44 protein-coding genes and 2 pseudogenes (2 of these 46 cut by a window edge) are annotated in these 57,671 nt (G+C 72.1%); 26 read left to right on the plus strand and 20 right to left on the minus strand.

What is annotated here, in order from left to right:
* The 5 genes and pseudogenes from ACWCWD_RS13275 to ACWCWD_RS13295 all read left to right on the plus strand — a co-directional run.
* Positions 1-168 carry the 3' portion of an MFS transporter gene (locus tag ACWCWD_RS13275; protein WP_450772567.1) on the plus strand. It extends 1,095 nt beyond the left edge of the window, so 168 of the gene's 1,263 nt are visible here — the last part of the coding sequence; its start codon lies beyond the left edge, outside the window; its stop codon occupies positions 166-168.
* 101 nt (positions 169-269) lie between these two features.
* Positions 270-704: pseudogene (locus tag ACWCWD_RS13280) on the plus strand (transposase family protein); the annotation flags it as partial.
* 390 nt (positions 705-1,094) lie between these two features.
* Complete coding sequence (locus ACWCWD_RS13285) at positions 1,095-3,674, plus strand: GmrSD restriction endonuclease domain-containing protein (protein WP_450772569.1); 2,580 nt, start codon at positions 1,095-1,097, stop codon at positions 3,672-3,674.
* 245 nt (positions 3,675-3,919) lie between these two features.
* Positions 3,920-5,248 (plus strand): TRAFAC clade GTPase domain-containing protein, encoded by a 1,329-nt coding sequence (locus tag ACWCWD_RS13290; protein WP_450772571.1) that lies wholly within the window; start codon positions 3,920-3,922, stop codon positions 5,246-5,248.
* The gene (locus tag ACWCWD_RS13295) at positions 5,245-5,595 is read left to right on the plus strand and encodes a hypothetical protein (RefSeq protein ID WP_450772573.1); all 351 of its coding nucleotides are present in this window, start codon (positions 5,245-5,247) and stop codon (positions 5,593-5,595) included. The genes ACWCWD_RS13290 and ACWCWD_RS13295 overlap by 4 nt, the downstream gene beginning before the upstream one ends.
* 226 nt (positions 5,596-5,821) lie before the next feature.
* Here the strand turns inward: ACWCWD_RS13295 and ACWCWD_RS13300 are convergent, their stop codons facing one another.
* A complete protein-coding gene (locus tag ACWCWD_RS13300) occupies positions 5,822-6,682 on the minus strand; it encodes a 3-hydroxybutyryl-CoA dehydrogenase (RefSeq protein WP_450772575.1) in 861 nt (286 codons plus the stop codon).
* A gap of 197 nt (positions 6,683-6,879) precedes the next feature.
* On the opposite strand from ACWCWD_RS13300, the gene ACWCWD_RS13305 reads away from it, so the two are divergent.
* The gene (locus ACWCWD_RS13305) at positions 6,880-8,112 is read left to right on the plus strand and encodes a glycoside hydrolase family 10 protein (RefSeq protein WP_450772576.1); all 1,233 of its coding nucleotides are present in this window, start codon (positions 6,880-6,882) and stop codon (positions 8,110-8,112) included.
* Positions 8,113-8,158: 46 nt separating this feature from the next.
* Here ACWCWD_RS13305 and ACWCWD_RS13310 read toward each other — a convergent pair whose 3' ends face one another.
* The gene (locus ACWCWD_RS13310) at positions 8,159-8,650 is read right to left on the minus strand and encodes an NUDIX domain-containing protein (RefSeq protein WP_450772578.1); all 492 of its coding nucleotides are present in this window, start codon (positions 8,648-8,650) and stop codon (positions 8,159-8,161) included.
* 495 nt (positions 8,651-9,145) lie between these two features.
* A complete protein-coding gene (locus ACWCWD_RS13315; protein WP_450772580.1) occupies positions 9,146-9,556 on the minus strand; it encodes a hypothetical protein in 411 nt (136 codons plus the stop codon).
* Between the two features lie 113 nt (positions 9,557-9,669).
* Here ACWCWD_RS13315 and ACWCWD_RS13320 point away from each other — a divergent pair, with 113 nt between their 5' ends.
* Positions 9,670-11,004: a tetratricopeptide repeat protein gene (locus ACWCWD_RS13320; RefSeq protein WP_450772582.1), complete on the plus strand. Its 1,335-nt coding sequence runs from the start codon at positions 9,670-9,672 to the stop codon at positions 11,002-11,004.
* A 144-nt stretch (positions 11,005-11,148) separates the two neighbouring features.
* Here the strand turns inward: ACWCWD_RS13320 and ACWCWD_RS13325 are convergent, their stop codons facing one another.
* Both ACWCWD_RS13325 and ACWCWD_RS13330 read right to left on the minus strand, forming a co-directional pair.
* Positions 11,149-11,373 (minus strand): DUF1918 domain-containing protein, encoded by a 225-nt coding sequence (locus ACWCWD_RS13325; RefSeq protein ID WP_450772584.1) that lies wholly within the window; start codon positions 11,371-11,373, stop codon positions 11,149-11,151.
* A 44-nt stretch (positions 11,374-11,417) separates the two neighbouring features.
* A pseudogene (locus ACWCWD_RS13330) lies at positions 11,418-12,450 on the minus strand (DMT family transporter).
* On the opposite strand from ACWCWD_RS13330, the gene ACWCWD_RS13335 reads away from it, so the two are divergent.
* The 5 genes from ACWCWD_RS13335 to ACWCWD_RS13355 all read left to right on the plus strand — a co-directional run bounded on the left by ACWCWD_RS13335 (position 12,449) and on the right by ACWCWD_RS13355 (position 17,126).
* Positions 12,449-13,891 (plus strand): aminotransferase-like domain-containing protein, encoded by a 1,443-nt coding sequence (locus ACWCWD_RS13335; RefSeq protein ID WP_450772585.1) that lies wholly within the window; start codon positions 12,449-12,451, stop codon positions 13,889-13,891. The pseudogene ACWCWD_RS13330 and the gene ACWCWD_RS13335 overlap by 2 nt on opposite strands.
* An 88-nt stretch (positions 13,892-13,979) precedes the next feature.
* Positions 13,980-14,411 carry a GNAT family N-acetyltransferase gene (locus ACWCWD_RS13340; RefSeq protein ID WP_450772587.1) on the plus strand — a complete coding sequence of 144 codons (432 nt, stop codon included), beginning with the start codon at positions 13,980-13,982 and terminating at the stop codon, positions 14,409-14,411.
* Positions 14,412-14,476: 65 nt separating this feature from the next.
* Entirely contained in the window at positions 14,477-15,052 is a 576-nt protein-coding gene (locus ACWCWD_RS13345; RefSeq protein ID WP_450772589.1) for a histidine phosphatase family protein, read from the plus strand.
* 154 nt (positions 15,053-15,206) lie between these two features.
* Positions 15,207-15,752 (plus strand): DinB family protein, encoded by a 546-nt coding sequence (locus ACWCWD_RS13350; RefSeq protein ID WP_450772591.1) that lies wholly within the window; start codon positions 15,207-15,209, stop codon positions 15,750-15,752.
* A gap of 189 nt (positions 15,753-15,941) precedes the next feature.
* Positions 15,942-17,126, plus strand: a complete 1,185-nt coding sequence (locus ACWCWD_RS13355) for a serine hydrolase domain-containing protein (protein WP_450772593.1) — start codon at positions 15,942-15,944, stop codon at positions 17,124-17,126.
* A 145-nt stretch (positions 17,127-17,271) separates the two neighbouring features.
* Here the strand turns inward: ACWCWD_RS13355 and ACWCWD_RS13360 are convergent, their stop codons facing one another.
* The 3 genes from ACWCWD_RS13360 to ACWCWD_RS13370 all read right to left on the minus strand — a co-directional run bounded on the left by ACWCWD_RS13360 (position 17,272) and on the right by ACWCWD_RS13370 (position 19,190).
* Entirely contained in the window at positions 17,272-17,769 is a 498-nt protein-coding gene (locus ACWCWD_RS13360; protein ID WP_450772595.1) for a peptidylprolyl isomerase, read from the minus strand.
* A 90-nt stretch (positions 17,770-17,859) separates the two neighbouring features.
* The gene (locus ACWCWD_RS13365; RefSeq protein WP_450772597.1) at positions 17,860-18,225 is read right to left on the minus strand and encodes a hypothetical protein; all 366 of its coding nucleotides are present in this window, start codon (positions 18,223-18,225) and stop codon (positions 17,860-17,862) included.
* A gap of 167 nt (positions 18,226-18,392) precedes the next feature.
* Positions 18,393-19,190: a LysR family substrate-binding domain-containing protein gene (locus ACWCWD_RS13370; protein WP_450772598.1), complete on the minus strand. Its 798-nt coding sequence runs from the start codon at positions 19,188-19,190 to the stop codon at positions 18,393-18,395.
* Positions 19,191-19,312: 122 nt separating this feature from the next.
* Between ACWCWD_RS13370 and ACWCWD_RS13375 the strand changes: the two genes are divergently transcribed.
* The 3 genes from ACWCWD_RS13375 (at position 19,313) to ACWCWD_RS13385 (ending at position 22,603) form a co-directional block, all read left to right on the plus strand.
* On the plus strand, positions 19,313-19,714 hold the full coding sequence (locus ACWCWD_RS13375; protein WP_450772600.1) for a DUF5997 family protein: 402 nt from the start codon (positions 19,313-19,315) through the stop codon (positions 19,712-19,714).
* 236 nt (positions 19,715-19,950) lie between these two features.
* Entirely contained in the window at positions 19,951-21,624 is a 1,674-nt protein-coding gene (locus ACWCWD_RS13380; protein WP_450772602.1) for a hypothetical protein, read from the plus strand.
* A gap of 88 nt (positions 21,625-21,712) precedes the next feature.
* Positions 21,713-22,603, plus strand: a complete 891-nt coding sequence (locus tag ACWCWD_RS13385) for an NAD(P)-dependent oxidoreductase (protein ID WP_450772603.1) — start codon at positions 21,713-21,715, stop codon at positions 22,601-22,603.
* Between the two features lie 60 nt (positions 22,604-22,663).
* On the opposite strand, the gene ACWCWD_RS13390 is transcribed toward ACWCWD_RS13385, so the two are convergent.
* Positions 22,664-23,416: a hypothetical protein gene (locus ACWCWD_RS13390; protein ID WP_450772605.1), complete on the minus strand. Its 753-nt coding sequence runs from the start codon at positions 23,414-23,416 to the stop codon at positions 22,664-22,666.
* Positions 23,417-23,777: 361 nt separating this feature from the next.
* On the opposite strand from ACWCWD_RS13390, the gene ACWCWD_RS13395 reads away from it, so the two are divergent.
* On the plus strand, positions 23,778-24,809 hold the full coding sequence (locus tag ACWCWD_RS13395) for an aldo/keto reductase (RefSeq protein ID WP_450772607.1): 1,032 nt from the start codon (positions 23,778-23,780) through the stop codon (positions 24,807-24,809).
* A 128-nt stretch (positions 24,810-24,937) separates the two neighbouring features.
* Here the strand turns inward: ACWCWD_RS13395 and ACWCWD_RS13400 are convergent, their stop codons facing one another.
* From ACWCWD_RS13400 to ACWCWD_RS13410, 3 genes are all read right to left on the minus strand, one after another.
* Complete coding sequence (locus tag ACWCWD_RS13400) at positions 24,938-26,452, minus strand: hypothetical protein (RefSeq protein ID WP_450772609.1); 1,515 nt, start codon at positions 26,450-26,452, stop codon at positions 24,938-24,940.
* 131 nt (positions 26,453-26,583) lie between these two features.
* Complete coding sequence (locus tag ACWCWD_RS13405) at positions 26,584-28,113, minus strand: multicopper oxidase family protein (protein WP_450772610.1); 1,530 nt, start codon at positions 28,111-28,113, stop codon at positions 26,584-26,586.
* A gap of 277 nt (positions 28,114-28,390) precedes the next feature.
* Positions 28,391-29,044 carry a sensor domain-containing protein gene (locus tag ACWCWD_RS13410; RefSeq protein WP_450772612.1) on the minus strand — a complete coding sequence of 218 codons (654 nt, stop codon included), beginning with the start codon at positions 29,042-29,044 and terminating at the stop codon, positions 28,391-28,393.
* 414 nt (positions 29,045-29,458) lie between these two features.
* On the opposite strand from ACWCWD_RS13410, the gene ACWCWD_RS13415 reads away from it, so the two are divergent.
* The 6 genes from ACWCWD_RS13415 (at position 29,459) to ACWCWD_RS13440 (ending at position 36,398) form a co-directional block, all read left to right on the plus strand.
* Complete coding sequence (locus tag ACWCWD_RS13415; protein ID WP_450772614.1) at positions 29,459-31,255, plus strand: acyl-CoA dehydrogenase; 1,797 nt, start codon at positions 29,459-29,461, stop codon at positions 31,253-31,255.
* 139 nt (positions 31,256-31,394) lie between these two features.
* Positions 31,395-32,423, plus strand: a complete 1,029-nt coding sequence (gene argC / locus ACWCWD_RS13420) for an N-acetyl-gamma-glutamyl-phosphate reductase (protein WP_450772615.1) — start codon at positions 31,395-31,397, stop codon at positions 32,421-32,423.
* Between the two features lie 121 nt (positions 32,424-32,544).
* On the plus strand, positions 32,545-33,699 hold the full coding sequence (gene argJ / locus ACWCWD_RS13425; RefSeq protein WP_450772617.1) for a bifunctional glutamate N-acetyltransferase/amino-acid acetyltransferase ArgJ: 1,155 nt from the start codon (positions 32,545-32,547) through the stop codon (positions 33,697-33,699).
* On the plus strand, positions 33,696-34,634 hold the full coding sequence (gene argB / locus ACWCWD_RS13430) for an acetylglutamate kinase (RefSeq protein ID WP_450772618.1): 939 nt from the start codon (positions 33,696-33,698) through the stop codon (positions 34,632-34,634). The genes argJ and argB overlap by 4 nt, the downstream gene beginning before the upstream one ends.
* Entirely contained in the window at positions 34,631-35,836 is a 1,206-nt protein-coding gene (locus ACWCWD_RS13435; protein WP_450772620.1) for an acetylornithine transaminase, read from the plus strand. Before argB ends, ACWCWD_RS13435 begins: the two co-directional genes overlap by 4 nt.
* Positions 35,837-35,861: 25 nt before the next feature.
* Positions 35,862-36,398: an arginine repressor gene (locus tag ACWCWD_RS13440; protein WP_327174768.1), complete on the plus strand. Its 537-nt coding sequence runs from the start codon at positions 35,862-35,864 to the stop codon at positions 36,396-36,398.
* Between the two features lie 135 nt (positions 36,399-36,533).
* On the opposite strand, the gene ACWCWD_RS13445 is transcribed toward ACWCWD_RS13440, so the two are convergent.
* From ACWCWD_RS13445 to ACWCWD_RS13465, 5 genes are all read right to left on the minus strand, one after another.
* Positions 36,534-37,241 carry a L,D-transpeptidase family protein gene (locus ACWCWD_RS13445; RefSeq protein WP_450772621.1) on the minus strand — a complete coding sequence of 236 codons (708 nt, stop codon included), beginning with the start codon at positions 37,239-37,241 and terminating at the stop codon, positions 36,534-36,536.
* 129 nt (positions 37,242-37,370) lie between these two features.
* Positions 37,371-37,970 carry a pyridoxamine 5'-phosphate oxidase family protein gene (locus ACWCWD_RS13450; protein ID WP_450772622.1) on the minus strand — a complete coding sequence of 200 codons (600 nt, stop codon included), beginning with the start codon at positions 37,968-37,970 and terminating at the stop codon, positions 37,371-37,373.
* A 74-nt stretch (positions 37,971-38,044) separates the two neighbouring features.
* A complete protein-coding gene (locus ACWCWD_RS13455) occupies positions 38,045-39,466 on the minus strand; it encodes a hypothetical protein (protein WP_450772624.1) in 1,422 nt (473 codons plus the stop codon).
* A gap of 545 nt (positions 39,467-40,011) precedes the next feature.
* On the minus strand, positions 40,012-41,517 hold the full coding sequence (locus tag ACWCWD_RS13460) for a phosphatase PAP2 family protein (RefSeq protein WP_450772625.1): 1,506 nt from the start codon (positions 41,515-41,517) through the stop codon (positions 40,012-40,014).
* A 172-nt stretch (positions 41,518-41,689) separates the two neighbouring features.
* A complete protein-coding gene (locus ACWCWD_RS13465) occupies positions 41,690-42,139 on the minus strand; it encodes a hypothetical protein (protein WP_450772627.1) in 450 nt (149 codons plus the stop codon).
* A gap of 329 nt (positions 42,140-42,468) precedes the next feature.
* Here ACWCWD_RS13465 and ACWCWD_RS13470 point away from each other — a divergent pair, with 329 nt between their 5' ends.
* Together ACWCWD_RS13470 and ACWCWD_RS13475 are read left to right on the plus strand one after the other, a co-directional pair.
* Positions 42,469-51,525 carry a polymorphic toxin-type HINT domain-containing protein gene (locus ACWCWD_RS13470; RefSeq protein ID WP_450772628.1) on the plus strand — a complete coding sequence of 3,019 codons (9,057 nt, stop codon included), beginning with the start codon at positions 42,469-42,471 and terminating at the stop codon, positions 51,523-51,525.
* 3 nt (positions 51,526-51,528) lie between these two features.
* Positions 51,529-51,843, plus strand: a complete 315-nt coding sequence (locus ACWCWD_RS13475) for a hypothetical protein (protein ID WP_450772630.1) — start codon at positions 51,529-51,531, stop codon at positions 51,841-51,843.
* 178 nt (positions 51,844-52,021) lie between these two features.
* Here the strand turns inward: ACWCWD_RS13475 and ACWCWD_RS13480 are convergent, their stop codons facing one another.
* A complete protein-coding gene (locus ACWCWD_RS13480; protein WP_450772632.1) occupies positions 52,022-53,143 on the minus strand; it encodes an ALF repeat-containing protein in 1,122 nt (373 codons plus the stop codon).
* 225 nt (positions 53,144-53,368) lie between these two features.
* Here ACWCWD_RS13480 and ACWCWD_RS13485 point away from each other — a divergent pair, with 225 nt between their 5' ends.
* Both ACWCWD_RS13485 and ACWCWD_RS13490 read left to right on the plus strand, forming a co-directional pair.
* Positions 53,369-54,712: an aminotransferase class I/II-fold pyridoxal phosphate-dependent enzyme gene (locus tag ACWCWD_RS13485; protein ID WP_450772633.1), complete on the plus strand. Its 1,344-nt coding sequence runs from the start codon at positions 53,369-53,371 to the stop codon at positions 54,710-54,712.
* Between the two features lie 13 nt (positions 54,713-54,725).
* The gene (locus tag ACWCWD_RS13490) at positions 54,726-55,781 is read left to right on the plus strand and encodes an MBL fold metallo-hydrolase (protein WP_450772634.1); all 1,056 of its coding nucleotides are present in this window, start codon (positions 54,726-54,728) and stop codon (positions 55,779-55,781) included.
* Between the two features lie 50 nt (positions 55,782-55,831).
* On the opposite strand, the gene ACWCWD_RS13495 is transcribed toward ACWCWD_RS13490, so the two are convergent.
* Entirely contained in the window at positions 55,832-56,914 is a 1,083-nt protein-coding gene (locus tag ACWCWD_RS13495) for a dipeptidase (RefSeq protein WP_450772636.1), read from the minus strand.
* Positions 56,911-57,671: the 3' portion of an amidohydrolase family protein gene (locus ACWCWD_RS13500; protein ID WP_450772638.1), read on the minus strand. 589 nt of this gene lie beyond the right edge of the window; only the last 761 of its 1,350 coding nucleotides appear in the window; its start codon lies beyond the right edge, outside the window; its stop codon occupies positions 56,911-56,913. The genes ACWCWD_RS13495 and ACWCWD_RS13500 overlap by 4 nt, the downstream gene beginning before the upstream one ends.

Below are 57,671 nucleotides of genomic sequence, written 5' to 3' on the forward strand. Positions count from 1 at the left end.
ACGGCCCTCGCCCCGCTGCTCGTGGCCACCCTGCTGGCCAGCTTCCCGCTGACGCTGTGGTGGGTCCTGGCGGCCGGCAGCGTGATGGCGGCACTCCTGGCCATGACGGTCCTGCACACGCACGAGCGGGCGGCAGCCCGTTCCCTGGAAGCCGAGGCCGAAGCCTGACCCAGCCGCGAGCGCGTCACCGCCGGGACCCGTCCCGGGCGAACCGCAGCTTGTCTACCCAGCGGAGATCGATCTGTCCAGCGATCACCTGCGCAACCTCGCTCAACCCGATTGCCGCCGGCACCCCGTACTACTCCGGCAAACATAAACGCCACGGCATGAACGTCCAGGTCCTGACCGACCCGTTCGGACGGCTGGTGTGGGCCTCGCCTGCGCTTCCAGGTTCCACGCACGACCTGACCGCAGCCCGTACTCACGGCATCGTCGAGGCACTCACCGATGCGCAGCTCAAGTGCTGGGCGGACAAGGCGTACCAAGGAGCTGGCGGGGACCCGTCCGAGTGCCGTTCTGGGGCCGCTGCCTGAAGAGATGGAAGCGCCGTCAACACAGCAGCCACGCCAAGATCCGCTGCCTCGTCGTGCAGGCCATGGCGACTCTCAAGGGCCGGCGCCTCCTGTGGAAGCTTCGTTGGAGCACCAACCGGATCACCGGCATCGTGAAGCGCCGTCCTCGTCCTTCATCACGCATCAGCATGAGGTTGGAAAAGGCTCACTGTCGGAGTCTTGCTCCTGGCCGCGCTGTGCGCACCCCGCGAGACCAGCGAACGCGCATTCCGGCTGCTGGACTTGATGAAGGAGAGCCCCGAGCCCCCGCCACCGGCGCCCGCGCCTTCGGCCCGGCGCCGCGCCCAGCAGGTAGGGCGCTGACGGACAGTCCCCCGCCCCTTCCAACGCCCGAGCCGGGACCGAACTCCCGCGCAACCATGACGCCCGAGCCCTGCCCGTCGCCACTCCCACGTCTCCTTGCCCGATCTCGATCGTTCTGCGGAAGAGTGTCAGTGGCACGTCCTATTGTCGGTCCTTCAGGCACCGCAGTGCAGAACGTACGGGTGCGGGGGCGGGAATCCAAGGGGAGCGGGTACCACTGTGCAGGCCAAAGAGACGCTGTTCGCCGATCTCGTGCAGGGGCGGGCTCAACAGTTCCAGGTGCCGCTCTACCAGCGGACGTACTCCTGGACGGAGAAGCAGCTGGCCCAGCTGTGGAGCGACATCCTCGATCAGGTGGACCTGCTGGAGACCGGGGAGAAAACGAGCGCGCACTTCCTCGGCTCCGTGGTGCTTGCCCCGTCCCCGCAAAACGAGGCGACGTTCCCTCGCTGGCTGGTGGTCGACGGCCAGCAGCGGCTGACCACGATCTCCCTCGCACTCGCCGCCATCCGGGACCACCTCGCCCAGAGCCGGCCGGACGAGGCCGAGCGGATCGACGAGGAATACCTGATCAACAAGCGGAAGAACGAGAACGACCGGTTCCGTCTCCTGCCCACCCAGGCCGACCGGCCGAACTACGCCGCGCACATCCGAGGCACCCACGAGGGGCAGGCGGCGGGGGACAACGTTTCTGTCGCCTACCGCTTCTTCCGCCGCAAGCTCGTCGAGGCGGAGGACCCCGCCGACCCGCAGGACGTCCTCCGGATCGAGCAGGCGATCACCTCCCGGCTCACCCTGGTCTCGGTGACCGCCGAGGCCGGTGACAACGTGCACCGCATCTTCGAGTCCCTCAACAACACTGGTCTCAAGCTCAGCCAGGCCGACCTGCTGCGCAACTACCTCTTCATGCGGCTGCCGACCCGTGGCGAACTGGTCTACGAGACGTACTGGCTGCCGCTCCAGGCAAGCCTGAGCAACAAAGAGCTCGAACAACTCATGTGGCTGCAGCTCGTGCTTGACGGCGACGACCGGGTCCGCCGGCAGGACCTGTACGCGGCTCAGCAACACCGTTTCGAGCAGACCGAGGTCAGGGAAGCGGACATCGAGGCGTACGTGAAAGAACTGCACCGGCGGTCCATGCACTTCCGTAAGGTGGTCCGCCCCGACGAGGAGGGCGATCCGGCCGTCCGTGCCCACCTTCGCCGACTCGACGCCTGGGAGGCCGCGGCCACGTACCCGGCGCTGATGCTGCTGCTCGACCGCCGCGAACGTGGAGAGACCGACTCGGCGGAGACGGCCCGCGCCTTGTCGTATATCGAGAGCTTTCTGGTACGCCGCACCGTGTGTCGCGTACCGCCGAACAACCTCAACCGGATCTTCCAGTCGGTTCCCGCCCAGCTTCCGCTGGACGTCCCCGTCGCCGACGGGCTGCGTCAGCTCCTCTCCGCCAGCAACCGCTACTGGCCCGACGACGACGAACTGCGCGAGAAGTTCAGGACCGCGCCCTTCTACCTGTACGGTCGGCCGGAGCAGCGCAAACTGGTCCTCCAGCGGCTGGAGGAGAGCTACGACCACCCCGAGCCTGTGGACTTCGCCGCCGCGAAACTCACCATCGAGCACGTCCTGCCGCAGTCGGCGGGCGACGACTGGCTCCAAGTTCTCGCCGAGGACGCAACCGACGGCGAGACCCCACAGGACGTGCATGCCCGACTCCAGCACACCCTGGGCAACCTGACCCTCACCGCTCAGAACTCCGAGCTCTCCAACCACCCCTTCGACCGCAAGCAGGATCTGCTGCACAGCAGCCACCTGGAGATGAACCGCCGCATCGCCGCCACCGACCGCTGGGGCGCCCGCGAGATCGGCGCCCGTGCCGACGAGTTGGCCGAGCGGGCGCTCGCGCTGTGGCCGTCCCCGCTGCGCGGGGTGGGCCGGGCCGAGCGGAGCCGTGACTGGCAGCTCGTCCACCAGGTCCTCGCCGCACTGCCGCACGGCACCTGGACCTCTTACGGTGACCTCGCCGCGTACATCGGCTCCGGCGCCCAGGCGGTGGGCAACCACCTTGCCCAGACCGCGGGCGTCGTGCAGGCCTACCGCGTCCTCAACGCGGAGGGTCGGATCGCCGACGGCTTTCGCTGGGCCGGCCCGCAGCCGGAGGGTGAGGACGTACGGGCGCGACTGAGCGCCGACGGCATCCACTTCACCCAGACCGGGGCCGCGGACCCCGCACAACGCTTGACCAGCACCGACCTGGCACTGCTGCTGGCCGATCCCGACCAGGAGCAGTCTTCGGAAGGCGCGGTGGCGGCGGGGCGCGACAGAGCGGAGCCAGAGGAGGAAACCCGGGCCGAGCGGTTCTTCCGCCAACTCGCCGCGGACGACACCCCCGAGACCGTGGGCGCGGTGCGTACTCTCCTCGCCCGGTGGGAGGAGCTGGGCGGCTGGGTCGGCTATGGGGCCGGCCAAGTCACTACCAGCGCCTTCCTGATGCTGGGTGCGGCAGGTCTCCCCGGCGCCGGGATCTGGCCGCTGGTGCTCTACCCCGGTGGTGGACGCGGTGGGTCGGCGGAGGTGGTCTTCCAGTACCTCGCCACCCGCGAGCCCTTCAACGACCGCCTGCTGCGCGCCGAGCTTCTCGGCCGTGTCAACGGCTTGGACGGCGTCGACATTCCGGAGGGGAAGCTGGACTTGCGTCCCAACTTCCGGTTGGCCTTGCTGGAGAAGGACGGCAACCGCGACGCGCTGGCCGAGACCCTGACCTGGTTCCGGGACCGCTGGATCGGCAGGGACGTGTCCTGAGCTCTGAATCCGGCCCCGGGACTGGTGGGCTCGCATGTTGAGGTGTCGCGTATTCGAGCTGAGATGCGGAGCTCTATCTCTGTGCGTCGACCATTCATGCGGAGCCCTGGACTCGAACCCGTCCCTACGTCGCCAGAGGGAGATCATCTGGCTCCGCGTGAAGCGCTACGACGCAAACGGCAAGGTCAGAAGCAGTATGGGCCCATTCCGCTGATCGTCCGCGGGGTTGACCTCGACGATGACGGGTGGCCGAGCAACTCGCTGTTCGCCTGGCCGATTTAGCTTCTTCAGGAGAGTGGGCAGGGGCGCTGGCGACCTTTGGCAACGGTCAGCGGCACACGTGCGCTCTGAATTCCCCTGCAGTCATGGTCTTCACGCTGCGAGGGGAACCTCAGTATGCTCCTCATATGCAAGTAAAGAAAGCAGCGCTGGAGCAGCACATTGCAGTGTTCGGCGAGAGCGGCAGCGGGAAGACCGTCATGCTCTCCTCCTTCTATGGAGCCACGCAGGAGCCTCAGTACCTGCAGAAGAGTCTGTTCCATGTCGTGGCGGACGAAATGGGACAGGGGACTCGGCTGCATCGAAACTACCTTGGTATGAGGGAGTCGGCGCGACTGCCCGCAACCAACCGTTTCTCCGCCACTTCCTACTCTTTCTCGGTCAAGTTGAAGGACGGGTCCGACGCCAAGGCCAATAAGGCCAGGCCTTTCGACGTCCTGCGCCTTGTCTGGCACGATTACCCGGGTGAGTGGTTCGAGCAGGACGTGAGCGGGCCGGAGGAGGCCCAACGCAGAGTCGACACGTTCATGTCCTTGCTGGGCTCTGATGTCGCTCTCCTGCTGGTGGACGGTCAGCGGTTACTGGACAACGTCGGACAGGAAGAGCGGTACTTGAAGTCGCTGCTGACCAATTTCCGTAACGGACTGCTGTCGATCAAGAGTGATCTGCTGAAGGACGGCAAGCCTCTCGTTGAATTTCCGCGTATCTGGATCATGGCACTGTCAAAGTCCGATCTGCTGCCGAACCTGGACGTGTTCAAGTTCAGGGATCTCCTTGTGGAGAAGGCCGGCGATGACATAGTCGAATTGCGTGGGGTGATCGCTGGGCTGCTGGAGGCCAGCGACGCGTTGTCCGTGGGTGAGGACTTCGTGCTGCTTTCGTCAGCGAAGTTCGGTGCAGAAAAGATTGAGGTCACCAAGCGCGTCGGCCTGGAGTTGATCCTCCCGCTGGCCGCCATGCTTCCATTCGAGCGCCACGTCCGATGGGCCCAGTTGAAACAAATCCCTGTGAAGGTGGCGGAGAGTCTACTGGGCGGGGCAGGAGCTTTGGCCGCTGCGCTGGTCGGTAGCAAGGTCAAGCTGCCTGGTGCGGTAGGTCTTTTGCGTAACGTTGTCGGCCTCGTGCTCTCGAAGGAAGTCTTGAACGAGGCGGCCAAGGTGGCAGGGGATAAACTCAAAAACATCAACTCCGAAGCGATGGCCAAACAGAACTATCTCACCGCCACGTTGACCCGCTTCCGGATGGACCTGGACAGGGGAGAAGAGGAGCAGGTCTTGCTGAGGAGCGTCAAGTGAGCCTCATCTGGGCCACGCGTGGGCGGACCTGGGGTTTCCGGTTTCTCCGTGACGGGGGATTCGGGGATCCACTCCAGGTCTACGACGACGCCTTCTCTGATGTCGGGGACGAGCCGGAAGTCTGGTGGCGCGTTGCCGATAAGGGGGCGCTGCGTTTCCCGGATCCCTTGGGACGCAAGGACAGGGCCGGCAGAATCATCCCCCACGAGTTCGTTGTCCTCGGGCCCTTGGCCAATGAGGTCGACTCGGTCGAGGGTGCTCGTCAGCTGGTCTGGCCCCAGGTTGCCGACGTATTCAGCCGCATCTGGGAAATGCCCGAGCCACCCCCGCCCGGCGAGGGACTTTAGCGACACAATTGCCGCTGCCGCCGGGCGGTGAGTCGCACCACGCTCGCTGCCTGCGGGCGAGGCGGTAGACGCTGTAAGTGATGCCCAGAATGATGTCCACGGCTACCCAGAGAGCGATGATGAGGCCTAAAAGACGAGGCTCTTTCGGGGCCGCATACGGTCCTGAACTCGGGGAACGCACCCAGGCGGGCCCGGCGGCGTCACCGCCGGGCCCGCCGACAGGCCGTCAGGCGTACGGGTAGAACCCCGCCCCCGACTTCCGGCCGAGCCGCCCCGCGTCCACCATGCGCTGGAGCAGCGGGGGAGCGGCGTACAGGGGCTCCTTGTACTCCGCGTACATCGAGTCGGCGACGGAGGCCACCGTGTCCAGGCCGATCAGGTCCGCCAGTTTCAGCGGCCCCATCGGGTGGGCGCAGCCCATCTCCATGCCGTTGTCGATGTCCTCACGGCTGGCGATGCCCGACTCGAACATCCGGATCGCGGAGAGCAGATACGGGATCAGCAGGGCATTCACCACGAACCCGGAACGGTCCTGCGCCCGGATCGGGTGCTTGTCCAGCACCTCCCGTACGAGCGCCTCGGCCCGCAGCACGGTCTGCTCGGACGTCGTCAGGGCGGGAATCAGTTCGACGAGCTTCTGCACCGGCGCCGGGTTGAAGAAGTGGATCCCGATGACCTGGTCCGGCCGGGAGGTGGCCACGGCCAGCTTCACCAGCGGAATGGACGAGGTGTTGGACGCCAGGATCGCGTCCGGCCGGGTCACCACCTGGTCGAGCACCCGGAAGATCTCCGTCTTGACCTGCTCGTTCTCCACGACGGCCTCGATGACCAGGTCGCGGTCGGCGAACTCGCCGAGGTCGGTGGTGAAGCTGAGCCGGCCCAGGGCCTCGTCCCGCTCCTCCTCGGTGATCTTGCCGCGCTCGGCAGCCTTCGACAGGGAGTTGTGCAGCCGGGTACGCCCTATCTCCAAGGCCTCACCGGTGGTCTCCGCGACCATCACGTCCAGACCGCTGCGCGCGCAGACCTCCGCGATACCTGCGCCCATCTGGCCACAGCCGACCACTCCGACGCGTGCAATGTCGGCCATAGAGTCCGTCACCTCGTGCCTCTCCCTGATCTCCGTATCGCGGGACCCGTGGGTGGCGGTACCCGCTTCGACCTCCAGACGGTACCCGGCGACGCGGCCCAAGTTACCTGCGGGTCATCGGCGGTCCGAGAAGGCATGATCTGCGTCACGCAGCCGACCGGAGCGGTACGGCGGAGCGCGAGAGGAAGGCGGAGAGCATGCGGCGCATGGGCCGGAGGGCATTCGTGCTGGGCGCGGCCGGAGTGGTGGCCGCCCTGGCGGCACCGGGTCCGGCGGGGGCGGCGGGACGCGCGTCCCGTGACCGACGTCACCGCGTGGCGACCGGGCTGCGCGGGATGTGGATCGCCACGGTCGCCAACGTCGACTGGCCGTCGGCCACCGGGCTGACGGCGGCCACCCAGCGCAGTGAGCTCGTCGCCCACCTGGACCGGGCCGTCCGCTTCGGCCTCAACGCGGTCATCCTCCAGGTGCGGCCCAGCGCCGACGCGCTCTGGCCCTCGCCGCACGAGCCCTGGTCGCAGTACCTGACCGGCGTCCAGGGCAAGGACCCCGGCTGGGACCCGCTCGGCACGGCGGTGACCGAGGCCCACGACCGCGGCCTCGAACTGCACGCCTGGTTCAACCCGTACCGCGTCTCCAACCAGACCGACCCGAAGAAGCTCGTCGCCACACACCCCGCCCGGGTCCACCCGGACTGGGTCGTCCCGTACGGCGGGAAGCTGTACTACGACCCCGGGCTGCCGGAGGTCCGGGCGTTCGTCCAGGACGCCATGCTGGACGCGGTCAGCCGCTACGACATCGACGCGGTCCACTGGGACGACTACTTCTACCCCTATCCCGTCTCCGGCCAGACCTTCGACGACGCCGGCACCTACGCCGAACACGGCGCCGGCTTCAGCAGCAAGGCGGCCTGGCGCCGCGACAACATCGACCGGCTGGTGAAGGAGACCGCCGACCGGATCAAGGCGATCAAGCCGCACGTCCGCTTCGGCATCAGCCCCTTCGGCGTCTGGCGCAACAAGACGACCGACCCGCTCGGCTCGCCGACCGCCGCCGGGGTGCAGACGTACGACGACCTGTACGCGGACACCCGCAAGTGGATCAAGCAGGGGTGGATCGACTACATCTGCCCCCAGCTGTACTGGAGCATCGGCCAGTCGGGCGCCGACTACGCCCAACTCGTCCCCTGGTGGGCCGAGGTGGTGGAGGGAACGGACGTCGACCTCTACATCGGCGAGGCGCTCTACAAGGCCGGCGACCCCGCCCAGAACTCCGCCTGGCAGAACTCCGCCGAACTCTCCCGCCACCTCACCCTCGCCGAGGACTACCCGGCCGTCGGCGGACACGCGTTCTTCTCCGCGAACAGTGTGAAGGCGGACCGGATCGGCGCCATGGCCCGGGTGGCGGCGGACCACTACGGGGTGGGGTGAGGTTGCTCGACGGGGTGGGGTGATGGGGGTGATGGGGGGTGCGTCGTCAGGAGACGCGTCTGCCACGTACGAGCAGTGGCAGTCCCCATCCCGCTCGCGCCGCGCGAACCGCCTCGGAGATCCGGCCCACCTGGTGGGCCAAGAGGTAGTCGGGAAGCCTCCGTTGGGGAACCCAGGTGACGGCCACCAACGCGGCGGGCGCGTCGTCGGGCAGGGCCACCCGCGCGGCCTCGTCCGCCGTCAGGGTCCCTGCGTCGCACACCAGGGTGAAGCTCGCCGTGGTGTCGTCGCCGAAGGTGTGATCGACCGCCAGGACGCGCCTGAGGCGTCGAGCGAGCCCGGTCTCCCGGCGGAGCCCGCGCTCGGCCGCCTCGGTGATCGATTCTCCCGCGCGGGCCGACGCGCCGGGGAGCGTCCAACCCCTCTTGTCGGCGGCGACCATCAGGATGGCCCCCTGCACGTCCCGGACCAGGGCCATGGCCTCGACCGGGGGAGAGGGCTGGGCGGGGGAGAGGGGAAGGGAGACGGTCTGGGGCAAGGCGGTGCCGTCCTTCGGTGTTGCCGGTACGTGTTCGACGTCTCGGGCATCGTGTCGGGGTGTGCGCGATGTTCGCGGTCGTACGGGTGAACTCCTCGGCTCCCCGCGCCGCGACGGCTCCCGGCGGCGACGCTGCCGGGAGCCGACGTGCGGGAGGCGAGGGCCCGAGTGGCGGGCCGTATGCCGCGCGTCAGGTGGTAGTGGCGGACGTACTGCCGGGTGAACTCGCAGCACGCTCCGAAGGCGTGGACCGGGGCCGAGACACCGTCCGCTTCGACCGGGCCGACCCACGTCACGGTCAGGCCCTCGTTGCGGTCGAGGAAGCAGAAGCCGGTCTCGTACGGCCGGGCCGTCACGTGGCCCTGTGGCGGGGGCACTGGCAGTGGGGCCAGGCCGAGGTGACCTCCGGCACCTTGAGGGGTTTCACCGGGCGCAGGGGGCGGACCACATGGCGCGAGCCGTCGCGCCCTACCCGGTACACCCCGATCCTTGTCGTCATGGGCGTTCCCCGGTCACTCGCACCGCGTCCCTGCCGTGCCGCCCGGCCTCCCGGTTCCTGCCGACCCACACCCGGAGCAGGCGCCGGGTGATGTCGGCCGCCTCCCGCACGTGGGCGTAGGCACTGAAACACGGTGTCTCCCGCGTGGGGGCTTCCGCCGCCAGCAGGACGTATGCCTTGCCGATCAGATCCCGTACGGACGGGTCCTGGTCCGCGCCCAGTTCCTCACGGACGAGCAGGTTGAGGAATCCGTGGACTGCCGCCGCATGGGCGAGGATGTCCTCGCGGGTCGACGTGGTGAGGTGCAGGCCCAGCACCTGGCCCGTGATCTCCGAGATGGTCTCCACATCCACGGGCGCGGTGTCGTTGCCCGCCGCCACATCTCTGTCGGTTCGGCTCGTCGGCACGGCTCTCTCCTTCTGTTGATCTCTCACGCCCTACGTAACCGCGCGGTCACGCGCAGCGGTACCGTGGAGAGGGCGCGAGAACTTGAAAGCCTTGAAAATGAAGGTGGTTGACTGTGCCTCAGAAGAAGTCGAACGAGAGACTGGCTCGCCTTCTGCGTGAGACCGGCTGGACCTACAGCAGCTTCGCCATGGCAGTGAACAGAGCGGGTACGGAGGTCGGGCGGCCTACCCGCTACGACGAATCCGCGGTGAAGCACTGGCTTGACGGCACCATGCCTCGGAAGGAGGCCAGGGAGCTGATCCTCGAAGTTTTCTCGCGCCGGTTGTCCCGCCCGGTTACGCATGAGGAGACGGGCTTTCCTCGACTTCAGGGAGAGGGAACCTCACTCGGTACGGTGGAAGGACTCGTCGATCTGGGGAGGCAGGACATGGACCCTTCACGCCGTTCTGTACTGGGTGCGGCGCTTTTCTCCGTGGCGCTCACCATCCCGGACTGGCCGGATGTGGTGGGTCGCACCGAAGCGTTCGCGGCGGGCCAGGTGACCCGCATCGGACGCGGAGAAGTCGAGATGGTCACGCAGATGACCGAGCGGGTCTCCGAGTTGGACGACCAGTTCGGAGGCAGGCATGCCAGACCGATGGCGGCGGCGTTTCTGGTGAACACCGTCGCCGGGTACCTGCACGCACAAGCTCCGGACCCGGTGCGGAAGGAGATGATGTCCGCCGCTGCGGACCTCTGCTACCTCACCGGCTACATGGCGGTGGACGAGGGACTTCACGGACTGGCCCAGCGCTACTACCTCAAGGCTCTGGAACTGGCTGGTGCTGCCGACGACCACCTGACCTACTGCACGACGCTGCGGGGCATGTCCGTCCAGGCTGTGGATCTCGGGCACGGGCGGCATGCGCTTCGTCTGGCTGACGCTGCCGCAGCTGCCTCACCGCACGCAGGCCCTCGCATGCGGGCCTTCCTGGCAGGCCAGCAGGCGCACGCGGCCGCGCAGCTCGGTGAGCGCGACAGCGCGCTTCTGCGTATGAAGGAAGCGGAAAAGGCAATGGACGTGGCTGAATCGCAGGCAAAAGCCTTCGGTTCCTACGATCCGTCCTCGCTGATGTATCACCTGGCCCAGGTGCGGCATGAACTCGGCGATGCTGCCGGAGCAGTTGAGTCCCTGCAGGAATCGAACAGGCTTCGCCACAGTCTCTACAGGCGAGCCAAGGTGCGACATCTCGGTCTGACCGCAGAGCGTCAGCTCGCCATGGGGCATCTCGAAGCAGCCGTGAGCACCTGGCACGAGGCTCTGGACGACTACCCGATGGTGCAGTCCGGCCGGTGTGACGATCGCATGCGCGAGATGATGTCCGTGCTCTCTCCCTATTCTTCGAACCGGCCGGCGAGAGCACTTCTGGAGCGCGCGACCGCTGTCGGCATCCCGGTAGCTGCTTGATGGAGTAGGCACCGCTCAGCGTCTCGCGCCGAGCCTGCGCTTTGCAGGGTCGGCGCACGAAGGGGACCGCTGGGCGGTCATCTCTGGCCACGGAGGGCCGGCTGCCGCCGGCTGTACCCGAGCCTCTCGGCCCGGCGACCCGGCTCACCGCCGCTCGAGGTGGTCCTCCTGGCCGGTCCTGTCGGCGCCCGTATGCTGCACCACGCTGTCCGGCCCCGGGTACGCCAGTGACTCGTGGCCGTCGGCGTAGCGCAGCCGGTACGGCGGCGTGCCGCGCGGGCCCCGTACCTCGATGATCTCCGCGACCTGGTCGGGTTGGCCGACGGTTCTGCCGTGAGTCAGCAACCGGTCGCCGGTGTGGGCCTCCATCGGGAACGACCTCCTCCTGGACGGCGGTCCCTGTGTCGACAAGTCTATGACCGTGGGGCGAGGGGTTCGCGCGGGCGCCGGGTGCCCGCCCGCTGGGTCACCGCGATGCAGACGAGCACGGCCACCGCCGCGAGCGGGGCCGCCGCCGACAGCTCCTCGCCGAGCAGCAGGAACGACCAGACCAGCGTCAGCAGCGGCTGGGCCAGTTGCAGCTGGCTGGCGCGCGGGATACCGATCTCCGCCATGCCCCGGTACCAGACGTACAGCCCGATGAAGGTGGACCCGGCCGCCAGCCAGACCAGGCCGGCGATCCCGTGCCCCGTCAGCGTGACGGGCTCGTACGACAGCGCCACCGCGCAGCCCGCCACCGCGACCGGGAGCGAGAGGACCAGCGCCCAGCCGATCACCTGCCAGCCGGGCATCGACCGCGCCAGCCTGCCGCCCTCCGCGTACCCGGCCGCGCACACCACCAGCGAACCGAACAGGTACAGGTCACCGGCGGAGACCGCGCCGCCGCTCTGGGCGACCGTGAACGCGAGCACCACGGCCGCCCCCCGCGAGCGCCGCGATCCAGAAGGCGCGGGGCGGGCGGGTGCCCGTGCGCAGGGACGAGAACACCGCCGTGGTCAGCGGCAGCAGCCCCACCACCACGGCCGAGTGCGAGGAGGTCGTCGTCCTCAGCGCGAGCGTGGTCAGCAGCGGGAACCCCGCCACCACCCCGCCCGCCACGACGAGCAGCCCGCCCAGGTGACGGCGGCCCGGCCACGGGATGCGGGCTACCAGAAGGACCGTGCCCGCGATCAACGCGGCGAGCACGCTGCGCACCGCCACCAGCGACCAGGGGCCGAAGCTCTCCAGCCCCCACACGGTGGCGGGGAAGGTCAGGGAGAAGGCGACGACCCCGAGGGAGGCGAGGACGAAGCCGGTCCGTTCGGAGGCCGGGGCCGGGGCCGGGTGTGGGGTCGACGCCGGGGCCGACACCGGGGCACGGTGCTGGGTCGGGGGAGTGGCGGGAAGAGTACCGGTGGCGGTGAGCGCTATCGTCGCCGATGGGGTAGCGCTATCGTTGTCTCTCATGGAAGAGCGTAGCAGTGTGGGTGAGTTGGCGAAATCCCTGCGGCATGAGCTGAATCGCTACTCACCGGGTGGAAAGCTGCCGTCGAGCCGGGCCCTCGTCGAGCGCTTCCGGGTCAGCCCGGTCACCGTCACCCGGGCCCTCGCCCAACTGGCCGCGGAGGGGCTGGTCGTCACCCGGCCCGGCGCCGGGGCCTTCCGTGCCCAGCCGCGTACGACTGCCCCGGCCCCGGGCGACACGTCCTGGCAGGAGGTCTCGCTCAGCGGCGACGGCGGGCCCGAGGTGGTGCCCCGTACCGTCGACGCCTCGGGGGTCCTCGTCACCCTCGCCGCGCCCCCGCCGGGCGTCATCGAGTTCAACGGCGGCTACCTCCACCCCACCCTCCAGCCCGAACGCGCCCTGGCCGCCGCCCTCGCGCGGGCCGGCCGCCGCCCCGGCGCCTGGGACCGGCCGCCCGTGGACGGGCTGCCCGAGCTGCGCGCCTGGTTCGCGCGCGAGATCGGGCCCGGTGTCGGCGCGGCCGACGTCCTGATCACGGCGGGTGGCCAGAGCGCGCTGGCCACCGCGCTGCGCGCGCTCGCCCCGCCCGGGGCTCCGGTCCTCGTCGAGTCGCCGACCTACCCCGGCATGCTGGCCGCCGCCCGCGCCGCAGGGCTGCGGCCCGTTCCCGTACCGGTGGACGTGGACGGAGTGCGCCCCGAGCTGCTGGACGCGGCGTTCCGCGCCACCGGGGCCCGAGTCTTCGTCTGCCAGCCGCTGTTCCAGAACCCCACCGGCGCGGTACTCGCCCCCGCGCGGAGGGCCGAGGTCCTGCGGACGGCACGGGCCGCGGGCGCGTTCGTGGTGGAGGACGACTTCGCCCGCCGCCTCGCCCACCAAGACGCGGGCCCGCTGCCGCCGCCGCTGGCCGCCGACGATCCGGACGGGGTCGTCGTACACGTCTGTTCGCTCACCAAGGTCACCTCGCCCAGCCTGCGCGTCGGCGCGCTCGCCGCACGAGGCCCGGTGCTGGAACGGCTGCGCGCGATCCAGGTCGTGGACAGCTTCTTCGTACCGAGACCGCTCCAGGAGACCGCCCTCGAACTGGTCGGATCTCCGGCCTGGGGCACCCATCTGCGCTCCGTCGCAGGAGAGTTGGCCCGGCGTCGCACCCTGCTCGCCGGTGAGCTCCGCCGCACGCTGCCCGAACTCGACCTGCCGTACGTGCCGTCCGGTGGCGGCAGTCTCTGGCTGCCCGTACCCGGCGGGGGCGGCAGCGGTGCGGACGAGGCCGCGTTCGTCACCGGCGCCCTGCGGGCCGGGGTCGCCGTGGCGCCCGGACGCCCGTACTTCTGCGCCGAACCGCCCTCCGCTCAGGTCCGGATCAGCTACGCGGCGGCCTCCGGCGCGGGCGAGATCGTGGAGGGGGTCAGGCGGCTGCGTATCGCGTACGACACCCGGTGAGGCGGGGTGCCCGGCCGTGGGGCGGGGAGTGCCGCATACGCGGGGAAAACTGCTGGGCCGGTCCGCGGCTTCGTTCTAGCCTGCGCTCATGACCGATACGATCACGCAGGACTACGACATCTCGACCGACCCCGCCCGGCTCGACGCGGCCCGGGTCCACCACTGGCTCTCCACCGACACCTACTGGGCGCTCGGACGCAGCCGCGCCAAGCAGGACGCGGCCATCGCGGCCTCGCTCAACTTCGGCGTGTACGAGCGGAGTTCCGGCACCCAGGTCGGGTACGCCCGGGTGGTCACCGACCACGTCTCCTTCGCCTGGCTTTGTGACGTCTACGTCGACCCGGCGGTACGCGGCCAGGGGCTCGGCGTGCGCCTGGCCGAAGCGGTCCGCGACCACCTCGCCCCGGCCGGCGTCCGCAGGATCCTGCTCGCCACGGGCGACGCCCACGGGGTGTACGAGAAGGTCGGCTTCCGGGGCCTGGAAGAGCCCGGCCAGTGGATGGCTCTGATCAATCGTTAGATCGTCAACTCCCTCTGAAGCGTGCCCTCTTGACCCGGCGAGTCGGCGGCCTCACGATCGCGGCCATGAGTGTTCGGGTTTCCCTCGTGGCGGCAGCGCGGAGCTCGTCCCTGCTCGCCGAGCGCTTCGACGACGACCGTCCGCTCGACCACGCCGGATGGCACGAGGTGCAACTCGTCGCCCACGCGTTGGTCCCGCTCGGGGCGGCCGACCTCCGCTACTGTGCGCCGACCCCCCGGAGCCGGGCCACCGGCGACGCCCTCGGGTACGCCCCCATGGCCCAACCCGACCTGCGCGACTGCGACATGGGGCGCTGGCGGGGCATGACCCTGGCGGAGGTCGCGGCCCGCGAGCCCGCCGCCGTCGACGCGTGGCTGGCCGATCCCCGCTCCGCGCCGCACGGCGGCGAGCCGCTGCTCGGCTTCATCACGCGCATCGGCCACTGGCTCGACACCCGCCCCTTCGACGGCGGTTCCATCGTCGCGGTGGCCGAGCCCGCCGTGGTCCGCGCGATCCTCGTCTACGCGTTGAAGGCCCCGCCCTCGGCGTACTGGAACATCGACGTGCGCCCCCTCTCCGCCCTCACCCTCGCGGGGCAGCCCGGCCGTTGGAGCCTCTGCCTGGAGCCACCGGCCCACTGAAGCGCCGTGGGCCGTGCCGTGTGTGCCGTGGCCTCGCGCCTGGTGTCCCGCGCCTGGTGTCCCGCGCCTCGTGCCTCGATCGGCGAGCGCCTCAGCTGCACGGGAAGGGTGAAACTCCTGCGACGGAGGGTGCACATCGGCCACAATCCCGGACATGCAACGGTTTGCGGAGATGTTCACCGATCCTGGAAGCGACCCACGGGCAGAGGTCCCGACGCAGAGCGACGAGCGGACCATGCTCGCCGCGTCCCTGCGCCGCCAGCGGGAGACCCTGGTCCTGAAGTGCTCCGGGCTCGACGCCGAAGCCATGGCCCTGCGGTCCGTGGACTTCTCCGGCCTGTCCCTGCTGGGACTCGTCCGGCACCTCGCCGACGTGGAACACCGTTGGTTCAGGCTGCGGTTGGCCGGTCAGGAGGGCCCTGCGCCCTTCGCCACGGTGGACGAGCCGGACAGTGCGTTCGACCGCGCCGTGCCCGACGCCGCCCGTACGGAGGAAGCCTGGCGGGCCTGGCGCGAGGAGGTCGACTTCGCGGAACGGTTCGTCGCCGAAGCCGCTGATCTCGACGTCTCCGCCATCGACCCCTGGCAGGGACGGGTCTCGCTCCGGTGGGTGATGCTGCACATGGTGGAGGAGTACGCGCGCCACAACGGCCACGCGGACCTGCTGCGCCAAGGGGTCGACGGCGCCGTGGGGTTGTAGCGGGGGAAGTCCGGGTGCCGGAAGTCCGGCGGGAGGCAGGTAAGTTCGGGTCTCGGTCCGGATGTCCGGATGTCCGGATGTCCGGATGCCCGGATGTCCGGATGCGTGGATGCCCGGATGCGTGGATGCCGGTCCGGATGCCCGGTCCGGGCGCCGCGCCACCCCTTCCCGCCGGTCCGACCCGTCGGTATGTTGCCCCGGGACGCCCACGACGAGGAGGCCACCGTGACGCAGATCCACGGCCACTGCGACGAACGGTTCGCCCGCGTGCGTACCGCGTTCGAGGAGAACTTCAGCGCACGGGACGAGCTGGGCGCCGCCGTCACGGTCCTGGTGGACGGCGAGCCGGTGGTCGACCTCTGGGGCGGATGGGCGGACGGCGCGCGGACCCGTCCCTGGGAACGGGACACCCTCGTCAACGTCTGGTCCACCACCAAGGGCCCCACCGCGCTCTGCGCCCACATCCTCGCGGACCGGGGCCTGCTCGACCTCGACGCCCCGGTGGCCTCGTACTGGCCCGAGTTCGCCGCCGCCGGCAAGGAGAACGTCCGCGTACGCCACCTCCTCTCGCACCGCGCCGGTCTCGCCGGGCTGCGCCGGCCGCATTCGCTCGCCGACCTCTACGACTGGGAGCTGACCACGTCCCGGCTCGCCGCGACCGAGCCCTGGTGGGAACCCGGCACCCGTTCCGGCTATCACCCGCTGACGTACGGGTTCCTGGTCGGCGAGGTCGTCCGGCGGATCAGCGGTGACCTGCCCGGGGAGTTCCTGCGGCGCGAGGTCACCGGCCCCCTCGGCATCGACTTCACCGTGGGACTGCCGGAGAAGGAAGCGGACCGGGTCGCCGAACTCGTCACGACGAAGGTGTCGCCCGAGCAGATGGCGTTCTTCGCGCGCCTGCCCCCGGTGGCCGTCGCCGCCTTCCTCAACCCCGGTACGGGAGCAGCCGCGGCCAACACCGCCGCGTGGCGGGCGGCCGAGATCCCGGCGGCGAACGGCCACTCCACCGCTCGCGCGGTCGCCTCCCTCTACGGAATCCTCGCCGGCCGGGGCGCGCTCCACGGCCACCGCGTTCTCTCCGAGGAGGCGGCCGAGCGCGTACGGGAGGGGCAGGGGAGCTGCCGCGATCTGGTGCTGGGCGCCGGGTTCGCGCACGAGACGGAGATCGCCCTCGGCGTCTGGCTGAGCGGCTCGAACGCCTCCTACGGCCCCAACCCGCGAGCGGTCGGCCACGACGGGGCGGGCGGCTCGTGCGGGCTCGCCGACCCGGAGGCGGGGGTGGCGCTCGGCTACGTCATGAACCGGATGGGCGTGGGGCTCGCCGACGACCCGCGCAAGATGGCCCTGGTCGAATCCGTGTACGCGTCCCTCTGATCACGTTCCCGGGACCGGAGAACGAGAGACGCGCGGGCCGACGGTTTCCCGTCCGCCCGCGCGTCTCCGAACCGAGGTCCTCGATCGGGATCCTCGATGGGATTCCCCGGTCGGATTCCCCGATCGGATTCCTCGACGGGAATCCTTAGAGGACGCCGCTCTCCGAGATGGTGATCTTCGACGAGGTGCGGCCGCTCTGGGAGCCCAGGGACTCGATCTTCTTGACCAGCTTCATGCTGTCCTCGTCCGCGACCTCACCGAAGACGACGTGCTTGCCGTCGAGCCACGGGGTCAGGACGGTGGTGATGAAGAACTGCGAGCCGTTGGTGTTGCGGCCGGCGTTGGCCATCGAGAGCAGGCCCGCCTTGTTGTGCGTGAGCTTGAAGTTCTCGTCCGCGAACTTCTCGCCGTAGATGCTCTTGCCGCCCGTGCCGTCGCCACGGGTGAAGTCGCCGCCCTGGAGCATGAAGTCCGGGATGACGCGGTGGAAGGAGGAGCCCGCGTAGCCGAAGCCCTTCTCGCCGGTGGCGAGGGCGCGGAAGTTCTCCACGGTCTTCGGGACGACGTCCTCGAAGAGGTTGAACGTGATCCGCCCGGCGGGCTCGTCGTTGATGGTGATGTCGAAGTAAGCCTTGATGGTCATACAACCATCCTGACACTTCTCGGCCCGTGCCTCGCGCAGAGGGGTCCCCCCTGCGGGTCGGCAGGCCCGCGACTCGCTGAACCGGCCGCCTCAGCGCCTGCCCGGACGCCCGCCTCGCGGCCGGGCGCGCCCGAGGCCGAAAGGGCCCCGCCGGCCCGGCCGGGACCGACGCCGGACGGGCCGCCCGGTACGGCCCCCGGGCCCGTACTCCGTCGCCGCGGGGCGTCGGCCGCCGTCCGGCGACGGCAGCGGGGCCTGCCGGTCGGCCTGGGCACGTATCTCCTGGTGAGCGGCGTACGACGTGGTACGGAACGCCTCCTCGTACGACGCGAGGGCCGCCCCGATCGCCGCCCCGGCCGTCCCCCGGCGCCGCACCCTGGCCGCGAGCAGCCCGAGGACGCCCATGACGGCGGCCAGACATCCGGCAACGATCAGCAGCGGCAGGAGAACACCCATGGCGGCGAGCGTAACGAGCGGGCGCCCGGAGCGGTACGGGCCGTCACCCCCGGATGCGGCACCACCCGCGTACGTACGACCAGTGCCACCCGCGACCGGGCCACGGGCGTACGGCACCGCGGGCACATGGGCACCCGGCATACGGGCATACGGCCCGCGCGCTCCGGCTACCGGCCGCGCGGCTTTCCGCGCTTGGCTCCCTTGGCCCCGCCGGCGCTCTTCGCACCCTTCGCGCCCTTGGCCCCGCCGCCCGCCCCGCCCCGCGGGTTGCGGGACGACGGCTTGCCCGCGCCGGTACCGCGACGGGCACCGGCGGCCGGCCGCTTCTCCTGCTTCGGCTGCGGGGGAGTGGGAGTGCGTCCCCGCGAGCTGTTCACGGTGCGGCCCCGGACGATGCCGATGAAGTCCTCGACCATCTCGGTCGTCTTCTCCTCCGGCCACGACAGCGCCACCCGCGACTCGGGGACGTCCGTCATCGGCCGGTAGGTGAGGTCCTTGCGGTGGTGGAGCCGGGCGAGCGACTGCGGGACGACCAGCAGGCCGATCCCCGCCGCGACCAGCGCCACCGCGTCCTCCGTGGTCTCCGGCCGCTCGAACGCGGGCAGTCCCGGCGGGCGCTCCCAGCCGAGCGAGTCGTCGAGCGGATGGAGCACGATGTCCTCCGCGAGGTCCTCGGCGGACACCTCCTCGGCAGCCGCCAGCAGGTGGTCCTTCGGGATCACCACCACCGAGGTCTCGGTGTACAGCGGGATCGCGCTGAGCTCCTCGCGCCCCACCGGCAGCCGCACGAAGCCCGCGTCGGCGCCACCTTCCAGCAGCAGCGCCGGGGCCTCATCGGACGGTACGGAGACCAGCTCCAGCGGGATGAGGGGGAAGCGCTCTTTCCAGATGCGCACCCACTTGGAAGGCGTCACGCCCGGTACGTAGGCGAGGCGGAACGAGGGGGATGCGTCGGAGCCAGTCACCCCGCCAGGTTACCGGCCCCACTCCCGGGGAGCGTCCGGCGGATCATGGCCGGGAACCCGTCGTACCCCCCGCCGCGAGCGGTGTGGTCGGCGGCCTCGCACACGCTCGCTACTCTTGACACATGACCTCGCACCAGACACCCCAGACGATGAAGCCCGCCACCGCGGCGAAGAAGCTGGGTGTGTACCTCGAAGCCACCCCCGCCGAGTTCCAGGAGGGTGTGGTCTCGCGCAGCGAGTTCAACGCGCTGCAGGCCGAACCGCCGGCCTGGCTGGAAGAGCTGCGCCGCAACGGCCCGCACCCCCGCCCGGTCGTCGCCGCCAAGCTGGGCGTCTCCATTTCCGGCCTGGCCCGCGGAGGCGTGACCGAGCCGCTCACCACCGAGCAGATCGACGCCCTCAAGAACGAGATGCCGGAGTGGCTGAGCGCCGAGCGCGCCACCCAGGCGGACGTCCGCAAGGAGGCCGTCCGCATCAAGGAGCGGAACGCCGCGCGCGCCGCGAAGGCCGACTCCGACTCCTGATCCACGCTCCACCACCGCCCGGCCGCCGACACACCTCGCGCGGCCGGGCGGAGCTGTGAAGACCGGCCACGCCAGCCCTGGTGGTCCCGGCCGCGCCGACCCTCCGGGTCCGGCCCAGGTGCTCGCGGCGGCCCGGACCGGGCACGCGGACCACCCGATGACCGGGCACAACCATGACCGGACGCAACCGGATAACCGGTGGCCCGGCCCCGGCCCCGGGCGGCATGATGCCCGTCGTGCATCACCTGCTGCTCGGGCTCGCCGCCAACCCGTCGCTGCCTCCCCACCTGATCGACCGCCTTCTGGCGTACGAGGACCGTTGCCTCGAACCCCTCGACTGCGAGCTCGCCGAGACCCTCGGTGACCGCTCGGATCTGAGCCGCGAACAAGCGAAGCGCCTGGTGTCTGCGCACGAGGACTGCGCGCTGGTGGCCATGTCACCGGCGGTCCGGACACTCACGGCGGCCGACGTCGACCCGGCGCGATGGCCCCTCGTCGCCCTCGCCCTGCTCCAGGAAGGCGCCGGTCACCCCTCCTGGGCCCGCCACCTCGCCGCCGCACCCGACTTCCTCCTGGGGGAGTGGCTGGCCCCCCTCCCGGACCTGCCCGACGACGTGACCGCGACACTTGCCGCGGACCCCCACGTACGGGTGGTGGCCGAGCTCGCCTTCTGGACCACGTCCGCCACCGCCGCCACCCGGCTCGCCCGGCACCCGCACGCGGAGGTGCGCAGCGCGCTCGCCGGTAACCCGCTGACACCGCCCCCGGTCCTGGCGGCGCTGATCACCGGCGAAGGCCTGCCGCCGGTCCGCCTCTGCCCGGTCTGCGACCACGAAGCCGTCCCGTACACCCACCACTCCGGCTGCGAACACCCCGGATGCGACCTGCGGTCCGGGGCGGCCTGTGACGGATCCCACCGGTCCACCCGCCACGAGCTGCTCGTCCGGGCCCTGCGGAACCAGGCCACCCCCACCGAGGCGGTCCTCCCCTTCACCAGCCCCACCGATGCCACCAGCCCCACCGACCACACCGATGCCACCAGCCCCACCGACCACACTGATGCCACCGGCGCCACCGGCGCCACCGGTCACACCGACGCCACCGGCGAGCAGGTGCGCGGGGCGCTGGCCACCCGCGAGGACCTGCCCGCCTCGGTGTACGAACGCCTCGCCCGAGACCCCTCCCACTGGGTCAGGGCCGAACTCGCGAGGAATCCCGCGATCTGCGAGGCGGCCCTCCGCGTACTCGCCGCGGATCCGAGCCCCGAGGTACGCCGCACGGTGGCACGTCACCCGCGCCTGCCGCTGGACGTGCTCACCGCCCTGGCCGGGAAGGTGCGGACCGGTCCGGTGCCGCTCCCCCGGATCGCCGGGGCCTCGCCCGCCGAGATCGCCCGGCTGGCGGCATCGCCGGATCCGGCCGTACGGGCGCTGGTCGCCGAGCGCCACGACCTGCCGGACGAGATCCGCGACCGGCTCGCCGCCGACCCCGACGCACGGGTGGTCCGCGCGGTGGCCCCGCACCCCGGGCTGCCCGAGGAGGTGCTGCGCGCGATGACCACGCGTTTCGGGGCGCAGGTGGCGGGGCGCGTGGCGGAGAACCCGGACGCCTCGCCCGAGTTCCTCGAGGAGCTGGCGCTGCGCACCCCGCCCGTACGGAAGGTGCTCCGCGCGGTGGCCGCCCGGCCCGGGGCGACCCCGGCCTCGCTGGTCGCCTGCCTGGCGGACCCCCGGGTACGGACCGAGGCGGCCCGCCACCCGGCCCTGCCCCTGCCCGTGCTCGCCGGGCTGCTCGACCACCCGGACCACGAGTCGGCCAGGGCCGCCGCGGCCAACCCCGCCCTGCCGGTGGACGAGATGGCCCGTCGCCTCCCGCCGCCCGTCCACCCCGGACCCCGTGGCACCCCGTAACGTGCGGGTGGGGGCGCCGCGCCGGCCGAAAGCGCCGCCGCTTCACCGTCCGTGTTCCACTTTCCCGACCGAGAGGCCGACACCGACCATGACCGACACACTCACCGTCAGCGTTCTGGGCACCGGAATCATGGGCGCCGCCATGGCCCGCAACCTGGCCCGCGCCGGACACTCCGTACAGGTCTGGAACCGCACCCGCGACAAGGTCGAACCCCTGTCCCGGGACGGCGCGCGGATCGCCGGCACCCCCGCCGAGGCCGTCGAGGGCGCCGACGTGGTCCTGACGATGCTGCACGACGGGTCGGCGGTGGCGGAGGTCATGCGGCAGGCCGCCCCGGCGCTCCGTCCCGGCACCGCCTGGGTCCAGTCGACCACCGTGGGCGTCGACGCCGTCGAGGAGCTCGCCGCCTTCGCCGACGAGCACGGCCTGGACTTCTTCGACGCACCGGTGCTCGGCACCCGGCAGCCCGCCGAGACCGGGCAGTTGCTGGTCCTCGCGGCGGGCCCGGCGGAGAAGCGGGCGGCCGTCGCCCCGGTGCTGGACGCGGTCGGGTCCCGTACGGTCTGGACGGGCGAGAACGGGTCCGACGGAGGCGCCACCCGCCTCAAGCTCGTCGCCAACAGCTGGGTCATCGCGGCCACCACCGCCACCGGAGAGGCCCTGGCGCTCTCCAAGGCCCTCGGGGTGAACCCGCAGGACTTCTTCGACGCCATCGCAGGCGGCCCGCTCGACATGGGCTATCTGCGGGCCAAGGCAGCCCTCATTCTCGACGACGGTCTCGAACCGGCCAGCTTCGCTGTGACCACCGCGGAGAAGGACGCCCGCCTGATCGTCGAGGCCGGGCAGCGGTACGGAGTCCGCCTCGACGGCGCCGCCGCGAGCGCGGACCGCTTCGCCCGGGCCGCCGCCCAGGGCCACGGCCACGAGGACATGGCCGCCGCCTACTTCGCGAGCTTCGACCCGGACGAGTCGCGCTGACGGCCGGGGTCCGGCGCCCGCCCCCGCTCAGGGTGGCCGGGGTCCGGCGTCCGCCCCCGCTCAGGGCGTGGGGGAGGCTGCGGTGAGGGACATCCACCGCCGGACGGTGTCCAGGTGGGAACCGGCCGCCGTGCCCGAGGCCACCGCCTCCGCGTCCGCGTCCGCGCCGGACCGGGGGATCCCGGAGCGGGCCAGCAGCACGAGCGGCCACGCGGGACCCGGGCCGGGCGCCGCCCCGTCGAAGGGGTCCCAGTCCCAGGGGCCGCGGAAGCGCCAGGCCCTGCCTTCGGCGTCGGCCACCTCGTCGTCCGCACACAGGAACGCGTACGGCCGCCACAGCAGCTCGATGGCGTAGGGCGTCCCGTCGCCCGGATGGAGGCCGTGGCCGTAGCCGTCGAGATGGCTCCCGTCCGGGTACTCCCGGTAGGACATGCCCTTTCGCAGCACGGTCACGGTCAGCCGCGGGCGCGGCAGCCAGCCGGTCTCCAGCGGCGGGTCGTGCCGGTCGACGGAGGTGACGTGCACCAGGGTCGGCTCCACCCCGACCCGGCAGAGGTCACCCGCCCGCAGACAGCCGGGCGGCGGGTCGGTCCGGAACAGTTCCACCTGGTTCTCGGGGCAGGCCTCCGCACCCTCGGCACTCAGCGCCACGACGCCGTTCCAGCGGAAGAACTGGCTGTCCTCGTCGATGGACCACCACGGCCAACGCACCGACAGGTAACCCCCCTTCACGCCTTCCTCGACCACGGTCTCCGTGAACGGGCAGGCGACGGACAGCACGTCACCGACCCGGAAGTCCCCCTCGTATTCCATCGGGCCAGCGTAAAAGGGCATGTCCGGACCGGTTCGCGGGGCCTTGGTGGTGCGCGGACGGCCGTGGCGGAGTGCAGCCCCCACGATCCTCACGATCCTCTTGCGACTCCTTGCGAATCGGAACAGCGTTCCGTATTGTCATTCCGGAACGTTGTTCCGCTTTCGGCTCCCTGGCCGGCCCCGAACCCGCCGAAGCCCGTGCACGCAGGCCGGGCAGGCAGGCCGGGCAGGCAGGCCGGGCAGGCAGGCCGGGCAGGCGGGCCGGGCAGGCGGGCCGGGCAGGCAGGCCGGGCAGGCAGGCCGTCTGCAAGGGCCGCGCATACACGTTCGCGCCCATGATTCCGCGCACACGAGGAGAACCATGCGATACCGCACGCTGGGCCGGACCGGCATCAAGGTCAGCCCCTACTGCCTGGGCGCCATGATGTTCGGCGCCATGGGAAACCCCGACCACGACGATTCCGTCCGCATCATCCACAAGGCGCTGGACGCGGGCATCAACTTCGTGGACACCGCCGACGCCTACTCGCGCGGCGAGTCCGAGGAGATCGTCGGCAAGGCGCTCAAGGGCCGCCGCGACAACGTCGTGCTGGCCACCAAGGCCCACCTTCCGATGGGCGACGACCCCAACCAGCAGGGGAACTCACGGCGTTGGCTGATCCGCGCCCTGGAGGACTCGCTTCGCCGGCTGGGCACCGACCACGTCGACCTCTTCCAGATCCACCGCCCCGCGCCGGACACCGACATCGAGGAGACCCTCTCCGCCCTCACCGACCTGGTCCGCGCCGGAAAGGTCCGGGCCATCGGCTCCTCCGCCTTCCCCGCCACCGACATCGTCGAGGCGCAGTGGACCGCCGAACGGCGCGGCCTGCAACGTTTCCGCACCGAGCAGCCGACGTACTCGATCCTCAACCGGGGCATCGAACGCGAGGTGCTGCCGGTCTGCGAACGGTACGGAATCGGCGCACTGGTCTGGAGCCCGCTGGCCGGGGGCCTGCTCACCGGCCGCTACCGCAAGGGCCGGGAAGCCACCACGCACCGCGCCGGCTTCGGCTTCGAGCACCTGAAGGACGAACGCCGCCTCGACGTCGTCGAACAGCTCATCCCCCTCGCCGAGAAGGCGGGGATGCCACTGACGCACTTGGCGACGGCCTTCGCCATCGCCCACCCCGGTGTCACCTCGGCGATCATCGGACCGCGCACCATGGCCCACCTCGACGACCTGCTCGCGGGTGCCGAGGTCGTGCTGAGCGACGAGATCCTCGACCGGATCGACGCCATCGTGCCCCCCGGCACCGACATCGGGCGGCTCGACATGGCGTACGACCCGCCCGCCATCCAGCGGGCCACGCTGCGCCGCCGCCCCGACGCCGAGCGCGCCGCCGCCGGATGAACCCGGGCGGGCCGCCGCCGATGAGGGAGGGGCGCGGGGGCGGCCCGGGGGAGCCGGGCGGATCACCCGGTCGCGCCCGGATCACCCGAGTCGGTACGGGCCCCGCGGGAGCGCCACCGCTGACGCACTCAACCAGCCGCCCCCGCCTCCCACTTGAGCAGGAGCAGCTCGCGCTCGCTGAAGAGATGGCGGCTCAGGCCGAGCAGTTCCCCCACCTCCGCGCCGTGGTGCCGCGCGTCCGCCGGCGGGCGCCAGCGCCGCACGGACTGCTCCGCCCGGGACCGCACCTTCACGTCCGGGTCCTCCAGAAGCCCGACGGCCGCCCGCAGCGCCTCGACCCCGCCGCGCGCGTCGAGCAGCCGGAACGCGGCGAGCCGGACGTGCCGGGGCCGCCCGGAGAGACGCTCCAGCAGCCAGTCGGCGGGCAGTTGTCCCGCGGACGGCAGCAGTGCGACGGCCGTCTCCCGGGCGACCCCGGCGGACGCGTCGTCGAGGAGCGGCAGCAACCGCCCGGCCTCCACGCAGTCCAGGAGCCGAAGTCCGGCCACCGCCCCGGCCCGCACCCGGGGTGCCGGATGCGCGAGGAGGGGCCACAGGAGCGCCGCGTCCGGGCGGTTCCCGCACTCGGCCAGCCCGACCACCGCGCCGGGCGCCAACCCCGGGTCGGCCGCGGCCGTGCACCGCTCCCGGTACCAGGCCGCCGCCTCGCCCCCGTGCTGCCGTACGACGTACCGGGCGCACGCGCGGACCAGTGCCGACCGGTCGCCGAGGAAGGCCTCCGCCCGCTCCGACAGCCCGGCCGGCCGCAGCGCGGTGACGCCGGCCGAGCGGACACGCGGGTGGCGCGCGGTCAGCAGGGGTGCGAGCACGGCCTCGTACGTCTCGTGCGACGGCTCGTCGCGCAGGGCCGTGAGCGCCGCGAGCGCGGCCGTGGCACACAGGTCCTGGACCACGGTGTCCTCGTCCCGGGCGGCGGCGCGGGCCAGCTCGACGGGGCCGAGCAGCCGGCGCTCGACGGCCAGCCGGCAGGCGAACCGGCGGACGGCGCGGTCCGGGGCGTCGAAGAGAACCGCGAGCCCTTCCAGGGACGCCCGGCGCAGGACCTCCCCGAGCAGTTCGACGCCGAAGGCCCCTCTGTGGCGGCGGCCGACGAGCAGGATCAGGGACGCGAGGATGGTGGCGGAATCCTCGTCCAGGGCCCCGCGCAACAGCAGCCGGGCGTCCTCGCGCACCGGGGCGACCCAGTCGGCACAGCGGATCACGATCAGCGGCAGCAGCCCGGGACGGCCGGCCGACCGACGTACCGCCTCCTGACGGACCCGCCCGTCACGGTGGCAGAGGGCGAGCGCGAGCCACGACTCCTCGTCCTGCCCCGGGTCGACGGGCGGCGGGCCCGCGTGCGCGACCGGTGGGCGGTGACCGGCCGTCTCACGCAGCCTCCCGTGCGCGACCAGAGAGCGGTAACCGGCCGTCTCACGCAGTTCCGCGTGCGCGACCGGTGAGCGGTAATCGGCCATCTCACGCACCCCCGCGTCCAGCGCGATCCAGGCGGCGGCGTCCGTGACATCGAAGGCGCCCGGCAGTGGTGCGCCGCGCGCCGGCCGTACCGCCGCTGCTGTCCCGTCCCCGGCGCCCTCGCCCATGTCCCCGCCCTTCCCGGCCGTCGTACCGGGAGATCGTAGGGCCCGGGCGGTCGTCGAACCGCCCGGGCCCCTCCTCGGACAGGCTGTTCAGGCCATTCCGGCCGTTCCCAGCCGCTCCGAGCCGTCCGGATTCACTCGACGTACTCGACGAGCTGCATCATCCCCTGGTCCTCGTGCTGGAGCTGATGGCAGTGGACGAGGGCCCGCCCGGTGAAGTCCTCGAAGCGGACGCGCAGGGTCACCGAGCCTCCCTTCCGGATGCCGATGGTGTCCTGCCACACCGGTGTGTCGAGGGCGCGGCCGTCGACGGCGGTCACCAGGAAGTGGTTGGTGTGCAGGTGGAACGGGTGGACGGGGTGACCGTTCGAGGTGTTGCGCAGGGTCCATTCCTCCGTGTCGCCGAGCCGGAGGGTGTGGTTGACGTGGTCCGGATCGAACCGGCCGTACGTCGGATCCGCCGGATCGGCCAGGTCACGGGTGGGCGGCGTCGCTCCGTCGCCGGTGATGCGGAACGCGTGCGGGAAGGGCTGGCCGGGGAAGGCGTTCCTGTCGCTGTGGAAGGTCAGGGAGCGGCGCCGGGTCACCGTACCCGGGTCGATGTACGGGGTGGGCCCCGGCAGCTCCGTGGGCAGGTCCATCCGCGTGCCGGAGCCGGACCGCACGGTCATCGTCGCCAGCAGGATGTCGCCCGCCACGATCCGGTAGTCGCCCGGGCGCTGCGCCCTGATCATGACGTCGGCCCGGTTGCCCATCGCCAGGGTGACCCCGTCGTGCTCGACGGTCCGGGTGAGGGCGATGCCGTCCTGGGCGATCTGGTGCAGGGAGTGACCCTCCACCCGGATCGGCAGGACGGTGAACGCCGACGCGTTGATCAGGCGCCAGCGCTGCACCTCGCCCTCGCGCAACTGGATCACCGGCCGGAAGAGACCGTTCACGACAAACGTCGACTCGACCGCGTCGAGGTCGCCCTCGGCACGCAGGTCCGGCACCTGCCCGCCGGAGAGCTTGAGTTCACCGATCGCCATGACGACGTCGCTCGCGGCCGCGATCTCCGGAACCTCGTCGATCGCGCCCTCCACGACGATCGCGCCCAGCAGGCCGCCGGACAGCTGGACGGCGGTCGACCCGTGCACGTGCGAGTGGTACCAGTTCGTGCCGCCCTCGTGGCCGGAGGGGATCTCGATGCGGGTGCGGTAGCTCGTGGTGGTCTGGCCGTTGGCCGGGTCGTAGGGGGCGAACTCCCGGAAGACGTTGTCCGCCTCGCCGCTCGGCGACACGTGGAGTCCGTGGGTGTGCAGGTTCACCGTGTTGAACCGGTGCGGCACGTTGTGGTCGCCGTGAGTGGCCTGATCGGGGTTGGGCGGCAGATCGTTGATGTGCTCGATGTCGAGCAGGTCGCCCGGACGTACGCGGAGCGTCGGGCCGATGGCCTCTCCGTTGTAGAGCCGGAGATCGACGTCGCCGACCCCGGCGAGCGTGCGCCGGGCGAACGCGACCCGCAGCGTGGTCGACAGGACACCGCCCGCCGACCCGATCACCGGAGGCCGGCTGAACTGCGGCGCAGCCGACGCCGAAGCGCGGGGTGCCTGCAGTACGCCGGTGACCAGGGCGGGAGCCGCCGCCAGTAGCGCACGCCTGCTGATACCGCGTGATGGGTCCATGGAACTCACCCCTACTCGTGAACGGGCAAAGACCGTCCAGCGTGGCGAGCGGACCACTGGTTCCGTCGGACGACACGTCCCGCGCCGCCCGGCTTCCTCCGATCGGCGCACCGGGTGGCCGGAGAAGCCTCACGGTTCCCCGGCCCCTCGGAACCGGGCGGGCGCCTCTTGGCGCGGGAACCGGACAGGCGCATCCGGCTTCACCCGCCGCACCGCACCCTCCACCGGCCGGCCGTGTCCCCGACCTCACGGGGCGGTGCACCTGGCCCGGCCACGGTTACGCGGCCCGGTCACCCAGCAGGGCGCGGGCCGGCCGGGTCCGTGCCGCGGTCAGCCCGCGGACCACCGGGACCGCGGTGGCGAGCAGGACAACACCCGTGACCGTGTTGAAGCCGATGTCGGCCGCCCGCGAGGAGTTGTCGAACATCAGCTCCGCCAGTCCCTGGTTACCCGGTCCCTGCGGCAGGGCCCACGACCAGGTGAAGTAGAGCAACTCGCCGACCCCGCCGAGGGTCCATGTCAGCGCCACGCAGAACGTGACGACCTGAAGCGGAAAGGCGACAACGAGATGGACCAGGTCGCGCCAGGGCCGTGGTTCACGCACGGTCCGCAGCATTCCGGCCCATCCCGCGCCGGCCGGACCGAGGTGGTGTAACGGGAACGGACGGCCCGTGAGGGCAGCCACCCGCCGGCGTTCCGAATTAGCCAGGGCCACAGCCGAGCGCAGAGTTCCGGCCAGGATGGGGAGTCCGATCCAGACCACGAGAGTGGACACCCCCAAGGCGAAACCCGTCACCGCGACGGTGAACGCCGCGACCCCGAGGGGCAGTCCGGACAGCAGATATTCCAACTCGCTACGGAACCGGTGAGCCACGGGCCCACTCTCGTCGGGCACTTGGGGCATGGAACGGAGTGAGGAGGCATCAGTCATGGCGCCACAGTCCCAGGTTCGGACCGCCCCGACCAACCGGCTGACCGGCCACCGGAGGGTGGGGTTGGCCCCACCCCCGGGTGGTGCGTCTGAGGATCAGGCCGGTCAGGTCGCGGCGTCCGGCGCGGGGCGTCGCAAGGCGCTGGAGCGTTCCTCGCGGAGCGACGTCCGCTGCCTGATCGCCCGCCGACGGATCGACTCGTCGTGTCCGCCGTCGCACGGGAGCGGGCCCTGAACAACGGTGTGCGCCGCGGCTGCCGAGTCCGCCGCGCACGGGCTCCGGGCCGCCCCGCCCCCGATGCCGGAAAGGGGGGAATTTCGTGCTCGGCGGCAGCCGCCTACCGCACACCAGATCACGCCAATCGTGTTGATCATCACTCTGGGAGACCCCATGATTGCTATTAGCGTTCCGATGTGACTTCCCATCAGATTCGAGACAACGCCTCCCGTCCGCCGCTCTCGCTCACCGCTGATCTCTCCAAAGCGCTTTACGGCGGACGCCTCGCCGAGACGCACGACCGCTGGCGCGGGCTGTTCAGCTCAGCCCCCTTCTCGTTCCGTGAAGGGCTGACCCGCGAGGAGCGCATAGCGCTCTCCTACGAGCGTCTGAGGCTGGTTCGCGCGGCTGTCCCCGGCCGGATGGAGCGGTTCGTGGCGGACGCCGCGGAGCTGTCCGCTCTCCACGAGTGGGCCGGCGTCGACCCGGGTATGGCCACCGTGAGTTCGATCCACTTCAACCTCTTTCTCGGGAGTCTGGTCGACCACGGCCGCACCGGCGACGATCTGGCCGAGTTCACCGATCGGATCGGGACGTTTCTGTGTACGGAGCTCAGTCACGGCAATGACGCCGCGAGATGCGAGACCACGGCGACGTTCGACCGGAAGTCGGGCGAATTCGTCCTGGACACTCCGACGCCCGGGGCCGCGAAATTCATGCCCAACACGTCCTCGGCCGGTGGCGCGAAGGCCGCGGTCGTGGCCGCACGCCTGCTGGTCGACGGTACCGACCACGGGATCTTCCTCTTCCTGACCCCGCTGAGCGACGCCGACGGGGTCCACCTGCGGGGGATCGAAGTACGCGAGCTGGCCGAGACGGCCAGTGCCCCGGTCGATCACTGCGTCACGACGTTCCACGGTGTGCGCCTGCCCTATGAGGCGATGCTCCAGGGCGACCACGGACGCCTCACCCGCGAGGGGGAGTTCAGCAGCGCGGTGGGCAGTCCCCGGCGCCGGTATCTGCACTCCATAGGCCGGGTCACCATGGGCAAGCTGTGCATGTCCGGCTACAGCCTCGGCGCGACGCGCCACGCGCTGGCCGTGACCATGCGGCTCTCCCACGACCGGGTCACGTCGTCGATGACCACCCGTGCGATGCAGCCCCTGATCGAGCACCGCAGTCACCACGCCCCCCTCCTGGAGGCGGTGGCCACCACGTACGCGGCCACCCTGCTCCACCGGTCGGTGGTCACGCGGTGGACCCGTGCCGCGGACGGTACGGACGAGGACCGCGCGGCGTGCGAGCGGGACATCGCCGTCGCCAAGACGTGGATCACCTGGGAGGCCCGCAGGACGATGACGGCCTGCCGGGAGAGGAGCGGCGCCCGCGGGCTGTTCCTCGGCCACGGCATCGCCATGCAGCTCGCGGCCAACGAGGGAACCATCACCGCCGAGGGGGACAACCAGGTCGTCGCCGCCAAGGCCGGCGGAGAGATGGCCCTCGGCGCCATCGCCCTGAAGCCGCCGAGCGAGATCCCGCCCGCCGAGCGCCTGCTGACCGACCCGCAGTTCCAGCTGGACCTCCTGGCCGATGTCGAGCGCATCTGGCACGGCAGGGCCAGCGAAGAACGCCACCGGCCCGCCCCCTCGGCGTCGGCACGGTGGAACAACATCGTGGGCCCGGCTCTCACGCTGGTGGACGCCCACGTCCGGCGGCAGGCCGGGGAGGAGATGCTCACGGCCGCCGCCCGGGCCGGCTCCGACCAGGGGCGGAGGCTGCTGCTGGATCTGTTCGGGCTGTTCGCGCTGCGCCAGGTGGCCGCGCACAGCGGGGACCTCCTGGCCGAGGGCAGGATGACCGCCGACCAGGTCCGCAGCCTGCACAAGGTCACCGGGAAGCTCCTCGACGTCCTCGTGCCGCACTCTCTGTCCCTCGTCGAGGGCTTCGCCGTGCCCGACGCGCTCCTGGAATCGAATGCCATGCTGAATCCGTAAAAGGGCTCCGGGATGCCGTCTGCCGGCCTCGGTGGCAGACGGCACCCCCCGGGCGGTGGGGCGGAGCGAGAACCCTCCGAAAGCTTTGCATAAAAGTGCGCACCTGCGTATAGTCATGCCATCGATGAGGAGGATTCCGATGGTGGTACGTGCAGCGGTGGCAGGGGCGAGCGGATACGCCGGCGGTGAGCTGCTGCGCCTGCTGCTGGCCCACCCCGAGATCGAGATCGGCGCCCTGACCGGCCACTCCAACGCGGGGCAGACGCTCGGCGCGCTCCAGCCGCACCTGCGGCCCCTCGCCGGCCGGGTGCTGGAACCGACCACCGCCGAGGTGCTCGCCGGCCACGACGTGGTGTTCCTCGCCCTGCCGCACGGGCAGTCCGCCGCCGTCGCCGAGCAGCTCGGCGACGAGGTCCTGGTCGTCGACATGGGGGCCGACTTCCGGCTGGCCGACGCCGCGGACTGGGAGAAATTCTACGGTTCGCCGCACGCCGGTACGTGGCCCTACGGCCTCCCCGAGCTGCCGGGCGCCCGCGCCGCGCTCGCCGGGTCCAAGCGGATCGCCGTCCCCGGCTGCTACCCGACCGCCGTCTCCCTCGCGCTCTTCCCGGCCTACGCCGCCGGGCTCGCCGAACCCGAGGCGGTCGTCGTCGCCGCGTCCGGCACCTCCGGCGCCGGCAAGGCGGCCAAGCCGCACCTCCTCGGCTCCGAGGTGATGGGGAACATGACCCCGTACGGCGTCGGCGGCGGACACCGGCACACCCCGGAGATCACGCAGAACCTCAGCGCCGTCGCCGGGGAACGCGTCTCCGTCTCCTTCACCCCGACCCTCGCCCCCATGCCCCGGGGCATCCTCGCCACCTGCAGCGCCAAGGCGAAGCCGGGCGTGGACGCGGAGGCACTCCGCACCGCCTACGAGAAGGCGTACGCGGACGAGCCGTTCGTCGAGCTCCTCCCCGAGGGCCAGTGGCCCGCCACCGCGTCCGTGTACGGCTCCAACGCCGTCCAGATCCAGGTGGCGTACGACCCCGCCGCCGGCCGGATCATCGTGATCAGCGCCATCGACAACCTGGCCAAGGGCACCGCCGGGGGCGCCCTGCAGAGCACGAACATCGCCCTCGGGCTGCCCGAGGACACCGGTCTGACCACGGTCGGCGTGGCCCCCTGACCGGCGTGCGCCCGGCCGCACCCACCCCGGGCGCCGGGCGCATCGACGCCGGACCCCGGACCACCACGGAAACCGCCCCAGCGCCGCACCGCGCGGGCGGAGAAGCGAACGAGGAGATGCAGTGAGCGTCACGGCAGCACAAGGATTCTCGGCGGCGGGCATCGCCGCCGGGATCAAGGAGAGCGGCAACCCGGACCTGGCCCTCGTGGTCAACCTCGGGCCGCGCCGCGCCGCCGCGGGAGTCTTCACCTCCAACCGCGTCAAGGCCGCACCCGTCCTCTGGTCCCAGCAGGTCCTCAAGGGCGGCGAGGTCTCCGCCGTCGTCCTCAACTCCGGTGGCGCCAACGCCTGTACGGGACCCAAGGGCTTCCAGGACACGCACGCCACCGCCGAGAAGGCCGCCGAGGTCCTCGAAGGCCACAGCGCCGGCGAGATCGCCGTCTGCTCCACCGGGCTCATCGGCACGCTGCTCCCCATGGAGAAGCTGCTCGACGGCGTCGGCAAGGCCGCGGCCGCGCTCAGCACGGAAGGCGGCACGGACGCCGCCATCGCCATCAAGACCACCGACACCGTCCACAAGACCGCCGTCGCCGCGGGCGAGGGCTGGACCGTCGGCGGCATGGCCAAGGGCGCGGGCATGCTCGCCCCGGGCCTCGCCACCATGCTCGTCGTCCTCACCACCGACGCCGACGTCGAGGCACCCGCGCTGGACGCCGCCCTGCGCGACGCCACCCGCACCACCTTCGACCGGGTCGACTCGGACGGCTGCATGTCGACCAACGACACCGTGCTGCTCCTCGCCTCCGGCGCCAGCGGCGTCACCCCGGACCAGGACGCGTTCGCCGCGGCCGTACGGACCGTCTGCGCCGACCTCGCCCGGCAGCTCATCGGCGACGCCGAGGGCGCCTCCAAGGACATCCGGATCGAGGTCGTGGGAGCCGCGACCGAGGACGACGCCGTCGAGGTGGGCCGCTCCATCGCCCGCAACAACCTCCTCAAGTGCGCCATCCACGGCGAGGACCCCAACTGGGGCCGCGTGCTCTCCGCGATCGGCACCACCCGGGCCGCCTTCGACCCCGACCGGCTGAACGTCGCCATCAACGACGTCTGGGTCTGCAGGAACGGCAGCGTCGGCGACGACCGCGACCTCGTCGACATGCGGTACCGCGAGGTCAGGATCACCGCCGACCTCTCCGAGGGCACCGAGTCGGCCGTCATCTGGGCGAACGACCTCACCGCCGAGTACGTCCACGAGAACAGCGCGTACAGCTCATGAGTACCGACAAGAACACCGACAAGAACGCCGGCAAGAGCACGGCGCGGAAGCACACCGCCCTCCCGAAGGCGCAGATCCTCATCGAAGCGCTGCCCTGGCTCACCCGGCACAACGGCCGGACCGTCGTCATCAAGTTCGGCGGCAACGCCATGATCGACGAGGACCTGAAGGCCGCCTTCGCCCAGGACGTCGTCTTCCTGCGGCAGGCCGGTCTCAAGCCCGTCGTCGTGCACGGCGGCGGCCCGCAGATCAACGCCCAGCTCGACAAGCAGGGCCTGGTCAGCGAGTTCAAGGCCGGACTGCGGGTCACCACGCCCGAGGCGATGGACGTCGTACGGATGGTGCTGGCCGGACAGGTGCAGCGCGAGCTCGTCGGCCTGCTCAACCAGCACGGGCCGCTCGCCGTCGGCATGACCGGCGAGGACGCCCGCACCATGACCGCCGTCCAGCACCGCCCGACCATCGACGGCGAGCTCATCGACATCGGCCGGGTCGGCGAGATCACCGAGATCGACACCGGGGCCATCGAGGCCCTGCTGGCGGACGGCCGTATCCCGGTCATCTCCTCGATCGCGCGTTCCGCCGACGACAACCACGTCTACAACGTCAACGCCGACACCGCCGCGGCCGCCCTGGCCGCCGCGCTGAACGCCGAGACGCTGATGGTCCTCACCGACGTCGAAGGGCTCTACGAGGACTGGCCGCACAGCGACGACGTGATCAGCCGCATCACCGCTACCGAGCTGGAGAAGCTCCTGCCGGAGCTGTCCAGCGGCATGGTCCCGAAGATGCAGGGCTGCCTGTACGCGGTGCGCAACGGCGTCGAGACCGCCAGGGTCATCGACGGGCGTGTCCAGCACGCGATCCTGCTGGAGATCTTCACGGACGAAGGAGTCGGCACGATGGTCGTGCCCGACACGGAGGGGGAGTCATGACGAACGCGGAACTCGTACAGCGCTGGAACCACGCGCTGACGGACAACTACGGCACCCCGCAGATCCCCCTCGTGCACGGCGAAGGCGCCCGCGTCTGGGACGCCGACGGCAAGGAGTACCTCGACTTCGTCGGCGGCATCGCGGTCAACGCGCTGGGCCACGCCCACCCCGCGATCGTCGAGGCCGTCTCCACGCAGATCGCGTCCCTCGGGCACGTCTCCAACCTCTTCGTCGCGGAACCGCCGGTCGCGCTCGCCGAGCGGCTGATCCAGCTCTTCGGCCGGAGCGGCCGGGTCTACTTCGCCAACTCCGGCGCCGAAGCCAACGAAGCCGCCTTCAAGATCGGCCGGCTCACCGGCCGGACCGGCATGGTGGCCACCACCGGCGGCTTCCACGGCCGGACCATGGGCGCGCTGGCCCTCACCGGACAGCCGAAGAAGCGCGAACCGTTCCTGCCGCTGCCCGCCGAGGTCACCCATGTGCCCTACGGCGACGTGGAAGCACTCCGGGCCGCGGTCACCACGGACACCGCGCTCGTGATCATCGAGCCGGTCCAGGGCGAGAACGGCGTGGTCGTCCCGCCCAAGGGCTACCTCACCGCGGCCCGCGAGATCACCCGGGCCACCGGCACGCTGCTCGTCCTCGACGAGGTGCAGACCGGCATCGGCCGGTGCGGCACCTGGTTCGAGTACCAGGCCCACGAGGACGTCGAGCCCGACATCGTCACCCTCGCCAAGGGGATCGGCGGCGGACTGCCGCTCGCCGCCACCGTCGCCTTCGGCGCCACGGCCGACCTGCTCAAGCCGGGCCACCACGGCACCACCTTCGGCGGCAACCCGATCGCCTGCGCGGCCGGTCTCGCCGTGCTGGACACCCTGGCGGCGGACGGCGCGCTCGACAACGTGAAACGGCTCGGCGAGCGCATCCGGGACGAGGTCGAGGGGCTCGGACACCCCCTCGTCTCCCACGTCCGCGGCTCCGGCCTGCTGCTGGGTATCGTGCTCACGGGACCCCACGCACCGCAGGTGCAGCAGGCGGCCCAGGAAGCGGGACTGCTGGTCAACGCCCCCGCGCCCGATGTCGTACGGCTGATGCCGCCGCTGATCATCGGCGACGCGGAGGTGGACGCCTTCCTGGCCGTGCTGCGGGGTGCCCTGGACACGGTGAACCCGGGCGAGGGCGACGGAGAACCCGGAGCATGAGCACCCGGAGAATGAGGCGACGACGATGACCGAGGCGCAGGACACCGACCACGGAGGCCCTGCCGTGCCGCAGACCCGCACGGCACGCCACCGTCGGATCGTGGACATCCTGAACCGGCAGCCGGTGCGCTCGCAGAGCCAGCTGGCCAAGCTGCTCGCCGACGACGGGCTGAGCGTCACCCAGGCGACGCTCTCCCGCGACCTCGACGAGCTGGGCGCGGTCAAGATCCGCAACACCGGCGGGGAGCTCATCTACGCGGTGCCGAGCGAGGGCGGATTCCGCACCCCGCAGGCACCGCTGGGCGGCTCCGCCAAGGAGGAGCGGATGCGCCGCCTCTCCTCGGAGCTGCTCATCTCCGCGGAGGCCTCGGCCAATCTCGTCGTCCTGCGCACGCCCCCGGGCGCCGCGCAGTTCCTCGCCTCGGCCATCGACCAGGCCGAACTCCACGACGTCCTCGGCACCATCGCCGGGGACGACACACTGATGCTGATCAGCCGTGACGCGGCCGGTGGCCAGGCGCTCGCCGACCACCTGCTGCGGCTCGCGCAGAACGAACGCTGACACGCACAGCGCACAGCGCACAGCGCACAGCGCACAGCGCACAGCGCACAGCGCACAGCGCACAGCGCACAGCGCCTCGCGCACCCGAGCCCGGTCCGTCACCCACGGACCGGGCTCGTCGGCATCGTGGGAGCGTCAGTAACGGGTGACCGCCAGCGCCCCGCCGGAGGTGCCGATGGCGACGTGCGGGTGCGCGGCCGGGTCGGCCCACGCCAGGATGCGGTCCATCGCCCCGGCCGGCACCGAGACGCAGCCGGCCGTCGCCCCTTCGCCGTCGACGTGCAGGAAGATGCCCGCGCCCCGGCCCCGTACCGGGTTCGCGTAGTTGAAGCCGATCACCAGCGCCCGCGCGTACTGCGTGGTGTACGTGACCAGGTGCTCCGCCTCCGAGGCCCGGCAGTCCGACGGCAGCGGCTCCACCCACCGGTTGTAGTCGCGCGCCTCGTTGTCCTGGCACCACCACGAACCGTCCGTCACCCGGCGGTACGGATACGCCGTACCGGCCGGAGCCGCCCGGACACCGAAGGCGTACGGGAGGTCGTACAGGCCCGCCGGGGTGGTGTTCGTGCCCTGCTGCCGGGTACGCCCGTCGGCCAGACCCGCCGCCCCGAACCGGGCCGGCGCGGACCCCGCCTCCACCCACTTCCCCCGCCGCAGCTCCCACCAGGTGACCGTGCCGGTGGTGGACCCGGCCGCCGGTGCCTCGGCGACGATCAGCTGCCGGCCGCCGCCCGTGTCGGCCAGCCGCTCGGGCACCGTCCGGCCGGCAGCGGCGGGCGGCCCCGCCGCGACGGAACCCGCCAGGGCCAGCAGGACGGACAGGGTCACCAGGGATCCGCGCATGCTCCGGACCGTACGGGCGGCGGAGGCGCGGCTCCACCGGGGTGCTCCGTACGGTCCAGGCAAGCGTCCGGGGAAAGGCCCGGGGAAGCGTCCGGGGAAGCGCGAGGAAAAGTCCTGGGAGGCGTCCCGTCAGGGTGCGGCCGGAGCGGGCATCGGGGGCAGCGGAAGCGGCAGGCCGGGCAGGCCGTCGATGCTGGTCGCGATGTCGGGCTTCTTCTCGAAGTACGCGCCGAGGCTCTCGTCGTCCTCGCGGGCGAACCGGTCCGCGTGCAGCGGCCGGTCCCGCTCGTACGCCAGGAACGGCACGGCGAACCCGCAGGTGTCACGGATCAGTTCGGCCGTCACCACGATGATCGCGCGCAGCCCGTGGGGCGTCGGGTCCACCTGGTCGAAGCGGGCCAGCAGCCCGGGGAAGCGGGGGTCGTCGCGGAAGACCGGTTCACCCCGACCGTGCACCCGCACGATGTTGGGCGGCCCCTGGAACGCACACCACATGAGCGTGATGCGGCCGTTCTCCCGCAGGTGGGCGATGGTCTCCGAGTTGCTCCCGGCGAAGTCGAGGTACGCCACCGTCATGTCGTCGAGCACCGCGAACGAGCCGCTGACGCCCTTGGGGGAGAGGTTGACCGTGCCGTCACCGTCCAGAGGGGCGGTCGCGGTGAAGAAGAGGGGCTGCTCCTCGATGAACGCGCGCAGCCGTCCGTCAATGCGTTCGTAGGTCTTTCCCATGTGCGGATTATCTGCCGTCAGAAGGCCCCGCGGCCCTTCTTTTCCGGCCACCGGAGGCTCCCCGCCTCCTCGGCTCAGGCGGGCGGCAGCGGCTCGTACCGGGCGCGCTGCGCCTCGTGGGCGACCTCCGGATCCTCGTCCTCCTCCATCCCCGCCAGCACTCGCTTGCGCAGGCCGAGGCCGTGCGCGCCCAGCAGCCGGAGACCGGCCCGGCGGACGTGCACCGGCCGGGCGGGGTCCACCAGCGAGGCCAGCCACTCCTCCGGCACGAACAGGACGTACGGCGTCAGCGCCTTGCGGGCGGTGCGCACCACCGGCGGATGGGGATCGCCCATGGCGGCCATCAGCTCCTCGGGGGAGGCCGCGTCCAGCATGCGCAGACCGGCCAGAGCAGCCGCGCGAACCCGCCCCTCCGGATGGAGCGTCAGCGGACGCAGCAGATCCGCCGCGTCCGCCGCCCCGGATTCGGCCAGCCCGAACACCGCGCCCGGCGGCAGGCCGGGCGTGGCCGGATCCGCGCACCGCTCCCGGTAGAACGCCCACGGGTCCGCGCCCTCCAGCCGCAGCACCAGCCGGGCGGCCGAACGCACCCGGGCCGAAGGATCGGCGAGATGGCCGTACGCCTCCGGGCCGCGGCCCGCCCGGTGCAGCGCGGCCACCGCCGAGGACCGGGTCGCCGCCGAGGACGCGGTGAGCAGCGGATCGAGGAGGCGGTCCGGATCACCGGCGGAGACCCGCGCGAGGAGCGCGTCGGTACAGAGCCGGCGGACGGCCTGGTCCTCGGCGGTGAGGACCAGCTCCGTGAGCCGGGCGGGCGGCAGGAGGCCCCGGTCCAGGCAGAGCCCGGTGCCGAGCAGCCGGGCTCTCGGGCGGGGGCTCGCCAGCAGCCGGCCGGGCAGCGTGGGCGGAAGGGTACGGGCGGCGGTGAGGACCAGCGCGAGCCCGGGTCCGCCGTGCGGGCGGAGCGTCAGCCGTACGGCCAGCGGGACCAGTTCCGCCGCGCGCTCCTCCGCCAGGGGCGCGTCCAGGGCCGCGCCGAGCGTCCGGCGGGCCCGCTCCCGTACCGGGGTCCGGCCGTCCGCGCACCGGAGGAGCAGCAGCGGGAGCAGGGCGGGGCGTCCGGCGGCGAACGGCAGGGCGGCCTCGCGCACCTGCCACCGGTGGTGGCAGAGGGCGAGGGCGGTCTCCGGCTCGGACGGCGGGAAGACCGACCAGGTCACGTCCCGGACGCTCTCGTCCCAGTCCGGAGCGAGGGCGCGGCCACCGGGTCCGGGGTGCGTGGCGCCGGGAGCCGTGCCGGCGTCCTGGGCGCCGGACGGTGTGCCGGACGGTGTGCGCGGGCCTCCCCGTGCGGTGGTCGCGCGGACCCGCCGGTCGAGGTCGATCCAGACCTCGGGATCGTCCGTGTCCACGGCGGTGACCAGGGGGTCGCCCAGCAGCAGGCGCTCGTGCGGCGCGAGGTCGCGCGCGGGGGACGGGTGGTTCGGCTTCCGCATGGGCGCAGCCTATGGGCAGCCCGGACACGGGCCGCCCGGGCCCCGGGAGGCGCACGGCGGGACGGACCCCGGGGCCCGGGCGAGGGGCTCGTCCCCGGCGGGACGCGTGAAAGGGCTCGGCCCCGGCGTGACGCGTGAGGGGCTCTTCCGGGTCCGAGTCCAGGCCACATCGGCAGACGGGCGCCGTCGCGGCGGCGCCGCCCGTCGCCGTGCGTCCCCCCGCTTCAACGTGCGCAGAGCCGGACATCCTGCTTGATCAACGGGTGGCCGGATAGCGATGGCGAGCCGCCGGGCTCTGTTGACGTGGTGATCTGCGCCAATATCGTTGCCCCAGGCACCTAGTTCCGTGCATCTGGAACCTAGGCCGTGTGTCGAAAGTCCCGCCTGTCCTGCGACGCCCGGCACGCACGCTCGCCGCGTTGTCGGGATCACCCCGATACATCCAGTATCGGGGCGACCCTCCGCCTTGCGATCGCACGCACCGGACGCCGCCGGACCCGCCCTCCGGGCGGACGGCGCCACTTCCGACACACGCCCTAGGAGGGTCAGACCGGCATGGGGCAGTAGACCGTCAGCGCCTCGGGAAGCTTGTCGATGAGCAACTCTGTCCCTGAGTGGGCCACTTCGCCGTCGTACGCGTACGGAGTCCCCGGCGGCAGTCCGGCGATCCCCACCCGGCGGCGCCGCTCCGCCGCGTGTACGGGGGAGCGGGTCAGCGGGCCGGCCACGGCCGCCGCGATCAGCCGCAGCCCGGGGGTCCGGCCGCCGTGGACCACGCGTACGTCCAGCAGGCCGTCCGCCAGGTTGTGGCGCCTGCCGGGCGCGGGGCCGACCCGCTGGAAGAGACCGTTGCCGACGAAGAGCAGCCACAGCGGACGCCGCTTGCCCTGGAGTTCCGCCTCCAGGGGGCGCTCCCCGCGCAGCACCTCGAAGGCCGCGAGCATCCCGGCCGGCCACCCGCCGATGCGGGGCGCCCAGTGCTCCCGCTTCCGTACGAGCTCCGGATAGACGCCGAGGCTGAACGCGTTGAGGAAGTAGCCGTCCGCCCCCTCGGGGCCGTGCGGGCCGGGACGGAAGCGCCCGAGGTCGACCCGGACCGCGTCACCGGCCTTCAGGGCCGCCACCGTGTCGTGCACCGTCTCGATGCCGAGGTCGTACGCGAAGTGGTTGAGGGTGCCGCCGGGAAACACCGCCAGCGGGACCCCGTGGGTCGCGGCGACGGACGCCGCCAGGTTGACCGTGCCGTCACCGCCGCAGACGCCGAGCGCCCGCCCCCTGGAGACCGCCTCGGCGAACGTGTCGGCCAGGGCTTCGGGTGCGCACTCCACCACCTCGGCCATCGGCAGCGCGTCCCGGACGAGTGACGCCGTCCCCCTCGCGGTCCCCGACCGCTCGTTGACGACCACCACCAGGCCCTCGCCCGCGGGGAGCGACGGGGCCTCCGTGGGCGGCCGGCCGGGCGCGGGGAGCTGGCCCCTGGTCGGTACCACCCCGCGCAGCGCGAAGGCCGCGCCCACGCCGAGCGCGGCACCCGCCACGACATCGCTCGGATAGTGCACCCCGGTGTAGACCCGGGAAGCCGCCACCGCCGCGGCCACCGGGGCGACGGCCGCGCCCCAGCCGAGGGACTCCAGGGCCACCCCGGTGGCGAACGCGGCGGCGGACGCGGCGTGCCCGGACGGGAAGGACGTGGTGATCGGCTGCCGCTTCAGCCGCCGTATCACCGGAACCATGTCGAGCACCGGCCGGTCCCGGCGCACCGCACCCTTGCCGACCGTGTTGATGGCGGCGGAGGCGAGGGCGAGCGAGGCAACCCCGCGCAGCGCGGCCCGGCGTGCCCGCGCGCTGCCGCCCAGCGTGGCGATGCCCGCGGCGGCGCCGAACCACAGAAGGCCGTGGTTGGCGCTGCGGCTCAATCGGGGCAGTACGGCTTCGGCGCCCGGCCAGTGCCGTTCGGCGACCCCCTGGAACGCGCTCAGGTCGCGCTGCTGGAGCCAGCCCCTGAGCCGGGTGGACGAGGTGAAGGTGGTGGGCAGAGGGCGTGTGGACATGGCTCAGCGGATACCCGGTCCCGCCGCCCTGAACCAGGAGGCGCGCGGAAGAGGCCGTTCGGGTGCGTCCGGGTGCGTCCGGGTGCGTCCGGTGCGGCCGGTGCCCGCGCGCCCGGTGCCCGGCCGGCTGTCTGCCCGTCCGGGCCGGTGCCTCCCCGCCGCCTGCCGGCCCCTACTCGGCCGCCGCGCAGGTGCTCAGCGCGGTGACCGCGCTCTGCACCTGGTCGGGCAGGGTCTTCATGTCGGGGCTGCGGTTCTTCTCGGCGCTCTCGGCGAGGCCGTGGTAGACGCTGCTGAGCTGCTTCGCGGCCTGCTTGGCTTCGGGGTTCTTGATCTTCTCGGCGTCGTCGGCGAACTGGTCCGAGGCGTCCGCGAGGTCGGTCTGCGCCTTGACCGGGTCCTTCGCGTCGGTGGTGATCTTCTGGCCCACGTCGTCGATGTGGGTCATGGTCGCCCGGCACGGGCCGCCCTTGCCCGGGGTCGTCGAGTAGTCCCGCGGCGCTTTGCTCGCGGAGGCGGCGGCCTCGGGGCGCGCATCCGAGGAAGAGCAGCCCGCCGCCGCGACGAGTGCGAAGGCGGTCAGCGCGATCGCGGCCAGTCGGCGGCCCGTTTTCCCTGACATGAAGTTAACCCCCTGCGATGGATCGGCGGAGGGAGTTGATCACGAACGTGACGCAGCGTCAACACCGTTCCCGGAGGACGTCCGCTGTGCGGACCGGTGGCTTTCACCCTTCGCCGGTTTGGCGGGATCTCGACCGTGGAGCCCAGGAGGTGGGCGGCGGTGGGCCGGTCATGGCGGTGGGCCCGGAGCGTGCCGTGGCGGTTCTTCACGATTGGTACTGATGGCAGGTCAAATTTGGTTCTGTGGTGCTGAATTGTCGTTGCCGCCGATACTCCTCTCCAGTACCGTGCCTTCGTTTTGGATCTTGTAACTCAATCGAGGGCGGGGACTTGTACTCCATACGTACCGGCCGAAGATCGGCCGGATCGCGTGCGGCCGTTTCGGCCGCGATCGTCCTGGCGATCGCGGCGTCGACCGTAGGCACCACGACGGGCAGGGCCGACGCGGCCGTACCGTCGCAAACACAGGCGGCGACGTCCGCCGAAGCGGATCTGGAGACCCGCGAACAGGCGATGTCCGACGCCGCGGACGCGCGCGCCGAACAAGCCATGTTCGCCCGGATCATGCACAGCGGCGGTCCGGCCATGAAGGCCGACGCCGGGGACTGGCTCGCGGGGCGCGACGAAGGCCCCTGGCCGGGCTGGAACGTCTTCCTCGGGTCGACTTCCAAGGACATCGTCCTGGACGAGGACGGCGACGAGACCGACAACTCCGGCCTCGGCGAAGGGATCGGGCCCATCGCGCAGAGCGCGCAGGCCACCATGGCCAACGGCCAGGTGCACGTCGGCATGCTCACCCGTGACGGCAGCGTCTACGACGACGTGCGCTACCCGGACGGCACCTGGACCGGCCCGATCCTGGTCGACGGCGGAACCAGCACCACCGCCATCGCGGCAACCGCCCTTCCCAATGGAGAGCTGCACTTCGAACTGCTCTCCGCCGACGGCAGGGTGACCGACCGCACCTACGAACCCGACGCCTACCCCGGCTACTTCATGCTGGGCGGGGGCGTCAGCAAGGTTCTCTTCGACTCGCTTCCCGGCAAGGTCGAGTCCCTTGCCGTGACCGGGTCCTCCGCCGGCGAGCTGACCCTCGCCATGGTCACCGGCGACGGCAAGGTCTGGGGCAACGCCCGCCGCAGCGACGGCACCTGGTCCGGTACGGCCGTGATCGACGCCGGCACCGCCCCTTCCGCCTCCGTGGCCCTCGCCACCACCGCGAGCGACCAGGTCCACCTGGAGATGCTCGGCACCGACCACACCGTCCGTGACCGCGTGCGGGGTACGAACGGCACCTGGGCCGCCGCCACGGTCGTCGACTCCACCGGCAAGGCCCGCGCCCTGTCGGCCGTCGCCGTACCGACCGAGCGGCTGCACGTCGCCACGCTCACCGACACCGGTACGGTCACCGACCGCGCGCTCCAGGACAACGGCAGCTGGACCTCGTCCACGGTGACCGCGCCGCACGCCACCGCGCTCTCCCTCGGCGCCCAGCCCACCGGTGAACTGCACGTCCAGGCCACCGCCGACGACGGGCGGCTGTGGAGCACCACTCGCGCCACGTCCGGCAGCTGGAGCACGCCGTACGTGGTCGACGGGGCCTTCGGTCACGCCAGGGACCTGCAGCTCACCACCCTGCCGAGCGGTGACCTGCACGAGCTCATCCTCGCCGACGACGGGACCGTCTGGGACCAGAAGCGCGGCGCGTCCGCCGACACCTGGACCTCCGCGCTCTCCGGCTCGGTCCTCGTGGACGGCTCGGGCAAGGCCCGTGCCGTCGCCGCCGCGTCCACGCCCAACGGCGACGTGCACGCGATCGTGGTCGACCAGACCAACATCGTGCGCGACTACGTCGGTCACCCCGACGGCAGTTGGGCCGCCCCCGTCGTCGCCGACCAGAGCGGCACCGCACGCGCCGTCTCGGCCGTCGGCACGCCCGACGGGGAGCTGCACGTCGGCGTGGTCAAGGCCGACGGCACCGTCCAGGACACCGTCCGCCACACGGACGGCAGCTGGACGAGTGCGGCCGTGACCACCCCGCGCGCCGACATGATCGCCCTCGCGGCGACCCCCGCCGGCGAGCTGCACGTCTTCGTCTCCGGAGACGGCGACAAGGTGTGGGACACCGTGCGGGGCACGGACGGCACCTGGGCCGCGGCCAAGGCCGCCTCGGACGGTTCGTACAAGGCCGACGCGATCGCCGCGAACGGTCTCTCCGACGGCCGGGTACGCCTGGTCGCCCTGGACTCCGCCGCCGGTACGTACTCCGGCCACCTGCGCGGAACCAACGGCAAGTGGTCCATCGACGTGGGCCAGTTGGGCTGGCCGCTCGCCTACGCCAAGAGCGTCTCGGCGACCCAGCTCGCCAACGGTGAGGAGCACATCAACGAGTTCTCCGAGCCGCAGGTCGACAGCGCGTTCACCGTGGACGACCGCACGGCGAACGCCTACGACTCCTCCCGCGAGGCGACCGACGACGGCCTGGAGGAGTTCATCGCACCGTACGCGACCTCCTCGAACCACGCGCTGCCGCAGTACGACACCGATGTCACCGACTTCATGTCCTCCGCCGCGATGTTCCAGCGCGACTGGGCCAACCTGTGGGTGACGCCTCCGGTGGTCAAGGCGAGCCAGGAGGCCCAGGACCGGGTCACCGAGATCGTGCAGGAACTGATCGCCGAGAGCGGCGGCGAGGACCCGTACGGCATGTACACGCTGCTCGGATCGGCGACCAACAACGGGTCCGCCGACGACGTGCGCCGCTTCATCCAGTACCATGGTCTGCCGACCGTCGCCCCGGTCAAGGGCACTCCGGAGTTCCGGGTCGAGGTCGAGGCGCTGAAGGCCCGCTGGTCCAGCGGCGACACTTCCAACCCGACGGACTGGAACCACGTCCTGGTCGAGGTCGAGGAGACCGCGTCCAGTGAATGGCTGGCCGAGCAGGCCGCCCAGGCCGAGCCCCGCAACGACATCGTCGACGCGGAGCAGTCGGCACTGACCGCGCTGGAGACCGGCGCCCGCGCCATGCACCAGGCGCTCGGCTACGGCTGGGCCGCCAACCGGCTCCTCACCTGGCAGGCCAACCCGTCGCTGCGCAAGACCGGTACGGGCGCGAAGACGACGGCCCAGGCGGTCGCCGACCTCGCCACCGTCAAGGAACTGGTCACCGGGCAGGCCCAGGTCGCCCGGAAGGCCGCGAACGACGCCGCCGCCGCCGAAGCGAAGGCCGACGCCGCCGTGGAGGCGGCCAAGACCATCGCCCGGGGCGACGGCACGCCGCTCGGCCGCGGCCTCTACTACGCCCAGCAGTCCGCCCAGGTGACCAAGGCATCGGCCGCCGCCGCGCTCGCCACCGCGAACGCGCTCGACACCGCCGTGGCCGCCACCGACGCCTCGGCGGCCGACAGCGCCACGCTGCTGGCCAACGCCCAGGCGCAGGCCGCCGCCGCCCGCGCGGAGTTCCAGCGCGAGTCGGCCGAGCAGTCCGCGAAGGACGCGGCCGATCTCGCCGCCGACGCCAAGAAGCGCGCCGACGAGGCCGCCGACGCGGCCGGCGAGGTCGCCGACGCGAAGGCGACGGCCGTCCAGGCCCAGGCCGACGCCACCGCCGCGAACACCCGCGCGAAGACCGCCGCCGCCAACGCCGAGACGGAGCGGCAGAACGCCGCCACCGCCAAGGCGACGGCCCAGACGGAGCGCGACAAGGCCGGGGAGGCGCTGAAGAAGGCGCTCGACCAGGGCAAGGAGGCCGCCACCAAGCGGACCGCCTCCAACACCGCAGGCTCCGACGCGCGCAAGCAGGCCTCCGCGGCCGAGCAGGCGGCGGCGAAGGCGAAGGTCGCCCGCGATTACGCCGCGTCCGCGCAGCGTAAGAAGGACGTCGCCACCGCCACCGCCCAGGCGCTCGCCGCAGCCGCGGTGGCCGCCGAGGGGACCTCGTCCGCCGCCGCGGCGAAGGCGGCGGCCGACCGTGCGGCCGAGGAGGCCGAGCAGGCCAGGACCGTCGCCGAAACGGCGGCGACCGACGCCCAGTCCACCAGCGAGGCATCGATCGCGGCCCGCAAGGCGGCGACCGAGTCGGCTGCCGCGGCGGCGCGTTCCACCACGTGGGCCGCCGACGCGGACGCCAACGCGCTGATCACCTATCACGCGGCGATGTCGGCCGAATCGGCCGCCGCGACCGCCATCGACGAGGCGCACACCGCCGCCCAGAAGTCCGTCGACGCCGCCGGTGACGCCACCGACGCGGCTCAGGCGGCCCTCGCGGCCAAGAGCAGGGCCGTAGAAGCGGGCGTGCAGGTCGAGGCGGCGCTCAGTGCGTCCGCCGAGGCCGCCGGAAGGGCGTACGCGGCCGGCCAGGCCGCCGACGTCACCCGGGCCGCAGCAGCGACGGTGGCCGCCCCGGCCGCCTCCGCGATCGAGCTGAGCGCCCCGTACGCCGAGACGGACTCCTCCGCGGGTCTGGCGACCCTGGTGTCGAAGAGCGCCCAGTCCCTCGCCGAGCAGCAGACGGCCGCAGCCGACGCCAACGCGGCTCAGGCGGCAGCCGTCGCCGAAGAGGCGCAGGACGCGGCGGACCGGGCGACCGGCGACGGAAAGCGGGCCGCCCAGGCGGCCGCCGACGCCGCGGCCTCCGCGGCCGAGGCGGCGGCATCCGCCGAAGCGGCGCAGAAGTCGTCGACCGACGCCGAGAACGACGCCAAGGCCACCGGCGACGCTTCGGTGAAGGTCGCCGAACTCGACACCGAGACGCAGGCGCTGGCCAAGACGGCCTCGGCCTCCGCACAGGCCGCCACGGCCGACGCGCAGGCGGCCGACTCCGCGGCCAGCGCGGGCGAGAAGGACGCGACCGCCGCAGCGGCGACCGCGGCCACGGCCGGCGAGGACGCCACCAACGCACAGAAGGTGGCGGACAAGGCGGCGAAGGACGCCACCGCCGCGGAAGCGGCCGCGGCATCGGCCTCCGAGGACGCGACGGAGGCCGAGGACGCCGCCGCCGCCGCCGAGGAGCAGCTGCGCAGCGACGAGGCGGCACTCGCCGCACAGGTCGCCGCCGCGCAGGCGGCCGCCCAGGCCAAGCACGACCTGGACGCCCGCGCGAAGCTCATGGACGACCAGGCGAACATCCGCATCGGCCGGGAGAACCTCGCCTACCTGCTCCACGTGGGCGGCGTCGCCTCCAAGACGCTGGCGGCCACCCGGCTCGCCGGATCCGGCCAGATCGGCGCCACCACGTCCCTGTTCGACCAGGACGTGTGGAACGCCTGGGACGCCGACGTACAGGAGGCGCGCGACCAGTCCGAGGGCATGCTCGCGCGCACCGACGAACGCCAGGAGACCGTCTGGAAGTACTTCACCTCGGACTTCGCCAACATCGAGCCCGAGTACGACACCGCGGTCACCTCGTTCCTCGACCCGGGAACCGTCTACCAGCGGATCGGCTCGGCCGTCGGCTGGGGCCGTCTCGCCCAGGTGCCGCAGGCCAGCCCGGCCGCCCAGGCCAAGGCCACGGAGATCCTCCAGGAGAAGGTCGACGCGGGGGACTGGTACGGCTGGTGGCAGCTGATGCTGGACAACCAGGATCTGCGCGGCTCGGCCGACGACGTACGCCGCCTCATCCAGTACAAGGGCTACCCGACCGTCGCCCCCGAGAAGGGGACGGCCGAGTTCGACATCGAGGTCGAGCGGCTCAAGACCCGCTGGGCGAACGGTGACCCGACCAACCCCTGGGACCCGTACCAGGTGATGGTCGAGGTCGAGGAGACCGCCTCGGCACAGTGGGAGGCCGAGTACGCCGCCCAGTCCGGCGACCGCAACAAGATCGCCAACGCCGAGATCAAGGCGCTGAAGGCCCTGCAGTCCAGCGCCGTCGCCATGCACGACGCCCTGGGCAACGCGTGGGTGGCCAACAACCTCATGGAGGCCGAGGCCGACCCGAACAGCGCCTGGAACACCTTCATCAAGGACTGGCCGACCACGATGGGCGGGAACTTCTCGTCCGACGGGAAGCCGGTCTCCGTCACGGCGGACCTGGCGGCGCTGAAGGACCGGGTCGACGCGCTGTCGGCCACGGCCACCCAGAACGCCAAGGACGCGAAGGCGGCCGCCGACGCGGTCGTCGCGGCCGAGGCCGAGGCAGCGACCACGGCCGAGGCGGGCGGGGTCCCCGAGGGACGTGCCCTCGCCTACGCCAACCAGTCGGCACAGGTCACCAAGTCGGCCGCCGCGGCCACCCAGGCGACCTCGCTCGCCATGCAGACCGCGGTCGCCGCGACCAACGCCACCGTCGCGGACAGCGCCGCCCTGCTGGCCAACGCCAGCGCCCAGGCGCACGCCGCACGTGCCGCCTTCCTCAGGGAGACGGCGCAGGACAGTGCGGAGAAGGCCGAGGCGGACGCGGTCGCCGCGCACGGCAAGGCCGTAGCCGCCGCCAACGCGGCCGCGATCGTCGCGGCCGACAAGGCGAAGATCGGTCCGCTGGAGACCAGCTCCAAGGCGGCTGCCGCGACGGCCAAGAGCGCCGCGGCCACCGCCGACTCCGAGGCCCAGAAGGCCGCGGCGGCGCGGGCCACCGCGGAGTCCGAGCGCGACAAGGCCGAGGCCGCCGAGGCCGACGCCCAGGCGCAGGCCGACATCGCGGCCGAGCACGAGGCCAACGCGGCGACCGAGGCCGACCGGGCCGCGGGCGACGAGGACACGGCGGCGAAGGCCGAGCAGGACGCCGCAGCCGCCAAGTCCCGGGCCACCGCCGCCAACAAGGCGATGGACCAGGCACGCGCCAAGGCAGCGGCCGCCGACGCGGCCGCAGCCGCGGCCGTCGGCACCAGCGCGGCCGACGACGCCGCCGCAGCTGCCAAGCAGGCCCGGCTGGAGGCCAACGCCGCCGCTCTCGCGGCGGACCAGGCCAACAACGACGCCCTCGACGCCACCGCCGCGGCGGTATCGGCGCGGGCGGCGGCGACGGTGTCGACCGCGTCGGCCGCGAAGGCCACCCAGGCGGCGAAGGTCGCCGACAAGGCCGCCGCGCAGACCTCGGCCAACGCCGCCGAGGGACACGCGCTCGCGGCCGAGGCGATCGAGCAGTCCGGGGTCGCCGCGCAGAACTCCGACGCGGCCCAGGCCCTGTCGAAGGACGCGGCCGAGGAGGCGGCGAACGCCAAGGCGGCAGCCGAAGGCGCCCGGGACGAGGCGGACGGCGCGGCTTCCGACAGCGCCACCGCCACCGCCCAGGCACACGCGGCGGCCCAGCAGGCCGAGATCGCCCGTGACACCGCCAACGCCGTCACGGCCCCGGCCGACCAGGCCATCGAACTCGGTATCGCGTTCGCGGCCACCGACGCGACGGCCGGTCTCTCGGTCGTCGTCTCCGACACGGCGAAGACCCTCGCCGAGCAGGAGGTCGAGGTCGCGGAACTCCGCGCCGACGAGGCCGAGGCGTTCGCCGAGGCCGCACAGGACGCGGCCGACCGCGCCGACGCCGACGCCAAGCTCGCCGCCCAGGCGGCGGCGGACGCGGCGGCTTCGGCGGCCACGGCCGCACGCGAAGCGGCCAACGCACTGAAGTCGGCCACCCAGGCCGCATCCGACGCGAAGGAGGTGAAGGCCGGCTCGGAGCGTCTCGACGCACTCAACTCCCAGGCACAGAACAGCGCGTGGCAGGCGAACGCGTCGGCGAGCGACGCCCGGGACGACGCCGCCGCGGCACGGTCCGCAGCGGACGACAGCGAACTCGACGCCGCATCGGCACGGGGTGCCGCCGACCGGGCGCAGACCTCGGCCGACAACGCCTCCTACAGCGCCGACGAGGCCGAAGAGTCCTCCAGGCTGGCCTCCGAACACGCGGCCAACGCCCAGGCGGACGCCGACGAGTCGGCGAAGATCGCCGAGGCGACCAGCCAGCTCGAAGAGGACCGGACGCCCGCGGCGGGCGGTCAGCCGGCGACCGGCGGGGAGGTGGACGGCGAGTACCCCGGCGTAGTCGTGGAGCCGGTCGACCTGAAGCAGACCGCGCAGGCGACCGACCAGTGCAGGGCGACCTCGCAGATCCTGCACTGCAGCATGCCGGTCGACGTCCACATCACCGGTACCGCGATGTTCTTCCTGGTCACGTGTGCCGATCCGGACGCCACGGCCTCCCAGTGCATCGCTTCCGGTCACTACGAGAAGGACTACCTGGACAAGGCGAAGATCGATTTCACCGACCACCGGGTCGTGGACGTCAACGTCTGGGAGTTCGACGTCAACCTGGCGAAGTCGATCGGCTACGCGCTGATCAGCGACTTCGTCGGCTGCGCCAAGCACTTCGACCTGGGCAGCAGCGACTGCCTGTGGGCGATCGGCTCGATCGTCGTACCGGCGGCGCTCAAGGCCGTGGTGAAGGGTGCGGCAGCGCTGCGGATGGCCATGGCCATCGGCGACCTGGCCGGCACCGAAGCCGCCATGAACGTCCTGAGCAACCTGGCCCGGACCGGGGCCATCAACGCGATCACCTTCCGCAACCTGCGGAACGCGGCGCTGCTGACACGGCTGCGGACCTTGGCGACCGGCGCTGTCTGCGCGGCGGTCCACAGCTTCCCCGCCGGTACCGAGGTCCTGATGGCGGACGGCAGCACCAAGCCGATCGAAGAGGTACGGGACGGAGACCTGGTCAGCAGCGCGGAGGCCGGCGGCCCGTCCGTCGCCCGCACCGTCGAACACACCTTCGTCACCAAGACCGACACCGAGTTCACCGAACTCACCGTCACCACTCCGGACGGGCCGAAGGCCGTCACCAGCACGCAGAACCACCCGTACTACGACATCACCCGTGGAGCGTTCGTCGACGCTTCCCGGCTCGCCGTGGGTGACCGTCTGCAGACGGCCGACACGCGGACGGCGGTCGTCCGCGCGGTGCGCAACTACACCGACGCGATGGTCACGTACGACCTGACCGTCAGTGACCTGCACACCTACTTCGTGGTGGCCGGGTCGGTGCCCGTCCTGGTGCACAACAACGCCTGCGAGGAGGTGGCGCTCGACGCCAACACCCTGATCGCCGTCTTCGCCGAGAACCACGGGGCCCGGGTCGACGCCGCGCTCGCGGGCAGGCGGCCGGTCATCTCGCCCCAGGCCTTCAAGGAGGCCACGGTGAAGCGGCCGGAGAGCGTCGTGATGAAGTGGATCACCGATCGCGGTGGCCGCATCGGGTCGGAGGCGAGCGACGATGTCGCGCAGGCCTTCCAGGAGTACCTGCAGGAACTCTGGAAGGCCGGCTACAAGCCCGTCCTGCGCGACGCGGACGCCGCCGTCCTGGCCTCGGCCTTCGAGGACGGACTGCCGATGATCACCAACGACGAGAAGTTCTACAAGAAGCTCGACCTGTTCAACTTCCCGAACGAGAGGTACTGAGACGTGGGTGTGTACGACAAGTTGTTCGTACCCCGCCCGGTTCCGTGTCCCCAGTGCGGCTCCGAGGAGGAACTGGTCATCCAGTTCCACTTCGGGGACGTCCAGCTGAACCACTTCCGCGTCGGTGACGCGGTCACGTGGTCGGACACGGCGGAGGGGGAGCCCCGGACCGGGCGCTTCGAGATCCTCGGCTATCCGGAGTTCTGTCCCACCTGCGGACGGCAGGACGGCGGCTTCTTCCTCGTCGAGTTCGACGGTGATGTGATCACCGGCTACCGCCGGGCCACCGAGGAGGACATGGACAGATTCGAGTGGTGAGCCCCGGGGCCTGATCCGTCCGCCCCGAGGCAGCCGACGACAGGCGCCCGCTCGGACGCGTTCCGGGCGGGGCCGCTGCCGGTCCGCCCCGGCCCAGCCGGTCCGGGGCGCCCGGTCATGAGAACGGCCGGTGCACCCCCGCTCAGGGGGCGCACCGGCCGTTTCGTGTGTCGACCCGTCAGCCCGCGGCACCCGCGCGGCGCCGCCGAGCGGCGACCACCAGGGCTCCGCCGGCCACGACCGCGGCGACTCCGCCGCCGAGGGCGAGACCGGTGGCGGGGTCCGTGCCGGTGGAGGCGAGCGGTCCGCCGCCCTGTGCCGTCGCGTCCGCGTCGCCTTCCGAACCGCCCGAACCCGAACCGGAGGCGGAACCGGAGGTGGTGGTGCCGTCCGTATTCTTGTCGTCGGAGACGGGCTCGACCGTGCTGCCGCCGGTGGACGCGGCACCCGAGTCGGTGCCGGTGGTCCCGCCCTTCTGGTCACCGCTTCCGGTGCCGGTGCCCGTGCCGTCGGTTCCGGCGGTCCCGCCGTCTCCGCCCGTGGAGCCGGTGCCTGATGCGGCGGCGTCCTTCTCGTCCTGCTTGCGCGCCTCGTACTGCCCCGTCTCCAGGAAGGCGACGCGGTCCTCCGGCGTGCCCTTCAGGGCCGCCTTGCCCGCCTCCCTGACGTGGGGTCCGCCCGCGTTGACGATCTGCGAGACCAGCACGCTGTTGTCCGTGTCGCGCGCCTCGTGCTGGCCGGTCTCCAGGAAGGCGACGCGATCCTCGGGCGTGCCCTTCAGCGCGGCCTTGCCCGCCTCGCGCACCGAGGGGCCGCCCTGGCCGATGAGCTGGGCGACGAGCACCCGGTTGTCGTCGTCGCGCGCCTCGTACTGCCCCGTCTCCAGGAAGGCGACGCGGTCCTCGGGCGTGCCCTTGAGGGCGGCCTTGCCCGCTTCCTGTACCCCGCGGCCGCCGACGCCGATGATGCGCGCGACGGCGATCCGGTTGTCCGTGTCCCGGGCGCTGTACTGACCGGTCGTCAGGAACGCGCGCATCGCGTCCGGGCCCCCGTCGATCGCCGCGCTGCCCTGTTCGGCCACCACGGAGCCCTTCTCGGCCGCGCCGATGAGCCGAAGGATCTCGATCCGGTCCTTCTCCGCCTGGTCCTGGTCCTCACCGTCCGAGGACGACGTGTCCGCGGCAGCGGCAGCGGCCGTGGTCCCGTCGGCCGTCTCCGTCGCCGAAGCGGGGGAGGACAGCAGGAAGGCAGGGGCGACGGCTGCGGCGGCGAGCAGGGTGCCGACTCTGGATATCTTCAAGAAGAGCTCTCACTTCACCCAAGGGATCATCAAATGTATGAGGTGATAGTAGTGCGCACGACTGACGGCGACCGCCCGCTTTTCTCGGCGGGACGCCCTGTTCCGCGCCCCCCGCCCGCCTTGTCCGGGACGGTGCGCTGCGCGGGCACCCCGGCCGAAACCTCCGTATAAAGGGCCCGACGGACTCCGGGAACGGCACGGGGGCGGAGGCGGACGAGGAGGGCCATGCACCGGACCGAGTACGGCCCGCACGGCACGCCGGACGACCACGGCCCGCACGGCGTACGGGAGGACCGCGGCCCGCACGGCGCCCGTGCGGACCACGGCCCGCACGGCACGCCGGACGACCCTGGCCCGCACGGCGTACGGGAGGACCGCGGCCCGGTCCGCTACGGGCCGCCCGTCCCCGACCCGGGGCTCCCCGCCCTCCCCGGACCGGTCGGCGTACTGGCCGCCGCCGCGGGCGACACCCGGCCGGAACCCCCGGGTGGCGGAACGATCCTGCGCGAGGCGGCCTGCGCCTACTGGGCCCGACGGGGACTGGGCGGCGACCCCTCGGACATCGCCGCCGCCCCGGGCACCCAGGCGCTGCTGCTCGGGCTCATCGCCGCCCACGGCGGGGACGTCCTCATGCCCAGGCCCTGCCCGGCGGCCTGGATTCCGCAGGCCAGGCTTCTCGGCCGGCCCGCCTACCACGTACCGACGCCCGCCGAATGCGGCGGTGTGCCCGACCCGTACGCCCTCCTGGAGACCGTCCGCCGGGTACGCGCCGAGGGCGGGCGCCCCCGGCTCCTCGTGCTCTCCGTCGCCGACGACCCCACCGCCACCGTCGCGCCGCCCGAACTCGTCCGCGAGGCGTGCGAGGCGGCCGTCGCCGAGGGCCTGCACATCATCAGCGACGAGACCTGGCGCGACACCCTGCACCGGCCGTACGACACCGTGCTGCTCAGCCCCGCCGAGATGTGCCCCGACGACGTCACCGTCCTCACCGACCTCTCGGGCGCCCTCACCCCTGCCGCCTGGCCCGTCGCGGTGGCACGGTTCCCCGCCACCCGCCGGGGGGCCGTACACCGCGCCCGTACCCTCGACGTCCTCACCGCGCTGGGCGCCCTCGTCGCGACGCCGGTCGCCCGGGCCGCCGCGCACGCCCTGCGCGAGCCGGAAGCGGTCACCGGCCGGATCCGGCAGGCAGCACGGCTCCAGGCACAGATCGCCGCCGCCGCCCACCGCGCCCTGCTGGCCGCCGGGGCCCTGGCAAGGCCCCCGCAGGCGGGCCGGCACCTCTACGCCGACCTCGGGCCGCTGCGCACCCGGCTGGCCGAGCGCGGGGTCACGGACTCCATGGAGCTGGAGGAGTACCTCACCGAACGGCTCGGCGCCCCGGCCCCGGGCGGGCACCGGTTCGGCGACGAGCTGGGCGCGCTGCGGGCACGCCTGGGCACCGGCCATCTGGTGGGTGCGACGCCCGACCAGCGGGCCGCCTCCCTCACCGCAGCGGCGCCGCTGGAATTGCCGCACATCGCGAACGCGCTGAGCATGTTCGCAGCGGCCTTCGACGAACTCCGGTGAGGGGAGACCCGCGATGACCGAACAGACCGGGCCCTTCCGTACCGACGCGGACCGGGAGCCCCAGGAGGACACCGGCGCGCGGACCGGGCGCCCGCCCGTCGGAGAGCGCGTCTGGCCGAGGAGCTTCGCCGACCGGCTCACCGCACCCCTGCCGGGCATCAGGGCCATGACCCGCCTGGTCCGCGAACGCTCGCTGCGGCCCGACGCGGCGGGTCTCCGGGGCGTCCACCTGCTGCCGTTCGACCCCGCCCCGCTGCCCCCGTCCGGCCAGGACGCCGTCACCTGGGCCGGGCACGCCAGCTGGATCGTCCGCATCGGCGGGCTGACCGTCCTCACCGACCCCGTGTGGTCCCGGCGCATCCTCGGCACCCCGGCGCGGATCACCCCGGTGGGCGTGGCCTGGGAGACCCTCCCCCCGGTCGACGCGGTCGTCGTCAGCCACAACCACTTCGACCACCTGGACGCCCCGACGCTCCGCCGGCTCCCGCGCGACACACCGGTGTTCGTACCGGCCGGACTCGCCCGCTGGTTCAGGCGACGCAAGTTCAGCCGGGTCACCGAACTCGACTGGTGGGAGACGGCCGAACTGCGGGGCGTGCGCTTCGCGTTCGTCCCCGCGCACCACTGGTCGCGGCGCACCCTCTTCGACACCTGCCGGTCGCTGTGGGGCGGCTGGGTCCTCACCGACACGACGAACGCCCCGGGGACACCGGGGCGCAAGATCTACTTCGCCGGGGACACCGGATACGGCCACTGGTTCCGGGAGATCGGCCGCCACCACCCGGGCATCGATCTGGCCCTGCTGCCGATCGGCGCGTACGCGCCCCGGTGGTGGCTCGCCGACGTGCACACCGACCCCGAGGAGGCGGTGCGGGCGTACGAGGACCTCGGCGCCAGGGCGATGGCGCCGATGCACTGGGCGACCTTCCTGCTCTCCGCCGAGCCCGTACTGGAACCACTGGTGCGGCTGCGGGCCGCCTGGCACCGTGCGGGCCACCCGCGCGAGCGCCTCTGGGACCTGCCCATCGGCGGCTCGCGCGCGTTCGACGAGCCGGCCCGAACCCCGTAGGACCCTCCGTACCGCCGTCAGCCCCGGACGCGCTCCGCGTAGGCGGCCCGTCAGCCCCAGACGCGCTCCGCGTAGGCGGCGAAGTTCCGGCCGAGGATCTTCTCGATGCGCCCGGAGCCGTAACCACGCTTCTCCAGCAGCCGGATCAGCTCGCGGAACTGCTCCACCCCGCGCAGGTCGACCACGAAGGGGTAGGTGTCGGCCCGTTCGCCCGCGGCGCCGACGCCCGCCGCCTGCCGCTCGGCGACGTGTGCCGCGAGCGTGGCGGCGTAGGCGTCCAGGTCGTCGATGGCGGTGACCGGGCCGTCGGTGCCTATCCCGACTGCGTCCTCGCCGCAGACGTTCACCGCGTGCGCGATGTGCTCGACCACGTCGGCGGCCGTGGCGTGACCGGTGGGGTTGAGGAAGGGCATGAAGTAGATCCCGACGAAGCCCCCGCGCCCGGCGACCAGCCGCAGCTCCTCATCGGTCTTGTTGCGCGGCAGGTCGGTGACCGCCCGGCAGCCCGTGTGGTTGACCGACACGGGGCGGGAGGAGATCCGGGCCGCCTCCAGGCAGGTGTTCTCGCCACTGTGCGACAGATCCACCATCATCCGGCTCTCGTTGACCGCCTCGACCACCTCGCGGCCGAACGGGGTCAGCCCCCGGTTCTCCGGCGCCATCGAGCCGTCGCCCAGGTGGTTCGCCTGGTTGTACGTCAACTGGAAGACCCGGACGCCGCGTTGCTGGAAGGTGGCGACGCGGCCGAGGTCGTCACCGACCGCGACTCCGTTCTGGAAACCGTAGATCACCCCGATCCGGCCCTCGTCCTTCGCCCGGTAGAGATCGGACGCGGTGCGCACGTGCAGCAGATCGTCCGGATGCGCGGCGATCAGCCCGTCCCACACGTCGAGTTCGTGCAGCGTGTGCTCGTACGGGGGCATGTCGCCCATCACGTATCCGAGCGTGATGTTGACGGCGTTCATCCCGGAGGCGTGCGCCTCGGCGATGGCCCGTCCGTCGACGGCCAGTTCGTCGATGGTCTGGAGGAGCTGGCCGGCCCCTTCGGCGGCCTCGGGGGCGTTGGGGTTCTGCAGCTCGCCCAGGGCGTTGACGATCAGCATGTCGCCGACAGAGGTGGAGGGGGTGGTCATCGGGGGTTCGTTCCTTCCGGAGCTGTCGTGGTCGGGTTGTTGTCCGAGGTGAACTCCGTGCGGTCGAGGCGCAGTCCGCGCTTCACCACCGAGACGACGGTGCGCAGATTGCGGATGTCGGCCAGCGGATCGTCCTTCAGCACCACGAAGTTGGCGAGCTTGCCCTCGGCGACCGTCCCCATGGAGTCCTCCGCGCCCATGCTGCGCGCCCCGACCAGGGTGGCGGAACGGATGGCCTGCGCGGCGGGGATGCCGCACCGCTCGACCAGGAAGACCAACTCGTCGTGCACCGAAGGGAAGAGCTGCCCGGGGGCGGTCTCCCAGTCGGTGCCCGTGCTGATCTCCACGCCCGCCCGGTACGCCTGCGCCGTGAGGGCCGCCGAGAGCTCCGCGTTCTCCCGGGCCCGGGTCTTCTCCTCGGGGGTGTCAGCGTCGTCGGCGAGCCACTCCCAGAGCGTGTTCGTCGCGTCGAGCACGGTGCCCCGCTCCCGCATCCGCGCGAACAGACCGGCCATCTCCGGGTCGTCACCGCCCAGGAAGCGGTCCCGGTCCACCGGGGGCTTGTCCTTGTACGTGGTCAGCGCACGCTCGGCGAACTCGTGGACCAGCAGGTGGACATGGGAGACCGCATCCACCCCGGCCGCCACCACCTCGGCCGGTGAGGCGGGGAACACCGCCGCGTGCGCCCAGACGCCGAGCCCCTGCCGGTGCGCCTCGGCGGTGATCGCCGCGACCAGCGGAGCCGGGAGGTCCGCGT

The organism is Streptomyces sp. NPDC001493, from assembly GCF_053597235.1.

Excerpts from the sequence above, each read along its gene's own strand:
- ACWCWD_RS13300 (WP_450772575.1), bottom strand. The coding sequence starts at position 6,682 with ATGGCCGACATTGCACGCGTCGGAGTGGTCGGCTGTGGCCAGATGGGC.
- ACWCWD_RS13305 (WP_450772576.1), top strand. The coding sequence starts at position 6,880 with ATGCGGCGCATGGGCCGGAGGGCATTCGTGCTGGGCGCGGCCGGAGTG.
- ACWCWD_RS13325 (WP_450772584.1), bottom strand. The coding sequence starts at position 11,373 with ATGGAGGCCCACACCGGCGACCGGTTGCTGACTCACGGCAGAACCGTC.
- ACWCWD_RS13335 (WP_450772585.1), top strand. The coding sequence starts at position 12,449 with ATGGAAGAGCGTAGCAGTGTGGGTGAGTTGGCGAAATCCCTGCGGCAT.
- ACWCWD_RS13340 (WP_450772587.1), top strand. The coding sequence starts at position 13,980 with ATGACCGATACGATCACGCAGGACTACGACATCTCGACCGACCCCGCC.
- ACWCWD_RS13345 (WP_450772589.1), top strand. The coding sequence starts at position 14,477 with ATGAGTGTTCGGGTTTCCCTCGTGGCGGCAGCGCGGAGCTCGTCCCTG.
- ACWCWD_RS13350 (WP_450772591.1), top strand. The coding sequence starts at position 15,207 with ATGCAACGGTTTGCGGAGATGTTCACCGATCCTGGAAGCGACCCACGG.
- ACWCWD_RS13355 (WP_450772593.1), top strand. The coding sequence starts at position 15,942 with ATGTTGCCCCGGGACGCCCACGACGAGGAGGCCACCGTGACGCAGATC.
- ACWCWD_RS13360 (WP_450772595.1), bottom strand. The coding sequence starts at position 17,769 with ATGACCATCAAGGCTTACTTCGACATCACCATCAACGACGAGCCCGCC.
- ACWCWD_RS13365 (WP_450772597.1), bottom strand. The coding sequence starts at position 18,225 with ATGGGTGTTCTCCTGCCGCTGCTGATCGTTGCCGGATGTCTGGCCGCC.
- ACWCWD_RS13375 (WP_450772600.1), top strand. The coding sequence starts at position 19,313 with ATGACCTCGCACCAGACACCCCAGACGATGAAGCCCGCCACCGCGGCG.
- ACWCWD_RS13385 (WP_450772603.1), top strand. The coding sequence starts at position 21,713 with ATGACCGACACACTCACCGTCAGCGTTCTGGGCACCGGAATCATGGGC.
- ACWCWD_RS13390 (WP_450772605.1), bottom strand. The coding sequence starts at position 23,416 with ATGGAATACGAGGGGGACTTCCGGGTCGGTGACGTGCTGTCCGTCGCC.
- ACWCWD_RS13395 (WP_450772607.1), top strand. The coding sequence starts at position 23,778 with ATGCGATACCGCACGCTGGGCCGGACCGGCATCAAGGTCAGCCCCTAC.
- ACWCWD_RS13400 (WP_450772609.1), bottom strand. The coding sequence starts at position 26,452 with ATGGGCGAGGGCGCCGGGGACGGGACAGCAGCGGCGGTACGGCCGGCG.
- ACWCWD_RS13405 (WP_450772610.1), bottom strand. The coding sequence starts at position 28,113 with ATGGACCCATCACGCGGTATCAGCAGGCGTGCGCTACTGGCGGCGGCT.
- ACWCWD_RS13410 (WP_450772612.1), bottom strand. The coding sequence starts at position 29,044 with ATGACTGATGCCTCCTCACTCCGTTCCATGCCCCAAGTGCCCGACGAG.
- argC (WP_450772615.1), top strand. The coding sequence starts at position 31,395 with ATGGTGGTACGTGCAGCGGTGGCAGGGGCGAGCGGATACGCCGGCGGT.
- argB (WP_450772618.1), top strand. The coding sequence starts at position 33,696 with ATGAGTACCGACAAGAACACCGACAAGAACGCCGGCAAGAGCACGGCG.
- ACWCWD_RS13435 (WP_450772620.1), top strand. The coding sequence starts at position 34,631 with ATGACGAACGCGGAACTCGTACAGCGCTGGAACCACGCGCTGACGGAC.
- ACWCWD_RS13440 (WP_327174768.1), top strand. The coding sequence starts at position 35,862 with ATGACCGAGGCGCAGGACACCGACCACGGAGGCCCTGCCGTGCCGCAG.
- ACWCWD_RS13445 (WP_450772621.1), bottom strand. The coding sequence starts at position 37,241 with ATGCGCGGATCCCTGGTGACCCTGTCCGTCCTGCTGGCCCTGGCGGGT.
- ACWCWD_RS13450 (WP_450772622.1), bottom strand. The coding sequence starts at position 37,970 with ATGGGAAAGACCTACGAACGCATTGACGGACGGCTGCGCGCGTTCATC.
- ACWCWD_RS13455 (WP_450772624.1), bottom strand. The coding sequence starts at position 39,466 with ATGCGGAAGCCGAACCACCCGTCCCCCGCGCGCGACCTCGCGCCGCAC.
- ACWCWD_RS13460 (WP_450772625.1), bottom strand. The coding sequence starts at position 41,517 with ATGTCCACACGCCCTCTGCCCACCACCTTCACCTCGTCCACCCGGCTC.
- ACWCWD_RS13465 (WP_450772627.1), bottom strand. The coding sequence starts at position 42,139 with ATGTCAGGGAAAACGGGCCGCCGACTGGCCGCGATCGCGCTGACCGCC.
- ACWCWD_RS13485 (WP_450772633.1), top strand. The coding sequence starts at position 53,369 with ATGCACCGGACCGAGTACGGCCCGCACGGCACGCCGGACGACCACGGC.
- ACWCWD_RS13490 (WP_450772634.1), top strand. The coding sequence starts at position 54,726 with ATGACCGAACAGACCGGGCCCTTCCGTACCGACGCGGACCGGGAGCCC.
- ACWCWD_RS13495 (WP_450772636.1), bottom strand. The coding sequence starts at position 56,914 with ATGACCACCCCCTCCACCTCTGTCGGCGACATGCTGATCGTCAACGCC.